Source organism: Longimicrobium sp., from assembly GCF_048594345.1.
Lineage (GTDB): Bacteria > Gemmatimonadota > Gemmatimonadetes > Longimicrobiales > Longimicrobiaceae > Longimicrobium.
Genome location: NZ_JBMDXM010000105.1, coordinates 1 through 43,432 on the forward strand (window position 1 = coordinate 1; position 43,432 = coordinate 43,432).

The following is a 43,432-nucleotide window of genomic DNA, read 5'->3' on the forward strand; positions in this document are numbered from 1 at the left end:
GGTCGCCGCCTTCCCCGCGACCGGCAGGGTGCCGCGCCCGCCGGTGGCGAGGCGAAGGGCGGGTGAGGGTGTGAGGGTGTGAGGGTGAACGGGTGAACGGGTGAACGGGTGAACGGGTGAACGGGTGAACGGGTGAACGGGAAATCTGTGGCACGGCGTCCCGGCGGGCTCGCACCTCAATTCCTTTGCGGACGCGCCACCTCCGTCACATCTTTTGATCGGTCCGCACGAGATCGCCTCCACCCCCGAACATCCGTTGATCCTCCGAACCGAGCGCCTGATCCTCCGCGAGTTCACCGCCGACGACTGGCAGGCCACCTTCGCGTACGAAAACGATCCCCGCTACCTGCGGTTCTACGAACGCGACGAGGTGACGGAGCGCCAGTGCCAGGCGCTCATCTACCAGTTCATCCTGTGGCAGGGCGAGCAGCCGCGCGAAAAAGCCCAGCTCGCCATCACCCTTGCGGATACGGGGGAGCTGGTGGGCAACGTGGGCGTGCGGCGCGAATCGGCAAACGAGCCGGTGGCCGACATGGGCTTTGAGCTGTCGCCGGACTACTGGGGACGCGGCTACGCCACGGAGGCGGCGCGGGCGATGGTGGACTGGGGTTTCGGCGAGTGGTGGCTGGACCGCATCCACGCGCACTGCGTCAGCGAGAACACGGCCTCCGCGCGGGTGCTGCAGCGCGTGGGGATGCGCCTGGAGGTGCGCCTGCGCGATCACCAGTTCTTCCGGGGCCGCTTCTGGGACCTGTCTCTGTACGGGCTTCTCCGCTCCGAGTGGGAGGCGGCCCGCACCCTTTCCGGATGATCCGATGAGCGAATCTGCCTACGCCCGTTCCACCAGGTTTTACGACCTGATCTACGTGGGCAAGCCGTACGAGCAAGAAGCGGAGTTCCTCCATGACCGCATCCAGGCGCACCTGCGCTCCGACGGAAACGCGCTGCTGGACGTGGGATGCGGCACGGGCAGCCACCTGGCCCACCTGCGCCGCCACTACCGCTGCGACGGGGTGGACGTCGACGCCGGCTTTCTCGCCATCGCTCGGGAGCGGTATCCGGACAGCGCGTTCCACCAGCACGACATGGCGGACTTTGACCTGGACCGCCGCTACGACGCGCTCGTCTGCCTGTTCAGCGCCATCGGCTACGTAAAGACGAACGAGCGGCTGCGGCAGACGATGCGCACCTTCGCGCGGCACCTGCTCCCCGGCGGCGTGGCGGTGGTGGAGCCATGGCTTACGCCGGACACGTTCATCCCCGGCCACGTGCGCACCGACACGCCCGAATCACCGCGGTTGAAGGTCGCGCGGATGGTGCACAGCGGCATGCGCGGCGACCTGTCCGTGCTCACCTTCTCGTACCTGATCGGCAGCGCGGAGGGCATCGAGCACTTCGAGGAGCACCACGAGCTGGGCCTGTTCACGACCGAGCAGATGCTGGATGCCATCCACGGCGCCGGCCTGGAGGTGGTGGAGCACGATCCACGGGGGCTCACCGGCCGTGGTTTGTACTTCGCCCGCCAGCCGGGTTAGCGGATTCAGCACATCCGTGTGGGCCGTCTCCCATCCTCACGCAACATCACCCAGCAAAAATAACGGGAAAACGCACGGCCCCGCCCATCCAGTGGAGCATGCCGCGTCTGTTTCCATCCCTCAGCGGCGCCTGCCCTTCTTACGACAACGCGAGGAACCATGTTCGGCCTTGAGATCCTGGACGTAGTGATCGGGCTGATGTTCGTGTACCTGCTGCTGTCCCTGCTTGCCACGGCGTTGAACGAATATGTCTCGGCCGTCCTGAATCTGCGCGGCAGGGAGCTGGCGCGGGGACTCGGCCGGCTGCTGGATGATCTGGATGAGAAGGGTGCGGTGCAGAACGCGCTGGACGGCGTGGGAAAGAAGCTGACTACGAGCAGTGCGCTGCTGACGGAGCAGCTGTACAACCATCGCCTTATCCGCCCGTACGCCACACGGCGTGGACGTTTCGGTCGATTTCTCCTGAAGATTCGCGGCCTGGATGAGAAGCCGCGCCTTCCATCGTACATGCCCGCCCGCACATTCGCGCTCGCCCTGCTGGACATCCTGGGCGTGGATGACAAGGGTCCCAAGCTGGAGAAACTGTTCACCCCTCCAGAGGGAAAGACCCTCGCCGAGGTAGCTGCCGAGGCGGAGAAGAATGCGCTGGACGCCGAAGCCACAGCCGCGAAGGCGAATACCAGGGAAGCCCTGCAGGCCGCCGCCGATGCCAGGCTCACCGCCACCAGGGCCAGGCTGACGCAGGTGCTCGCGGTCCTGCAGCAGCAGTCGTCGCGGGATCTCACCGAACATCTCGGCACGCTGGGCGCGCTGCCGCAGGCCGACAAGCTGGCCAGCGCACTGCAGGTGCAGGTCGCCGGCCTTCTGGCCGATTCACAGACGCAGCTCCAGAAGCTTCACGACGGTGTAGAGATCTGGTTCAACAACTCCATGGACCGCGTGTCGGGCGCGTACAAACGCACCATTCAGGGATGGCTCTTCGCGATCGGGCTGCTGATCGCGTCGTGCTCCAACGCCGACACCATCGACATGTGGCGCCGCCTTGCCACGAACGACACGATCCGCGACGGGATGGCCGCGCGCGCCATCGCCTCCGTCGGCGTGCTCGACTCGGTGTCACGTCCTCCCGTTCAAAGCGGCACGGCCACCACTGGTTCCGCCCCGGGCGCCTCCGGCACTGCTCAGAACTCACCGGCCACGGGTGTTGCCGGCACGCCGCGAGACTCCGTCGCCACGACCGGCGCTCAGACCACAATCGACACGGTTCCGCGCACCAGCGGCGGTGCGGGCAGCGCTGCGCCCGGCGCGGAGAAGGGCGGCGACGCCAATCAGGGCAATGCTTCCGCCAGGACGGATTCCACCAAGACGGATTCCACGAAACCGCGCACTCCTCTGGACAGCGCGCAGTTCAATTACAGGCTGGCACGGGCGCGGCTCGACAGCCTGGAGCTAAAGCTGGGCTGGACGACGGACGACGCGGTACGTGCCCGGTTGATACGCGCCGATTCGACGTCTACCGGCCGGTACGAGCGGAATGCTGCCGGGATCGTGCGGCGTCCTCTCACCTGGATTGAAACGAAGCTGGCGCCAGACAAGCACCACGCGGACCTGTTCCCGTTCGATACCGGTCCGAGTTGGTCCAAGCTGCTGGGCCTGCTGCTCACGGCAATCGCGATCTCACTGGGCGCGCCGTTCTGGTTCGACATGCTGAACAAGGTGATCAGTATCCGCGGAGCCGGCCGCTCGCCGGAGGAGAAGGCCAAGTCTCCACAGGCGCCCGCCAAGCGGGCCGGTGAAGAGCGGCCCAAGTAAGGGCGACGTCCATCCCAAACACAAGAACGGCTGCGCACCTCGCGCAGCCGTTCTCGTTTCGGTCCAGATCTACGTCGCCAGGCCTACAGCACCCGGTCGTACACGCGGTAGCGCTTGTACTTGTCGGCACCCAGCTTTTCCAGGGCGGTGCACATCTCGTGGTTGTCTTCCAGGATCCACGAGCCCTCGGCGCCCGTGTAGCCCTTGCCCACGCCAATCTGCAGCAGCCGCGTGTACATCGCCGCGCCAAGGCCCAGGTGCTGATAGCCGGGCTTCAGGCCCAGGGTAAGCAGGCGCGCCGTGCGGATCTTGCGCTTCTGCCACAGGAACTTGAAGACGCCGAAGGGAAAGAGCTTGCCGTCGGGCAGGTGCTTGAAGGCGCGGTTCAGGTCCGGAAGCGCCAGCAAAAAGCCGATCGGCTCGCCATCCGCCTTTTCGGCCAGCAGCACCAGGTCGGGGTCCACCACCGGCTTCATCTCGCTGGCCATGTGGTTGAACTCCGCCTCCGTCATGGGTACAAAGCCCCAGTTCTGGCTCCAGGCGGCGTTGTACACCTCCTGCACCCTGGCCACCTCGGACTTCAGCTCCTTCATCCGCACGGAGCGGATGGTGACGCCGGCCCGCTGCGACAGTCGCTCCATGGCGTTCCGCAGCCGCTCGGGGATGTCGGGCCCGATCCAGTACGCCACCAGGTCCTTGGTCTTTTCCATCCCCGCCGCGTCCATCAGCCCGCCGTAGTACCGCGGGTTGTGCGACATCATCACCGCCGGCGGCGTGTCGAACCCGTCGATCAGCACCCCGGGCGAGCTGAACTCGTCGTTGGTGGAAAAGTTCATGGGCCCGCGCATCAGGTCGCGGCCGCGCGCGCGCAGCCACTCCGCCGCCGCGTCCAGCAGCGCCGCGGCCACCCCGGCGTCGTCGATGCACTCGAAGAAGCCGAAGAAGCCGGTGCGGTCGTCGTGGAACTGGTTGTACTGGTGGTTTACGCAGGCGGCGACGCGGCCGATCACCTCGTCCCCGCGCTCTGCAAGGAAGTAGGCGACGTCCGCGTGCTGGTGAAACGGGTGCTTCTTTCGATCCAGCACCGGCTCCAGCGCCATCCGCAGCGGTGGCACCCAGTGGGGGTCGCCCGCGTTGATCTTCCACGACAGGTCGATGAAGGGCTTCATCGAAGCGCCGTGCGGGATCTCGCGGATGCGCACGTCCCGCGCGGCGGAGGGTGCCGCGGGCGCCGCGCTGCTCACGCGGCCGCCCCCACGATCCCCAGCTGCCGGCCCACGCGCTGGAAGGCGTCCAGCACCCGGTCCAGCTGCTCGCGCGTGTGCGTGGCCATCACCGAGGTGCGCAGCCGGCACGCGTTCTCCGGGACGGCCGGCGGCAGCACGGGATTGGTGAAGATCCCGGCATCGAACAGCGCGCGCCAGAAGATGAAGGTCTTTTCCATGTCGCCCGACGACACGGGGATGATGGGCGTCTCCGAGCCCACCGTGTCGAAGCCCAGCGAGTTCAGGCCGCCGCGCAGGTAGTCGGCGTTCTCCCACAGGCGCTGGCGGCGCTCGGGCTCCTGCTCCATCACGTCCAGGCAGGCCAGCACGGTGGCCACGGCCGAGCCGGGCATGGAGGCGCTGAAGATGAGCGGCCGCGAGTGGTGCTTAAGGTAGTGGATCACGTCCTCCGGCCCCGCCACGGCCCCGCCGATGGAGGCGAACGACTTGGAGAAGGTGATCATCGTCAGGTCCACGCGGTCCTGCAGGCCGTAGTGCTCGGCCGTGCCGCCGCCGTTGGGGCCCAACACACCCACGGAGTGCGCGTCGTCCACCAGCAGGCGGGCGCCGTACTCGTCCTTGATGTCGACCAGCGTGGGCAGGTCGACGATGTTGCCTTCCATGCTGAACACGCCGTCGGTGGCGATCAGCACGCCGTTGGCGTCACGGTTGCGCTCCAGCAGCCGGCGCAGCGCGCCCATGTCGGCGTGGGCGTAGCGCGCCAGCTCGCCGGCGGCCAGCTGCGCACCGTCCAGCAGGCAGGCGTGGTTCAGCCGGTCCTGCACGACGACGGCCCCGCGCGTGACCAGCCCGCCAATGATCCCCAGGTTGGTCTGGTACCCGGTGCTGAACACCAGCGCCGCCTCGGCGCCCATCAGGCTCGCCAGGCGCCGCTCCAGCTGCTCGTGCAGGTCGAGGGTGCCGTTCAGAAAGCGGCTGCCGGTGTTGCCGGTGCCGTAGCGGAACAGCGCGTCGCGGGCCTTCTCCAGCACGTAGGGGTGATGGGTAAGGCCCAGGTAGTTGTTGCTGCCCACCATGATCTTGGTCTCGCCGCGGATCACCACCTCGGTGTCGTGGCTGGCCTCGATGGGCTGAAAGTACGGATACAGGCCGCGGTCCATCATCTCGCGCGCCGCCGTGAACCGGCGGCACTTGTCGAACAGGTCCACGGTCTTCCGCACGGTTTCCTCGATCGTCGCCATCAAACCCATCCGTGTTCCTGGTACCAGCGGGCGGTGCGGGCTATGCCCTCCGCCAGCGGGGTGGCCGTGCCCGGCGGCAGCAGCGCGTCCAAACCTCGCAGGTCGCACAACCACGCGGGGGCCAGCATTTCTTCGGCCTTTTCGCGGTTGAACACGCCCAGTCCACCGAACCATCCGGCCACCGTTCCCGCCCCGCGCACCAGCGCCGGCGGCAGCGGCACGCGTACGGGCCGTGTCCCCAGCGCCGCGGCGATGTTGCCGACCACGCTCTGCCAGGGGTGCTCCACCGGCTCCGCGACGGCGTAGGTGCCCGGGGGCGCGTCGGCGGCACGCTGCACGGCGGCGGCAAGGTCCTCCACGTACACCATGTGCGTGCGCAGGCCGGGCCCCGCGGGCGCGGGGGCAAGGCGGCGCTTCACCAGGCGAAAGTAGGGGAGAAGGGCGGTGTCGCCGGGTCCGTACACCGGCGGCGCGCGCAGGATGACGGCCTGTACGCCGTCCCGTTCGGCCTCGCGCACCGCGGCCTCGCCCAGCAGCTTGGTGCGCCCGTACGCGGTAAGCGGCTCGGGGGTTTCGTCCGTGCCGCGCGGGCGGCCGTGGCGCGCGGGGCCGCAGGCGGCGTACGAGCTAAGGTACACCAGCCGCCGGGGCCGCGCGGAGGCGGAAAGTACCCCGCGCACGACGTTGCGGGTTCCCTGCGCGTTGGCCCGCACGAACGGCGCTTCGCCCCGCGCGATGGTGAGCGCGGCCAGGTGGAACACGGTGTCGGCGCCGCTGGCGCCTTCGCGGATGGCGTCGACCGCGTCCAGGTCGCCCACGATCCGCTCGGCACCCACCTCGTCAAGCAGGCGGGTGTCGCTGGTGGCCCGGACCAGGGCGCGCACCTTCCACCCCGCCGCGGCCAGCCGCCGGACCAGGTGCCCGCCGACAAAGCCGGTGGCCCCGGTGATCAGTGCGATTCGGCTCATGGACTGTGCAGCAAGATGCACGGCTGTGGACGAAAACGCAACGATCCGCGGCCCGTTTCCGGCGCCCCGGCAATGAAAAGGAGGATCCGGCGAGGCCGCCTGATCCTCCGTGCGCTCGTGTCCGGCTCCGGCGCCCGTCTCCGGGACTGCCCGGCTGGCCGCAAACCTAGCCCTGATGCGGGGTTGTGTCAACCCGAACACCGCTTGTGGGTCGGACGTTTGTTAGGATTTCCGGAGAGGACCGGCACCCGCGTGGGAGTGCTGAAGCCGCCGCAACAACGGCGGAAAGCCCCACAAACTGCGTGGGGCTTCTACGGATCGAAGGACACTGACGTCGCCTCGCGCGGACCCCTCCCTGGCTCACGCCTGCTCCGTTTGGGGGCGCTGGATCGAAGGTCAGCTTCGGTCGACGGCGCGGATGGCGGGGTACCCGTCGCTCGTCGTGAGGTGGTACGAGCGCTGCCCGGCCAGTGCGGTGCGGGCAGACCAGAACGGAAGGCGGTGCGTGTAGAGGTATTGCCCGCTCCGTGCGTCGTACACGTCCTCGATGCGTCCCGCGGCTTTCGATTCGCCACCAAAGGGCACGATCAGCCGATCTGAGACCACGAACGCACCACGCGCGCCTGACTGCTTTTTCGACAGCTGCTGCATCGGCCGGCCGTGCACTTCCGTCCACTCCGGGACCGGCAGCTCCATCGCTTCCACATACGCGTGTGCCGGTCCGAACCGGTCCGCTTCCAGCCGCGCGAACCCGCGCCCCAAGGCAAGGGCCAGCATGCAGCCCTTGCCATCCGGAAGTGCGGCGACATCCGACTGTACGGCCAGAGCCTCCGCGTCGTGGAGGTCGGCCCAGGGCAGGCGGAAGCGCTGGAGGACGGCACCGCTACGGGCGAGCCGCACGACGGGAAACCCCGCAGTGGTCAGGATCGTGACCACGATGGTCGAGTCGGCCAGCGGACAAAGCGAAACCGGATAGCCGATCCCGCGCAACGGCACGCTGCCGCGGAATTCGCCCTTCCGGTCGAGGACCGCAAGCCGGTCGTTGGTGGGATCGGCAACGATGATCTCGTCCAGCGGCGACAGCGCTAAAGCAGACGGTGCGCGGAATTCACGAGGCCCGCTTCCCGTACGGCCAGCCGTCCACACGGTGGAGCCGTCGACGGCGGATAACGCGACTACGCGGCTTCCAGCGGCGTCGAGCGCGTACACATTCCTCGCGTCTGCAATCAGGGAAACCGGCGCCAGGAGCGTAGTGTCGGACTCGGTCCCCCCTCGCGTCCAGGCGGTCCGCGCCTGCACGTCGCGAAAGCTCCGGCCCATGGGTGAACCGTCGGCCCGGTCACCACCGCCACAACCCGTGCAGGCGAGCAGCATGGTCACGGCGCACGAGCTGAGAACGGACTTCGTCATGAGCGGGGAAGTTGCGGGGTAGGCTCGGCCGCAGGCGAGGGCGCCGCGTGTTCGGGAAGCTCTCGAGCGAGCCCCTAATATTACGTCCCCTAGCGAGCTTATCCTAGCGTATCGATCATCCGTCCGCAGCACGCTGCCTGGGTCCCGATGCCGCGGCTACAATCCGCGCAGGCGGATTTCGTGATTTTCCAGCCGCGGTTTCAAACGCCGAGACGGAGCCGGCCACTCACACCCGGTTCGCCTTCAGCTCGTCCAGCGGATAATGGGTGCCGCGCCACTCGATGCCGCGGTTCACCAGTGCGTATATGGTGGCGTTCCAGACGACGAAGATGAACATCGCGCTGGCGACGGGCCACAGCACCGCATGCCACACCGGCGAGCCCTGCGCGGCGGCGGAACCGGCGTACATCAGCAGCAGGATGCCGATGGCCGCGGCGTACAGAATCCGCGTCGGTCCATCCGTCACCCACACGGCGATGAACGGCCAGATGAAGAACAGCAGGTGCGCAAGGGTGGCGAAGATCACCATCGACATCCGGTAATCCACCCCCGCAAAGCCGTTCTTGCGCAGCCCGCGCACCGCCTCGCGCACGCTGTGGTACCACTCCACGGAGATCTGCCCGGCGCCGGCCGCCATCTCCTGCACGCCGCCGTTCTTCTTGATCAGCTTGCCCAGCTTCAGGTCGTCGTCGGGGCGCATGGCGATGGCCTGGTGCGTCCCGACGCGGCGGTAGGTGTCGGCGCGCACCAAGTTGAACGCGCCGATGCCGATGTGCGCCCTGCTGCGCGGGTTGCGCGCCTTCCACGGCCGGGTAAAGAACGCGAACATGATGGTAAAGACGATCCCGAACGCCTTGAGCAGCGCGCCCGGCATGATCACCATCGGCGCCACGGTCAGGTGGTCCAGCCCCTCGCGCTGCAGGTAGCCGGCGGCGCGGAGCACCGTATCCGGCTTCATCACCACGTCGGCGTCGGTGAACAGCAGCAGCTCGCCGCGCGCGGCCGCCGCGCCCAGCCAGAGGGCGTGGTTTTTTCCCAGCCATCCCGCCGGCAGCTCGGTGACGTGAACCACGTGCAGGCGGGGATTCTCGGCGGCGATGCGGTCCAGAATGGCGCCCGTGGAATCATCCGAGCGGTCGTCGACGGCAACCACCTCGATGCGCTCCCCCTGCTGATGCAGGACGGAGCGCAGCGCGGGCTGGATCCCCCGCTCCTCGTTGCGCGCGGCGATCACGATGGAGACGGACGGCAGGGTCGCGGCGTCCGCGGGCGCCAGCAGGTGCAGCTGCTTGAGGCTGCGGCCGCCGCGCGCCAGCTCCACAAAGGCGACGGCAAAGCCCGCCACCGCGGCGGCGGCCAGCCAGAACAGGATGGATTCGATCATCGGATGGGGCTTCATGCGTCCCGAGCACTCCGGTAGGCGGAGCGGCGGCCGGGGAGTGTATCGCACGCCGGGTGCCCCGGCCACCGTGGCAGGCGCGCACCACATCGGGGCAGATGTGCCCCGCTCCCACCCGCAAACCCGGCGCGTCCGGAACACGAAAACGGAGCTTCCTAGCTCCTGAAACATCGTCGTAAACGCATGTAGATCGAACAGTTACAGGCACCCCCACGAACCACCCCCGGACGCCGGCAAACAGGTGGGACGGGCGGGGAACGATCCGTGCAAACAGGCACCCCCCGGTCCACCTGCTCCACCGTGTCCCCCCATCTGAGCAACGTCCCATGGAACGCGCATCCGGTACGGTCAAGTGGTTCTCGCAGGAGAAGGGTTTCGGCTTCGTCACCCGGGATGACGGTACCGACATCTTCGTGCACCACAGCGGCATCTCGGGCCGCGGCTTCAAGACCCTGGAACAGGGCGAGGCCGTGGAGTTCGAGGTCATCGAAGAGCCCAAGGGGCTCAAGGCCGCCAACCTGGTGCGCCTGAACGCGCCCGAGGGCGGCGACCAGCCGGCGGACGTTGGCCAGGGCGGCGGCTACGGTGGGGGCGGGTACGGCGGCGCTGATCGCGGCGGCTACGGCGGCGGCAGCCAGGGTGGATACGGCGGTGGGGGTGGCGGTGGATACAACCGCGGCGGTGGCGGCGGCGGGCGGGGCAACAGCGGCGGCCGTGACAGCGGCTGGGGCGGCGGCAACGGGGGCGGCGGCCGCGGTGGCCGGCGCGACTACGGCGCTGGCGACGACTGGTAGCAGGCACCTGCATGGACGGCTGGGACCGGACGCCCCGCCGCTCGCGATGACGAGCGGCGGGGTTCCGTGCATCCTGAAGGGGAAGAACGGCGAAGGGTGCAGAGGAACGGGGAACAGCCAGAGGAACAGGGGAATCCAGTCTTCCTCCGTTCCTCTGGCTTTTCCCCGTTCCTCTGTACCCTTCCTCCGTTGCCGGATCAGGCCGCCGCGCGCTCGGCCGGTCGTGCGCCGTTGACCAGCGGAATCACCTCTTCGGCAAAGCGCTCCATCTCCTCCAGCTGCGGAGAGAACTGAAGCAGCAGCAGGTCCAGCCCCGCGCGCTCGAACTCCAGGATGCGCTCCGCCACCTGCTCCGGCGTGCCCACCAGGCCGCTCTTGAGGCCGCGGTTGCTCACGGAGTAGTCCTCCAGGCTTACCCGCTGCTCCAGCTGCGTGTTGCCGATCCAGTCCTGGTAGTTGGCGTAGCCGCGCGCGCTCTGCTGTACGTCCGTGATCCGCGCCACCTCGGCCCGCGCCTGCACCTCCGTCCCCCGCACCACCGCGTACCCCGCCGCGCCAAACCGCATGGGCCCCAGCCCCAGCCGCTCCCGCCGCTCGCGCATGTCGGCCACCTTGGCGCCGATCGTCTCCGGCGGGTCGCCGTGGGTAAGCCACGCGTCGCACTTCTGCGCGATCAGCGCCTTGGCCGCGGGGCTCTCGCCGCCGGCGTAAAGGGTGGGGCGCGGGCGGCGGGCCGGCTTGGGCTCCAGGATGGCGTCATCCGCCGTGTAGTACGTGCCGCTGTAGGAAAAGCGCGGCTGCGTCCACATCCCGTCCACCACGTCCAGCCACTCGCTGGTGCGGGCGTAGCGGTCGTCGTGCTGATCGAACTGCACGCCGTACTGCTTCGCCTCCGTCGCCCACCAGCTCGACACCACGTTCAGCGACAGGCGGCCGCCGCTGATGCGGTCGATGTTGGCGGCCTGTTTGGCCAGCAGCGTGGGCGAGTGAAAAGTGGGGCGCACGGCGGTCATGATCTCCAGCCGCTCCGTGACCGCCGCCAGTGCCGCGGTGGTGCTCCACGCGTCCAGCGACGGCGCTTCCATCCCCTTGATGTCGTTCAGGTTCAGCTCCGCCACCAGCGTGAGGTCAAAGCCGATCTGCTCGCTGCGCTGGGCCAGCTTCTTCGCATACGACCAGGTGGCCTCCATCCCCTCGTCGTCCACGTTGCGCAGCCAGCCGCCAAAGACGGGGAGCCAGTATCCAAAGCGCATCAGGCCGCCTCCCTTTCCGCGCCGGCGGCCACCGCGGCGGCCGCCTCGCGCTCCAGCCAGTCCGCCAGCAGCGCGAACGGATCGAAGCCCACCACGTTGGGCGCGTCCGCCACGAAGTTGCTGAGCGCGTTGACGTCGTAGTAGTACAGCTGTCCGTCGCGGCTGTCGATCATGTACTCGATGCCGCCCACCTCGATTCCCGCCGCCGCCATGATGCGCTCCACCGCCTCGATCACCGGGCGCGGCGGCTCGTAGCCCTCCACGCGCAGCCCGCGTTTGGGGGCGTCGACCGCGCAGATCTGCGCGTCCAGCTCGGCGCCGTCCACGCGCTGGCACACGTCCGCGGGGCACAGGTCAAAGCTGGTTCCCGGCGTGTAGATGCGGATGCCGTAGATGTACTTGCCGCCGACGACCTCCACGCGGACGATGCGGCTTTCCTCCTGGGGAATGAACTCCTGCACCAGCGCGGTGCTGTCGATCCCCAGGTCCAGGTCCGTCTCCGCCGCCTGCCGGAGCGCCTCGGGCGTATCGAACTTGCGCACCCCCGCGCCGCTGCCGCCGATGTTGGGCTTGACCGCGATTGGCCAGCGCAGCCCCTGGGCCGCGGCCGGCGCCTGCTCCGGGCGGTGGATGACGCGGGCCCGGGGGTACGGCAGCCCCAGCGACTCGATGAGCGACAGCTGCGCCGCCTTGCTGATCTCGTTGCCGAACGCCTCCGTCCCGTTCACCACGCGAATGCCGCGGCGCTCCAGGTGAGCCAGAAACGCCTGCGTGTAGAAGATGGCGTTGCCGCGGCCGCGCAGGTACGCGCTGGGGCTCATGCGGTTGAACACCAGCGAGTACGCCGGCTGCTCCGCGGGGTCGAACACGTGCTCGTCGGCGTGCAGCTTTACGTACGGCGTGCCGCGGCGGTCCAGCTCCGCGAAGAGCGGCTTGAACCACTCCGGGTGCTCGTAGAAGATGCCGATGGGCCGGTTGGCCGGTACTGTGGACATGGGACGCGTTCTCCGTGCGCCGGGTAAACAAAAAAAGCCGCGACTCCGTTCCGGGGAGTCGCGGCTGCGGTCTCTGCGTCGGGTAGCCGGGATCAATCCCGGCCGGTCAGGTCAGCTTTCAACCCGTGCCCGTACGCCAATGCCGTCGCCTGCCCTCCCCATGGTGCGGGAGCGCATCCAACAACAATGGCACATGCGCGCGGCGCGGTCGATTAGCATAGCACTAAGATATTCACCTGCGCACCGCAGCGCAACCCAAGCGGCAGGAAAGGCACGCCCACCATGCCCGTGGCGACGGAAAAAGGGAACGGATTGAACACCGCGCAATATCCCTATACCATTTGGGTTCGGACAGACCTGGGGACGACGAAACAGTCTCTTGACATTGCCATGCCTCCTAGGTCATAATGACTTTCGAGGCATGGGCACAGGACGGAGGGTGCTGGAATGGAGGTGCCCAAGCGTGAACGCCTCGATGAATTTTTTCGAAGACTGCTCGCGTCTCCGGGTGCGGGCTCGGCCGACGAAGCCCTGACGCAGCTGGCCCAGATCCTGGATGCGGTCGAGGACGAGATGAGCGGAGTTCCCAACAGCCCTGAGAACTGGCAAAGCGACCAGAGGATCTATCCACCCCAACGTGACGCCGCTCGTGCGGTACCCGGGCATCCCCAGATGACGCGATTCCGAAGTCGCCGGCATAATACATACGTCGGAGAGAATGGATCGATCGAGATCGTTGCGCTGAGCGACCGGATCGAGGTTCGAAAGCCGGGGCTGGATGGGCACGGCGTATGGGAGCTCGACTGAAATCCCGGAGTGGAAAAATGGAAGACAGGATGAACGAGCTCGAGCATCTCACAGAGCGCCTGGCGGCGCGGTTTCCCACCGCATGTTTGACCATCGACCGGCCGGATGCGGCGTCAGGAGGATGGTTTCTCGACGCTACGTTGCAAGGCCATCTCGTCGTCGTGGAATGGAGGACGGACCGCGGATTCGGCGTCTCTACTCCGTCGGAAGACGACTACGGCGCAAAACCGGACGAGGTCTATCGAACCGTCGACGCGGCATATAGTCGCGTCGTGGAGCTTCTGCTCAGCCAGACGCCCACCAAACCACCGGTGCGGGCCACGCTCCCGGAGCTTCGCGGAGCGCGGAAGCTGTCCCAGGCGGAGCTCGCCAACCGGCTGTCGATCAACCAGGGTGCGTGCTCGCGGATGGAGCGGCGAAGCGACATGCTGATCGGCACCCTTCGCAACGTGGTCGCGGCCATGGGCGGCGAGCTTTACCTTGTGGCTCGATTTCCCGACGAAACGGTCTACATCGACCTTGAGTCCGTCGATACGCGCAACGGAAGCAAGCCCGTGGACACCGCGGCCGCATAGGCCGAACGCCTCCCGGGCACATTGCACCACAACGCAAGCGGGCGCCCGGCGACGAAGCGCCCGTTTGTGTTCCGCGGCCGCACGGCACCGGCGACGAACGACATGGAGACGCACGCATGGAAGCGATCAACCTGGCCCAGAAGCTTTCGCTGTTCAGCGACCACTGGCACCCGCGCATCGTGGGCGAGCTGAACGGGCAGCACGTAAAGCTGGCCAAGCTGCAGGGCGAGTTCGTCTGGCACGACCACGCGGACGAGGACGAGCTGTTCCTGGTGCTCAAGGGGCGCCTGCGGATGGAGTTCCGCGACCGCACGGTCGAGTTGGGCGAGGGGGAGGTGCTGATCGTGCCGCGCGGCGTGGAGCACCGGCCCATCGCGGACGACGAGGTGCACGTGCTGCTGTTCGAGCCCGCGTCCACCAAGCACACGGGCGACGTGGAGCACGCGCTCACGAAGCACGACCTGCAGCGCATCTGATGCGCGTCCGCATCATGCGGTGGCGGCTGCTGATCCTGCTCCTGGCGTGCGTGGCCGCGGCGGCGCCGGGGCGGGCGGCGGGGCAGGATCCCGATTCCGCGCGCGCCGTGCTGGGACGCCCCGGCCTGTGCCCCGGCGCGCACGTGCAGATCTCCACCACCTTCGGCGAGCGGTTCCGTGGCGTGTGCGTGCTGCAGGATGCGCGGCTGCTGGTGGTGCGGGGGGACTCGGCGCAGCCGGTGCTGTACACGGCCGTGGACAGCATCTGGATGCGCGCGCCGGCGACGCGCAGCGGCACCATCACCGGCGCGTGGGTGGGCGCGGGCGTGGGCGGTGCGCTGGGCGCGCTGTACATCGCCGTGTTCTGCGACTATGCGTGCGGGGACGACGTGAGGGCGCACACCCTTGGCGGCGCGGTAGGCGGGGGTCTGGCCGGCGCGCTGGTCGGCCGGCTGATCGGAGGCGAGGTGCGCGTATGGAGACGGCTGTATCCCCGCTGATGCCGTCGCACCCTCCATCCGCGGGAGGCGGTGAATGAGCCAGGGGCCGGAGCAGGTGCGCGCCTTTTACGACGCCGTGGCGCCGGAGTACGCCGAGCAGTTCGCGGGCGAGCTGGCGGACAAGCCGCTGGACCGCGCGCTGCTGGAGCGTTTCGCCGCGGAGGTGCGCGGTGCCGGGCCGGTGTACGACCTGGGCTGCGGATCGGGCGGGCAGACGACGGCGTTTCTGCACGCGCTGGGCGTGGACGTGCGCGGGATGGACCTGTCGCCGCGGTGCGTGGCGGAGGCACGGCGGCGGCATCCGGAGATCGCCTTTGAGACCGGCGACATGCTGGCGCTCCCGCTGGTGAACGGGAGCGCGGCGGGGATCGTGGCCTTCTACGCCATCGTGCACTTCTCGCCGCAGCAGCTCCGTACGGCGCTTGGGGAGATGCACCGGGTGTCGCGGCCCGGCGCGCCGCTGCTGATGGCGTTCCACGTGGGCGATGACGTGGTGCACGTGGACGAGATGTTCGGCCACCGCGCATCCGTGGACTTTCGCTTCCACCGGGTGGAGGACGTAGAGGCCGCGCTGCACGGCGCCGGATTTGAGCAGGTGGAGCCGATCGTCCGCGATCCGTATCCCTTCGTGGAGCATCCCACCCGCCGCGCCTACGTTTTCGCGCGGCGCCCCGCGAACCCGGCGTAACTCCGCGCGAATCCCCGGTGGAAGCGGCCCGGCTTGCCATCAGGTGCCGGCGGTGAAACATTTGATGTTTCCCCTTCGAATCATCCATCCATGAAAACACGCCTCCTCGTCGTGGCCGCCATGCTGGCCGGCGCCGGCGATCTGCACGCCCAGGGTGCGGCGGCGGATACGATCCCCGCATGTGCGGAGGGCGGCATCTCGCGGCTGGCGGTCACCGTGCCGCCGGGCCAGACGCGCGAAGAGATGGTGCAGGCGCTCAACGCCAGCGGCGCGCTGCCGGCCGGGACGCAGGTCCGCATCCTGGAGAGCGACCAGAAGCCGGAGATCCTGAACCGCGAGCGCTTCCGCGAGCTGGTGGAGATGTACATCCACCGCTTTCTGCGCGCGGGGATGCAGGTGGACGGCGAGGCCACCACGCTGGTGCGCATCGACGCGAACGGGCGGGTGGTGAACGTGGATGCAGCCTCCGGAAATCGGGACGTGGACGCGGAGCTTCAGCGCCTGTGGCGCCAGGCGCGCTTCGCGCCGGTGCTGGTGGGCTCGTGCCGCGCGCCCGCGTACCTGCACCTGACCTTGCGCTTTGCCTCGGACTTTGACGACGCGTGGCGCGAGACGCAGGTCCGGGTAACGCCGTGATCCGCGCGCGCCTGCTGGCCGTGGTGGCGGCCGCCGCGCTGGTCTTTGCGGCGCCGGCGGCGGCGCAGCAGATGGACTCGGCGCGGGCGGAGCAGTGGCTGGGCGCGCTGTGCCCGGGCGAGCGCGAGGTGCTTGTCGCCACGGCCTCCGGCCAGCGGGTGCGGGGCCTCTGCGGACCCATCGAGAGCACGCAGCTGCGCATTGGACGCGGAACGCGGGAGCAGGTGGTGCCGTTTGCCGCGGTGGACAGCGTCTGGGTGCGGCAGCGCGACTCCGGCCCCGGCGCAACGACAGGCGCGCTGATCGGCGCGCTCGGTCTGGGGGGCGCGGGGCTGCTGCTGGGACAGGGGCTGTGCGAGGGAGCCGGCGACGAGTGCGTGGATGGATCCCTGCTTCTGGGCGTGACGGGCACCGCGGTGGGAGGCACCGTGGGCGCGCTGCTGGGCGCCGTGGGAGGCCACGCTACGCGGACGTGGCGGCGAATCTATCCCTGGTAATTGAAAGCGGGCTCCGCTGATGGCAGCGGAGCCCATTCCTACAGCCGTTGATTCTTGAGACGCGGTTCTTCCCCTGTACTTCCGCGCCCGGTCATCCTGAGGGAGCGCCGCGCGAAACCGTACCCTGCACCGCCCTTTGCGCGCGACCGAAGGACCTTCTTTCCGCCACCGTAGGGCATGCGCTTGAGCGAAGATCCGGCCTCTCAGCCCTGCCGGCAAGGTCCTTCGGTCGGCGCCAACCTGCGTCGTAGGAACAGGATGCAGCGTGGCGCCTCCCCTCAGGATGACTGAAAACAGGCGCTGGCGTTGTAGCGGGCATCCGTTGATCGAAGCGCTCAGAGGCGCCGGCCTCCGCGGCGGCGGTGGAGGGCGTGCAGCAGCACCAGCAGGATCAGCGCGCCGATGAACGCCGTGAAGATGGTGCCCGCCAGGCCGCTGAACGGGGTGGTCACCCCCAGCTGGCGAAAGAGCCATCCGCCCACAAAGGCGCCCACGATCCCCACCACGATGTCGCCGATCAGCCCCACCCCGCCCACGATCAGCCCCGCCAGCACGCCCGCCACCAGGCCCACGATGATCCACGTCAGAATGTCCATCGTCCGTCCTCCCTCCGTGTGAGTGTCCGCCCCAATCTGTGCCTTGCCCATCGACGCGCCACGGCTCCGCCTCGTCACGGAAAGCCGGCGACGGGAATCTTCCGCCTGCCCTTCGCTGTAACAGGAGCGGCGAGTTGCCCCATCCCACCAGATCGGCCGTGGGAGCGCGGACAGGCACGGATTGCGGTACATGCAAGAACCTTGTCACACCCGGGGCGAAGGCCGGGGTCGTGTTACAGGCATCGACGAGATGGGAGGATGCGATGGACTGGAAGCCGTACGATCCCGCCTGGCTCGCGGAGTGGGCCCGCGCGAACGTGCCGGAGGAGCCGTGGCTGGCGGATGCGCTCGCGCGCTGCACCCGGGCGATGGAGGGCGGGCGGGCGTACGTGTACTTCGTGGACCCGGCGAATGCCAACCAGCCCGGCGCCGAGTGGCAGATCGAGCGGTCGCTGACGCTGCACCATCCGAAGGAGGGCACCCTGGTGCTCGACGTGCTCGCCGGTCGGCGCGTGGGCGGAATCGAGTTCCTGTCGCGGCTCTGATCCCCGGGGCGATCGGCGCGCCTGCCCCCGTCCGGATCTTGCGTGGGTCGCTTCGCGATCGAGGACCCGCCGTTACGGAAACCGTTCCGGATCTCGCGATGAAGCTCATCCAGCGCCTCTTGCCCGTCCTGCTGGTGGCCGCCGCCGCCGGATGCACGCGATGGGCGCCCCCGCGCGCGATGCCGGCACCGGAGGAGGCAACGGTCACGTACGCCTCCGCCCGCGTAACTCCCCGAACCACGGGGAGGATGATGGTGATGCACAGGGTGCGGGTCACGCCGGACAGCGTGATCGGCCGGGGAGAAGGGGCGCCGGACCCGTCGGGCCTGCTGCGCGCGAACGGCCAGCGCGTGGCGCTGCACCGAAGCGAGGTGCTGCTCTTTGAGCCCGGCGAGCCCGATTTCTGGGCTACGGTGGGGGGAGCCGTGTTGACCGGGCTCGTGGCGTTGGGTCTGTACACGCTCCACGCCGTCAGCCAGAGCGGCTGAACCCCCTTCCCCACGATGATCGAAGCCCCGCCCAGCGAGCACGCGCGCGCCGGACGGGGCTTCTGGCATCTTTCGGCTACCGCTGTGTCAGCCGCCGACGGCCGACCGGGCGGCGCGGCTCCAGCGGAACAGAGCGGCCAGCGCATCGTGCAGCTCGTCCAGCTCCTGGGCACTTACCTGGCACTCCGCCGCATAGCGAAAGACGATTTGCGGCGTCACGGCCGCCAGCGGAACGTCGCCCGCGGCGCCGTGCAGCCACCCGGACAATCCATCCAGCGCATCCTCTTCCTGCCGCCGCGCCCAGGGCGCCGGCCGGTCCGCGCGGTGCAGATATGCCGCCACCGCATCGTCAAACATCGTCATCGCCTTTTGCCTCCGCTGCGTTCCATGTCATGCGTGTCGACAGGGAAAGCTGAACGCCACCGTGTACGGCGTGGCCCCGGGTTGGTCGAAGATTTGTAACAGGTCAGCGGGAAACGTGTTTCGGTGAGAGGGGAGGCGCCGCGACGGTGACCCTCCCCCGCCCTCTTCGCTCCGTTCCTGGCGAAGAGAGGAGGATCCGATCGCTCCGGAAGGTGCCGTGGCACCCCCCCGGGCTTCCGCCCCTGCTCCTTCCGTGGCGGCTCGCGTCCATCATCAAACCCTTGACGACGGCGCCAGCGCGGTGTATCCTCGCTGCAGGAAATTTAAGCTACTCTAAAAATCGACTTTGCAGAGATGTACAAATCTCGTGGACGAGGGATGGCACGGAGGGTGGGGCGGCTGCTGGGTGCGCTGGCGTGCGCCGTGGCGGCCGGCTCCTGCGCGCCGCCGGATCCGCCGCAGGAAGAGGGGCGGGTGAACGTCGTCGCCACCATCGGGATGATCCGGGACGTGGTGGAGAACGTGGGTGGCCAGCACGTGCGCGTGGTGGGGCTGATGGGGCCCGGCGTGGACCCGCACCTGTACAAGGCCAGCGAAGGCGACGTGCGCCGCCTGTTCCGCGCCGACGTCATCTTTTACGGCGGCCTGCACCTGGAGGCCCGCATGGGCGAGGTGCTGGAGGAGATGGGCGGCCGCACCGCCGTGGCGGCGGTCACCACCGGCATCCCGGTCGACCAGCTTCTTTCCCCGCCGGAGTTCGAGGGCGCGCACGATCCGCACGTGTGGTTTGACGTGCGCCTCTGGGCGTACACGGTAGACGTGGTCGCGCAGACTCTGGCCAAGCGGGACCCGGCCCACGCCAGCGACTACTTTGCCAACGCGCAGCGCTACCAGGCGCAGCTGCGGGAGCTGGACCAGTACGTCCGCGCGCAGGCCGCGCTGGTGCCCCAGGAAAAGCGCGTGCTGATCACCGCGCACGACGCCTTCAACTACTTCGGGCGGGCGTACGGATTTCAGGTGCGCGGGCTGCAGGGGATCAGCACCGCGGCCGAGGCGGGAACGGCCGACGTGCAGGAGCTGGCGGAGTTCATCGCCACACGCCGCATCCCCGCCGTCTTTGTGGAATCGTCCATCCCGCGCCGCACCATCGAAGCGGTGCAGGAGGCGGTGCGTGCCCGCGGCTTCGACGTGCAGATTGGCGGGTCGCTGTACTCCGACGCCATGGGCAACCCCGGGACGCCCGCGGGCACGTACCAGGGAATGGTACGCCACAACATCGACACCATCGTGCGCGCGCTGCTGCGCGAGCCGTGATCCAGGCGAGAGAAAGCATGATGCACGAGGCGACACCGGCCATCGAGGTGAACGACCTTACGGTGGCCTATCGTGAAAAACCGGTGCTGTGGGACGTGGACCTGCAGGTGCCCGGGGGGGTGCTGATGGCCATCGTGGGCCCCAACGGCGCGGGCAAGTCCACGCTCATCAAAGCCGTCCTGGGCCTGGTGCGCACGGCGGCGGGGCAGGTGCTGGTGCATGGGCGGCCGTACGCGGAGCAGCGCAAGCTGGTGGCGTACGTGCCCCAGCGAGGCAGCGTGGACTGGGACTTTCCCACCAGCGTGCTGGACGTGGTGATGATGGGGTGCTACGGCTCGCTGGGGTGGCTGCGGCGGCCGGGAAAGAAGCAGCGCGAGGCGGCCATGGCGGCGCTGGCGCAGGTGGCCATGCAGGATTTTGCCGAGCGGCAGATCTCGCAGCTCAGCGGCGGCCAGCAGCAGCGCGTGTTCCTGGCCCGCGCCCTGGTGCAGAACGCCGGGCTGTACCTGATGGACGAGCCGTTCCAGGGCGTCGACGCCAAGACGGAGCGCGCCATCGTCACCGTGCTGCAGCAGCTGCGCGAGGCGGGCAAGACCGTCGTCGTCGTCCATCACGACCTGGAGACGGTGCCGGAGTACTTTGACCAGGTGCTGCTGCTGAACGTGCGCCGCATTGCCTGCGGCCCGGTGGACGAGGTGTTCACCGAAGAGAACCTGCGCCTCACCTATGGCGGCCGGGTTCCCTTTCTTCAGCGGCGCAACGGCCACGCGGAGGCGATGGACGACTCGCCCAGCCTTCAGGCGGCGGCGGACTGAGGCGCGGACTGAGGCAGGGCAGTGCTTCGGCGGGCGGGCGCGTCGGGCGGTTGAAACCGCGGCTGGAACGTCACGAAGTCTGCCTGCGCGGACTGTGCGCCGCCACCTGCCTGGCGCGATCGAACCTCCCCTCTCCCGCGCAGTTTGCGGAGAGGGGCCGGGGGTGAGGGGTCCGCGCGCAGCCCGACGCTGTAAGACCCTGCGCTCGATGCAGATCCGGAAACGCACTTTCGCATTTTCGCACTTTCGCACTTTCGCACTTTCGCACTTTCGTACTTTCGTACTTTCGTACTTTCGTACTTTCGTACTTTCGCACTCCGTCCATGCAGCTTCCCGACCTCTTCGGCGACTACACGCTGCGCACCGTGGCGCTGGGCGCGGCCGCGCTGGGCGCCACCAGCGGCTCGCTGGGCTCGTACGCCGTGCTGCGCAAGCAGAGCCTGCTGGGCGACGCCATCAGCCACGCCGCGCTCCCCGGCATCGCCCTCGCCTTTCTGCTCACCGGCAGCAAGGCGCCGCTCGTCCTGGTGCTGGGCGCGGCGGCCGCGGGGTGGCTGGGGACGCTGCTGGTCATGCGCATCGTCAACGCCACGCGGGTCAAGGAAGACAGCGCGCTGGGCATCGTCCTCTCCGTCTTCTTTGGTTTCGGACTCGTCCTGCTGACGTACATCCAGAAGCAGCCGGACGCCAGCCAGGCCGGCCTGGACCGCTTTCTCTTTGGCCAGGCGGCCACGCTGCTGCACCGCGACGTCATCATGATCTCCGTGCTGGGCGGCATCGCCGTGACCGTGGCGGCGCTGTTCTGGAAGGAGTTCAAGCTGCTTTCGTTCGATCCTGACTTCGCGGCCAGCATGGGCTTTTCCGTGCGCTGGCTGGACGTGCTGCTGACCTCCGTGCTCGTCCTTTCCATCGTCATCGGCCTGCAGACCGTGGGCGTGGTGCTGATGAGCGCCATGGTGGTCGCCCCCGCCGCCGCCGCGCGCCAGTGGACGGACCGCATGGGCACGATGGTGATCGTGGCCGGCGGCGTGGGCGCGCTGGCGGGCGTCAGCGGCGCCGTCATCAGCTCGCTGGGCGAGCACGTGCCGACGGGGCCCACCATCGTCCTTTGCCTGACGGTGATCGTCCTGGTTTCCCTGGCGTTCGCGCCCAACCGGGGCCTCGTCTGGGAGTGGGTGCGGCAGGCGCGCAACCGGCGGCAGCTGCACGTGACGGCGGTGCTGCGCGACCTGAACGCGCTGTCGGTGCAGCACGGCGGGCACGACCACGTGCACACCAGCGCCGTGCTCGAGGCCATGCACCCCGGCGCGCGGCATGAGCTGCAGGCGCTGGCGGAGCGGGGCTGGGCGCGCAGGACGGGCGCGGACGGCTGGTCCATCACCGCTGAGGGCAAGAACGAGATGGACCGCCGCGGCGGCAACGGCGAGGAGGAGAGCTGATGGGTCCCGAACAGGAGATCCAGTGGATCGCGGCCGTCACCGCCGCGGCGTGTGCGCTCCCCGGCGTGTTCCTGGTGCTGCGCCGCATGTCGCTGATGAGCGACGCCATCAGCCACGCCATCCTGCTGGGCATCGTCCTCGCCTTTTTCGTCACCGAGAACATCGCCTCGCCGCTCCTGGTGCTGGCGGCGGCGCTCACCGGCGTGCTGACGGTGTCGCTGGTCGAGGTGCTCAACCGCACGCGGCTGGTCAAGGAAGACGCGGCCATCGGCCTGGTGTTTCCCGCGCTCTTCAGCCTGGGCGTGATCCTGATCTCGCGCTACGCGGGGAACGTGCACCTGGACGTGGACGCCGTGCTGCTGGGCGAGCTGGCGTTTGCGCCCTTCAACCGGCTGGTGATCGGCGGCACGGACCTGGGGCCGCGCACGCTCTGGCTGATGGGGATCGTGCTGCTGCTGAACGCCAGCTTCATCCTGGCGTTCTACAAGGAGTTGAAGCTGACGACGTTCGACGCGGCGCTGGCCGGCGCGCTGGGTTTTGCGCCCGGGCTGATCCACTACCTGTTCATGACGCTCGTAAGCGTGACGGCGGTGGGTGCGTTCGATGCCGTCGGCTCCGTGCTGGTGGTCGCGCTGATGATCGCGCCGCCCGCCTCGGCCTACCTGCTGACGGACCGGCTGCCGCGGATGATCGGCATCAGCATGCTTCTGGGCGTGGTGAGCGCGCTGGCGGGGTACTGGATGAGCTACCTGCTGGACGTGTCCATCGCGGGGTCCATGGCCACGATGACGGGCGTCGTCTTTCTGCTGGTCTTTTTCTTCGCGCCGGAGCGGGGGCTGCTGGCCATCGCGCGGCGGCGGGCGCGGCAGCGGTGGGCGTTCGCGCAGACCATGCTGGCCATCCACCTGCTGAACCACGAGCAGTCGCCCGACGCCGACGTGGAAAGCCGCGAGGCGCACCTGCACGAGCACCTGCGCTGGCAGCCGGACTTCGCCCGCCGCGTCGTCCGCGGCGCCGAGCGCACGGGCCTGCTTACCCGCGCGGACGATCAGCTGGCGCTGACGGAGCGTGGGCGGACGGCTGCGCGCGAGGCGGTGGGGATGGTTGGGTGAAGGGGTGAACGGGTGAAGGGGTGAACGGGTGAACGGGAAAAGGCTCCGGATGTGGCATCCGGAGCCTTTCGCAATCGCCTTCCGTACCCTGGCTCCCGCTCAGGAACCTGTTGCCCGCTTCTTCTCCAGCGTCCGGATCAGCCAGTACTCGCGCGAGGAAGCGTCGGCGGGCGGATTGGGCACCTCGCGCCAGCCCACCAGCAGCATGTACGCGTAGCCGGGCTCGTAGGTAAAACCCTGAATCTGGTCGTAGAAGTTGAGCCACTCGCCCTCCCGGCTTTCCCGCACCAGCATGCACTGCCGTTCGTACATCCCATGGCAGGTACGTGTATACGGCGCCACATACAGCGTCTGCTGGTCCGGTCCCTCTACAATGTCCACCGGCGCCTGCAGGGGGTTGCACGCGGCGAACAGGAGTGCGGCGATCGGCAGATGGATACGGAGCAGGCGCATGGATCGGCTTGGCAGCGGTGACGTAAAGGCGATGGGACGATGCATCAAACGATTCAGTCCCGCCGCCCGTGACGGTGACCGTGCCGGAAGGATAGCGTCCCTTCCTCGCGCAGAGTAGCGGTGTGCGGATGAACAGGGCCGGGCGGCGGCGTGTCGATTTCGCCGCCGCTTGTTCGTCGTGTGGGTAGAGCGCAGGTTGACGCGGTCGCGGAACGGCCGGGAGCCGACGCTGAACCTACCCATCCCAAGGAGATACCACGATGCGAGTGATGGTGCTGATCAAGGCCGACCCGAATTCCGAGGCAGGCGTGCTTCCGGAAGAGCAGCTGCTGGCCGACATGGGCAAGTACAACCAGGAGCTGGTGAACGCGGGGCTGATGCTTGCCGGCGAGGGGCTGCATCCCAGCTCGCGGGGCAAGCGGGTGCGCATGTCGGGCGACCAGCGCACGGTGATCGACGGGCCCTTCGCCGAGACAAAGGAACTGATCGCCGGCTTCTGGCTCTGGCAGGTGCGGTCGATGGAGGAGGCGTTGGAGTGGGTAAAGCGCATGCCCAACCCCATGCCCGGCACCGAGCCCGAGGTGGAGATCCGTCCCGTGTTCGAGACGGAAGACTTTGCCGCCAGCGACCCTACCGGCGAGCACCGCGCCGCCGAAGAGCGCCTGCGCGCCCGGATCGCCGGAGGCTGACAGCCGGGTTGGAGGCGCTTCGCAGTCCATCAAACTGCGTCCGCCGGGGTGCCCCTCCCCCGGCCCCTCCCCGTTCGTTCCTCACGGAGAGGGGAGAATTCGATCCCGCTCCGGCCTGCTTCGAAGCGCACCGCACTCGCGGCACACCCCACCTCTCCCCCGAAGTTGGGGGAGGGGTCGACGGCCGTTGCGAGGAACGAGCAAAAGGTACGTCGGGGGAGAGGGTCCGTCGGAGCGGGGGGTGCTTCGAAGACCATCGGACCAGCCCTGGCGCAGGTCTTTCGCGGAGCCCGCCAGAGCACGCCACACCCCGCCTTCCGGTGCCAATCTTGCGGCGATCTTCCCTCCGCGCGGACACCCATCGCCCGCGCATCCCGCCGTCGCTTTCCATCATCCGATCGCATACACGCACGCGCGGAACGTCATGAGCACGTCCGACAACGACGACATCCAGCCCGCTCCCAATACCGAAATGCCGCCTGATTCATCCGCCGACTCGCCGTCCGCATCCAGCAACGACGCCGTGCCGTCGCCGCACGCGGGGATGGGCGCGGTGCTGCACGCGCAGGGGACCACGTTCCGCGGGTGGGCGCCCAACGCGGCGGCGGTGTCGGTCAAGGGAAGCTTCAACGGCGAGTCGGCGGACGCCAACCCGCTGGCCCGCGACGGCGACGGCGGCTACTGGTCCGCCGACGTGCCGGGGGTAAAGGCGGGGGATACGTACACGTTCGTCATCCGCACCGCGGACGGCCGAACGCTGGAGCGGCGCGATCCGTACGCGCGCGATCTGACGCATTCGGTGGGCGTGTGCGTGGTCACCGACCCCGCGTTCGACTGGGGCGACGACGACGGCTACCGCTCGCCGGAGTGGGACGACCTGGTGATCTACGAGGTGCACGTGGGCACCTTTACCGACGAGGTGGAGGGCGCGGAGCCCGGCAACATCGCGGGGGTGATCCGGAAGCTCGACTACGTGAAGGACCTGGGCTTCAACTGCATCGAGCTGATGCCCATGGGCGAGTTCGCCATGAGCCACTCGCTGGGCTACAACCCCGCCCACATCTTTGCCGTGGAAGAGGCGTACGGCGGTCCGCACGGCCTCAAGACGCTGGTCAAGGAGGCGCACGCGCGCGGCATCGCCGTAATCCTGGACGTGGTCTACAACCATTTTGGGCCCAGCGACCTGGACCTGTGGCAGTTCGATGGCTGGTCGGAGAACGACAAGGGTGGCATCTACTTCTACCAGGATTGGCGTTCGTCCACGCCGTGGGGCGACACGCGCCCGGACTACCGCCGCGGCGAGGTGCGGCAGTTCATCCGCGACAACGCGCTGTTCTGGCTGGAGGAATTCTGCTTTGACGGGTTGCGCTGGGACGCCACGGGGCAGATCCGCAACGCAAAGGGCGGCAACCACCCCGGCGACGACCTGCCGGACGGCTGGGAGCTCATGCGCTGGGTGAGCCGCGAGGTGGACGCCCGCCAGCCGTGGAAGCTGCTGATCGCCGAGGACCTGCAGACCAACGCCGCCGTCACGCGTCCCGTGGACGACGGCGGCGCCGGCTTCGACAGCCAGTGGGACGCGCAGTTCGTACACCCCATCCGCGAAGCCATCATCCCCGGCGACGACGGCGCGCGGCACATGCACGCCGTGGCGCACGCCATCGGGTTCGCGTACGACGGCGACCCCAACAAGCGCGTGATCTACACCGAGTCACACGACGAGGTGATGAACGGCCGCGCCCGCGTGCCCCACGACGTGAACCCGCAGAACGCCGCGTCGTGGGAATCGCAGAAGCGCTCCACGCTGGGCGGCGCGCTGGTGTTCACCGCGCCGGGGATCCCCATGATCTTCCAGGGCCAGGAGTTCCTGGAAGACGGCTGGTTCGTGGATACGGATCCGCTGGACTGGAGCAAGCTGGAGCGCTTCCCCGGCATCCACCGGATGTACCGCGACCTGGTGCACCTGCGCCGGAACCTCTGCGGCACCACGCGGGGGCTGCGCGGCCGCAACGTGCAGGTGCACCACGTGAACGATGCCGGCAAGGTAGTCGCGTTCCACCGCTGGTGGGCAGGCGGCCCCGGTGACGACGTGATCGTGGTGGCCAACTTTGCCAACCGCGCGTACGACGAATACCGCGTGGGCGTGCCGCGCGACGGCGAGTGGAAGGTTCGCTTCAACGGCGACTGGAACGGCTACTCGCCGGACTTCGGCAGCCATCCCTCGTGGCACGCGGAGGCGGAAGACATCCCATGGGACGGCATGCCCTTCAGCATCGGCATCGGCCTGGGCCCGTATACCGCCATCATCTTCTCGCAGAACTGAAACGATGGGCTCACGCAGAGTTACCAGAGTGAGCAGAGTTGTATCCTGGTGTCTCCCCGGACCGAGCATGAGGAAACGGCACGAGAAAACTCTGGTAACTCTGGTGACTCTGCGTGAGGCCCCTCTGTTTTCTGTTGATGTTCATTCTCAGGCGGCACTCGCCTTGCGCCCCGCTCCAGTTCCAGAAGCATTGAAACCGCGATGAGGAGGATGCGGTGGCATGCCCCACGTTCACGCTCACGGGGGTGACGGCGGAGGTATGGGAGTGCGTGCGGCGGCGGGCATCGAGCGTGGGGCTTTCCGTGCCGCCCGGCGAGCGCGGCTCCGTGCACCACAAGATCGCCGACGCGGACTACGTCTGGGATGCCAACACCGCCACGCTGTCCATCACCTTCACCCGCAGCCCGGCGTGGATCGGCTGCGGCGCCATGGCGTCGCGGGTGCGCAAGGCGGCCGCGGGGTGCGGCGCCGGCTGAGCACGCGCGGGGTCCGCGACTTGCGACTGTGGGCGGCCCAGGAAAGCCCTGGGAGGTGCCCCGGGCGCGCGGTGACGACGCGAGGGAGAGATGACGATGGCACGCTACGAGCGCGACTTCATGGGCCGGGTGCGGGGGATGTTCCAGCGCATCGCGGGTGACGACGATCGTCCGCGCGGCCGCCGGCCCATGGACGCGTCCGGCCCCGGCGCCGAGGGCTACTTTCTGTCTCCCGAGATGGCGTACGACGCGGAGTACGCCCTGCGGCAGCGGGAGCGCGCTGGCTACGACCGCGGCTACGGCATGGCGCAGTTCGGCCGAGCGGGGAGCGGGCGCGGCTACGGCGGCGACTTTCAAACCGGGCGGGGCGGATACGACCGCGACCAGTTCTTCGTCAACCGGCGCCCGGGCACCAGCGGCTACCGCACCGGCGGCTACGAGCGCGACCTGGGGATGCGCGCCGGTACCGGCTACGCCGCCGGCCAGCGCCCCCGCGGCTACGGCGGCGAGTACAACGGGTTCTCCATGGACTACGACCGCGGCTTTCGCCAGCGCGCCAGCCGCTACGACGGCGGATACGGCCGCTGATCCAACTGGCTCCGAATGGCGAACGGGCGCTCCACACGGGGCGCCCGTTGGGTGTTCCGGGGTGCCGCGTGACGGCTGGACGGCTGGGGCGTCTGATGACAGATTACCCTCGGCAGGTCACCCTCCCCTCCAGCCACACCCCGGCCATGTTCCGCATCACCCGCGGGCATCACGTGCAGCACGTCCACTTCCCCCTCCCCATCATCCGCGACCTCGACGCCCTCGACGAGGAACCCCCGCGCAAAGATGCTCCCGATGCCGCGCCGTCCGCCGCGATCCAGGACGAGGCGGTAAAGGCGGACGCAACCGCCGACGCGACGCGGTAGCACGATCGTATCCACGGGACGATGACGACGAGGCACCCCGCGAAATCCGCAGGATGCCTCGTTTTTCTGCCCGTGAAAGCGGATCGCGTGATGCCGTGCCGCGACACCGCGATTCTTGCGATCACTTATCCTGGACCTGGACCTGAGGACGCGCCGGGGCACATCACGATGCCTCCACGCGCACGGGCCTGTGAACAACTGTGTAGCCGCCAATCCGCGAAGGCGGATTTCGTGTAGTTGTTGCAGCGAATTTATTCGCCCTTGCCTGCCCAGCGGCAGGTGATCCGCCGGATTCACCATCGGCCGCATTCGCTGCTGCACGGATCATGTCACGGCAGCCGCGCCTCGCCCGTGCGCGGATCAAAGACGGCGCCGGAGGGCAGCAGGTGCATCCGCACCCCCGACGTGCCCAGCACCGGCGCGGCGGTGGAGGTAATGCGGGCCCGGCGCGCGTCGTAGATGAACACCGCGCTGCTCCCGCGCACCGTCCAGTGCCCGTCCGGCCCCACCTCGATCGCCGTCGACTCGTCGATCCCCACGCCGATCAGCGCCGGCCGCTCCAGCACCACCGCCAGCAGCCGGTTGTGCCGCTCGCGCCGGATGAAGTGCTGGTCGATGAGGGTTCCCGGCAGAAAACCGAGCCCCGGCGCCACCTGGATCGTCCGCCGTGCCACCTCGGGAAAGTCGTCGCCGTAGTAGCCGGCCGTGTCCTCGCCCGCGCGGAACTGGTTGCCGGTAAGCATGGAATCCGGCATTACCGCCGCGCCCGCACTGGTGCCGCCCACCACAGCGCCCTCCCGCCAGCGCGCGCGGATGGCGTCCAGCACTGGCGAGCCACGCAGCACCGGCGTAACGCGCGACTGGTCGCCGCCGGTGAACCAGATCCCCGTCGCGCCGTCCAGCAGCCGCGCCGCGGAGTCCGTCATCGCCTGCTCGCGCGTCAGGTGCAGCACAAAGGCGTCCGCGCCCAGCCCGCGCAACTCCTCCGCCTGTTCCGTCCCCGACGCCTCCGGTTCGGCGCTCGCCATCGGCAGCACCGCGATGCGCGCCTTTCCCTCCCCGCCCGCCAGCTCCACGAACCGCGCCACCAGTTCCGGCGGCTGCCCTCCCCCGCCCACGATGAGCAGGTGACCGCGCACGCCCTCGACACCTGGCGCCCCCGCCGGCCCGGCCGACGGCGCGCACGCCGCGAGCACCATCAGGATCGCGATCCCCGTCCTCGTCCGGAGCTGCCGCATCACGTTCAGGTTTACCATTTATGGCTCGTGGTCCAGTTGGGAGCGTGTTCGACTGCTACGCGAACCTACGAGGAAAGCCGGTGATTGTGCCACCACGGCTACGGGAAAAGAACGGCGCACAATCACCAGCCGCCACCGCCTGTACGTGTTTTCCGAATTGCTGTTCCGGCCATTGCGCGATTCGGAATCCCTGCTCATCGTTGTGTCGTTCACTTCGTCTACCTTAACCTCTGCTCGGGTATGCTGGGGGAACGAAACTACGTCGGGTTGACCGAACTTCAGGTCGGGCGGTGCTTGGCGGTGTGGGAGGAACTATGCGGCGACGACGAGCGAGATCTGGATGTTTCCGAAGCCGCGTATCACGGTTCCCGAACGCGCTATGACGCGGACCGTGGCTCCGTTATCTTGGGAGCGGATGCGTATGCGGGCGTGGGTGCGAGCGCAAACGCCCGCATGTCGATGCAGGCGTGTCTTGCACACGAGCTGGCGCACATGCTGAGGGCGGAGCTCGGATTCAATCGGCCATTCACCCCCCCGGACGTTCACCTCGACGAAGCCGAAACGAGCATCCATGCCTCGTTCCTGGACGGCGTACCGCTGCGGGATCGCGAGGATCTGGTCGAGGACGCCCGGGATCGCCTCTTCGACTGGCTGGCGTTTCCCAAGGAGGAATCCCATGCGAATTGAAGTCACGGGCCGGATCTTCACTGGACGGTGCCAGATCCAGACGGAATGGTGTCACGCACGTGCGTGCGGCACGCTCAGTGCCGTGCTCGCCAGTGACGGCAAGGAAATCCATGTGTGCGGGGCCTGCCGTTCACGCATGGCGGCGACTGGAGCGTGGACGATCCCGGGGTCGCGGCGGCAGCCTCGGCCCATTCGCCGAGTGCACGACGAAGGCGAGACATACACACCAGGGCCGGATGCGCTCATCGTCGAAGCCAGGCCCGTCGTGAACAGGGGCCGCTGCGAGTTGCAGACCGAGCAGTGCGAGGCGAGAGAGTACGGGGTGATCACCGCCGCCAGAATGCCTGACTGCCGTACCGTCTGGCTCTGCGGCGCGTGTCTGGAGTCGATGGCGGTCAGCGGTGCGTGGGATCTCGGCCGGCGGGGAGGCGCGGCCGTGGCCGAGATCAAGAGGCTGGCCCAGTTCGAGACGGTGGCGCCCACGGCGTAGCCACCGGGAGATACGAAGCGCCCCCGCGGAACGGATCCGCGGGGGCGCTTCGTCATCCACAGCCAAGGGTCAGCGGCCGGCGCTGTTCAGAAAGTCCAGCACCAGGCCAGTCATCACCCGCATGCCGATGGGGATGGCGTTGTCGTCGGCCATGAAGGTGGGCGTGTGGTGGTCGCCGGAGGTGGTGCCGGGCGCCACCGTCCCCAGCCGGTAGAAAAAGCCGGGCACCGTGTTGGCGAAGAACCCGAAGTCCTCGGCACCCGTCGTGGGCGGCACGTCCACCACGTTCTGGGCGCCCATGATGCGCTCCATGGTGGGCCGCAGCCGCGCCGAAAGCTCGCGGTTGTTCACCGTGACCGGCGTCTGCCGCTCGTACTGCATCTCGTAGCTGCCGCCGCCCGCGCGGGTCACGCCCTCCAGGATCTCGCGCATGCGGCGCTCGACCACTTCCTGCACCTCGGGATCAAAGGTGCGCACCGTGCCGTGCAGCTCCACCTGCTCGGGGATGATGTTGTTGCGCTCGCCGCCGCGGATGAGGCCCACCGTGACCACGCTGGGCTCAAAGGGCGACAGGTTGCGCGAACGGATGGTCTGCAGCGAGAGCACCGCCTGCGCCGCCATCACCACGGGGTCGATGGACAGGTGCGGCGCCGCGCCGTGCGACTGCCGCCCCTTGATGCGGATGATGAAGCGGTCCGCCGCCGCCATCGCCGGCCCCGGCGTGTAGCCCACCTTGCCCGTGGGCATGTGCGCAAACGTGTGCAGGCCCAGGATGGCCTCCGGACGCATCTCGGTGAACACGCCCTCGTCCAGCATCAGCTTCGCGCCCCCCTGCTCTCCCGGAGGCGAGCCCTCTTCGGCGGGCTGAAAGATGAACATCACCGTGCCCGGGATCTCCTGCCGCATCCCCGCCAGCACGGAAGCGACGCCCATCTGCACCGCCGTGTGCACGTCGTGGCCGCAGGCGTGGCTGACGCCCACCTGGTTGCCCAGGTACTCGCTGCGTACCGTGCTCTTCCACGGCAGCGAGTTGTCTTCCGTCACCGGCAGCGCGTCCATGTCGGCGCGGACCGCCACCACGGGGCCCGGCCGCCCGCCTCGCAGGATGCCGATGACTCCCGTGTGCGCCACGCCGGTTCGCACCTCGATGCCCAGCGAGCGCAGGTGCGCGGCCACCATGCCGGCCGTGCGCGTTTCGCGGTTGGAAAGCTCCGGGTGCTGGTGCAGGTCGTGGCGAATCTCGGTGATGCGCGGCGCCAGGCGCTCCACGGCGGCGGCCACGCGCGGGTCCGCGGCCTGCGCGGCCAGGGGCAGCGACGCCAGCGTAAACGCGCCCAGCAGGGGCAGCGTGCGGGTGAGCTTCATGGGACCTCGGGATGGATGGAAGTGTGCCGGCCCGGCCGCTCCATTCTTCTTCCCCGTCCCCCCGGAAGTCAATCCCCACCCGCAAACAGGCCGGGGAGGCGGACGCGTGTCCCCCTCCCCGGCCTGTCCCGCGATCTATGTGTGCAAGGCGGATGTGCTCCGCTCCTCCTGGTCCTTCTTCTACGGGCGCCCGGCCTCCGGGTTTCGATGCACTTCCCAATGCCTGCTCCCCAGAGCCCCAGCCGGCCGCCCCCTGTCCCCCGGTCACCCGTGCCCTACCGCACCCGCTCCAGCCGGATGTCCCCGCTCACCGTGTTGACGTTCAGCTCCGGCCCGCCGCGGCCGATGGTGCCGCTGGCCGCGCTGCCGATCTCGATGTGGAAGCCGTCGTCGTCATCCTCGTCCTCGCCGCGCATGCGCAGGTCGAAGTCGGACTCGATCTCGCCGGACAGGGTCTGCGCACTCACCTCGGCGCCCACGTTGCCGGCCAGGCGCAGGATCACGTTGCCGCTCACGCTGGCGAAGTCCATGTCCTCGCCGTCCGTCTCGCCGAACGTGGCCGTCACGTCGCCGCTTACGGTGGCCGCGCGGGCGGTGCCGGTGGTAGACACCGTCACGTCGCCGCTCACCGTCGCCACGTCCACGGCGCTGCGCAGGCCGGTGGCGTTCACGTCGCCCGCCACCGTGCGCGAGGCGAACTTCACCCCGGCGGGCACGCGGACGGTAAAGTCGATGCGCGCGTCCTCCGCGTCGATCTCGCCACCCTGACCGTTGTTGTTGTCGCAGGCGTCCGTGCGCCGGCGGCCACCGTTGCCGCTGCCTCCGCGGCCGCTGGCGGGATAGATGGCGCAGATGACCACGCCGTCCGCGCCCTCGACCACCTCGATGCGCACGCGGTCCGCCTCGTCGCCGCTGCGCCGGCCGACCACCTCTACCTGGTCGCCGGACGCGACCTCGGCGCGAACGTCGCCCACGATCCCGCGGATCTCGATCTGCTGTCCGCGCGCCAGGCGCCCGGCCCAGCGAAAATCCTCCTGCGACGCGGCGCGGGCCGCCGGCTGCTGCTGCGCCAGCCGCGCCGGCACCGTTTGCGCCGCGGCGGCCGCAAGCACCGGCGCTGCCTCGCTGCGTCCGTCCCGGGCAAACACCAGCGTCCCCACCACGGCCGCCGAGGCCGCCACAACCGCTGCGTACCGCATCGTCTGTCTCCTGTTCATGTGCGGATGGAAGTACGGGTGCGGCGGCCGCGCATCGACGGACACACCGGCCGCGGCCGCATCCGAACGCATTGGATGCGGCGAGGTGCTGGATGGTTTACAGGGGGGTGACGCGGATCTGCGGGCGGCGGAAGGTCAGCCCCCGGTTCTTCCCGTCCGACGCGCGTTGCCGGGGAAGCGTCGAGGGGGCGGGAGGCTTGGAGAAACCCTTTGCTTATGCGTGAGCGACACTCATATTACACCGTGCGCGTCCGCTGCTCCCACGGGCGGACGCAGTGGTTCCCCTCCCCGCGGTCCTCCAGCAGGAGCAGGTCAATGCCCGCCGTACTCGGTATCGTCGCCATCGTTCTCGGGCTCGCCTGCATCATGGCCGACGAGCACATCAGCCGCAAAGTGTGGCGCGCCGCCGAAGATCCGCAGGCGGGCTCCACCAGCGTCCGCGCCATGGGGCTCATCCTTTTCGTGGCCGGCGGGCTGGCGTTCCTGGCCTGGAACCCCTGACGCCCCGCCGCGGGCGTCACTCCCCGTACGCCCGCGCGTAGCGGTACCCCGTCCGGCTGAAGCCCATCGACTCGTAGAAGCGGTGGGCTTCCTCGCGGCGCACGTTGGTGTTCAGCATCAGCACGTACGCGCCGCGCTCCCGCGCCCACTCGTCCGCGAACTCCACCAGCCGCGCCCCCACTCCCCGGCGCCGCACCGCCGCGTCCACGACCAGCGTGAGGATCCGCGCGTACGGCCGCTCGTGCTCGTACGTCCATCCCCGCATCATCCCCAGGAACCCGGCCACCTCGCCGTCCACCTCGGCCACGTACGCGGCGTAGTCTTCATCCTCCGCCACGCGGGCAAGCCGGCTGCGCACCTGCCCGGGCGTGGCGGGATAGCCCAGCTCGCCCATCAGACGGGCCACGGCGGGTAGGTCGGCGTCCGTCACGGGACGCACGCGGGCGGCGGATGGGGGAGGTCTCATACGCGGGGATGAAGCGGGAGGGGTACGATGCTTGCCGCTGTATCCGCGCTCCCGGCAACGACTTCAGCCATCTGGAGGAGGATCATGAGCGGCAAGAAGATGGAAGGGAACGAGGAGCAGAAGCAGCAGGCTGCCCGCGACGCGCGCGAAGAGCGCAAGAGCGCAAGCGAGGTCGGCGCCAGCACCGGTGCCAGCCAGCAGCGAACCGAGGCCAGCGGCAACATGTCGCACCAGGAGCGGCTGGACCTGAAGCGCGAGGGCAAGCCCGACCAGCTGGAGCAGGAGCAGTCGCAGGAAGCGCGTCCCGGCAGCCGGGATGCGGATACGCTCGACAAGGAGCGCTTCCCGCGCCTTTGACCGGGACGGACGCAGATCGGGCCGGGGGATGATCCCCGGCCCGATCCGCACCCTCGAACAGTGCTAACCTCTTCGATTGAACCCAGAAGCCAGTCATCCTGAGGGAGCGCCACCGAGAACCTGCACTTGCGCAATCATCTGCACGCGACCGAAGGACCTTGCCGGCAGAAGCGTGAGGCTGGCTTCATGCCCCGCACCAAGCTCCACGGTGGCGGAGAGAAGGTCCTTCGGTCGCGCGCAAGCTCTTGTGTACCCGAAGGTTCCGCGTGGCGCTCCCTCACGATGACTGTACGCTTCGTACGAAGAGCTGCGGTTTCTCAACACCCTCTCAGGATGACCGTCTCTAGCAAGATCGCCAGACCCGTCAGGCCTTGCGCGACGGCGTACCCCGCTTCCACGCGGCGTACGCCTGAATGCTGATCGCCAACCACATCGCCATGCCGATGGCGGACAGCGGGATGATGGCCTGCAGCGGCGGAGGCGTGGGCACCCGCGCCACGTCCCAGAACAGGATGGCGTACCACAGCGCCGCCCCCAGCACGCCAAAGCGCAGGCTGGGGACGCGCGCGGCGCGGCCCAGAAAGGGCAGGCCCGCCACAAAGGGGATGGCCGCGAAGATGATCAGCGTCCACCCCCGTCCCACCAGCTCCGGCAGCACCGAGTCGCCCAGAAAGAACAGCACGCCCAGCAGCACCGCCCAGATGAGCCGCTGGTTCTTGGCCGATACGCTCACGACGGCGGCAGCGGCGGGGGGGCGGCGGCGAAGAGCGGCGCAAGCTCCGGCACCTCACCCGCGGGCGTCCAGGCCGCCATCCCCTGCTTCCACACCAGCGTCTCGCGCGTAAGCTGCCCGCCCGACACGTGGCCGCGCAGCGCGTCCATCCCGAACGGCCCCGCCGGCGCGCCGCCCAGCGCCACGTGAAACTGCGCCGCGCCCGGGAGCGGCGGCGGACCGCCCGCGGGAGCGCCGGCCGCCCCGCCCGCGTTCTGTCCAAAGGCGTTCGCCATCTGCTGCGCCATCCCGAAGCCCATCCCCATCCCCATCCCGCTGGCGGCCGCGCCACCCGGATTGTCGGCCGCGGCCTCCATGGCGTTGGCGGCCTGAAACTGCGTGTACGCGTTCAGGTTGCCGATCACGCCCATGCTGGTGCGCTTGTCCAGCGCCTTTTCCACCTCTTCCGGCAGGGAGATGTTCTCCACCAGGAAGGTGGTGACCTCCAGCCCGTACTCACCCACCTCGGGGCCGATGACGGTCTTTACCGCCGCGCCCAGCTCCGAAAAGTTGGCGGCCAGGTCCAGCGCCGGGATCTTGCCCTCACCCAGCGCCTCGGTAAAGCGGCTGACGATGAAGTTGCGGATCTGGTCGCTGATGCCGTCGGTGGTGAACACCCCGTTGGTGCCCACGATCTGCGCGATGAACTTGCCCGGCTCGCCCACCTTGACCGCGTAGGTGCCAAACGCCCGCAGCCGCACCGGCCCGAACTCCGGGTCGCGCAGCATGATGGGGTTCTTGGTGCCCCACTTGAGGTCGGTGAACACCTTGGTGCTCACAAAGTAGACCTCGGCCTTGAACGGCGAGTTGAAGCCGTACTTCCACCCCCGCAGAGTGCTGAGAAGGGGCAGGTTCTCCGTCTTGAGCTCGTACCGCCCGGGGCCAAACACGTCGGCGATCTGCCCCTGGTCCACGAACACGGCGGCCTGGCCGGGGCGCACGATGAGCTGCGCGCCGTTCTTGATCTCGTTGTCGTGCCGCTCGAAGCGGTAGACCATCGTGTCGCCCGTGGCGTCCAGCCACTCGACGATGTCGATGAGCTCGGTCTTGATGAAGTCCCAGAGGGCCATGTCGCTGCTCCGTTGTGGCCAGGCGGGTGGGTAAAGCGGGTAACCTGCAAATTCACGCATGGGCGCCCCCCACGCAACCCGCGGCGCGAGTGTACGTGCATCGATGGCTGCGTGTTTCGGATTCGGTGTGAAGGTGAGACGATCGGAAATGGTTGGATGGCTTGACGTTGGGAATTTCGAGGGCGAGACGGCATCTCCGGAGGTCATCACGCTTCGAACCGGATCGAACTGGCGGCCCGACGGGGTGCCCTCACCCGCTCGCTTAGGCTCGCACCCTCTCCCGCAAGCGGGAGAGGGTATAAACTTCGACCGCGCTCCCACAAATGTCTGTGCGCACCTCCCTGCCCCACGCAGTCTGCGGAGAAGGGCCAGGGTGGGGGGCACCTACCATCCCGCGCGGATTCAATCGAAGAGCCCCGAAGACCGTGCCGTGCATCCCCCCTCCCGCACGGTTTGCGGAAGGGGGTGGCGCGCCGCTCAGGCGCCGCCGGGGACGGGTTCCACGGGGTCCGCCGGGCGCGGATTGCCGCCATCCACCACCCACTTCCACTCCCCGTTGGGCTGGCGGCGCCAGATGCTCAGGTACTTGGAGTAGCCCACCCCATTGCCCCCGCGACTGACCCCCAGGCCCACGGTATAGCCCAGATCGCCGCTCGCGGCCATTCCTCCCGCGACCGGCTCCCACTCCAGTGTAGCGCCGCCGCCGGCGAACACGGCGCCGACGGCCTCCGGCCCGTACGCGCCGCCAAGCAGCGCGCCGTCCGGCGCGACGTAGGCAGCGAACGCAACGCCGGGATTCCGCGCCACCGACAGTGCGGAAAAATCGCGATCCGTCTGCATGATCTGCTCGAGTGCCGCCGCCATGTCGGCACCCGGCTGCGCGACGCCCGTCGCGGGGGGATCGGGAAAGAAGCCGGGCGGGGGCGGGGTTGCAGGCTGCGGACTCGCGTTGAAGTGGAACGCGGCAAGCTTCCACCCCCCGCCATCCTGGATCCAGTAGGCAATGTACCGCGCTGGCACGGCGCCATCGTCGTTCGTACGCGTTCCTCCACCGAACGTGTATCCACTGCCTCCGTCCGCCGACACGTCGACGCGCACCGGCTCCAGCTTCAGCCTCATTCCCCGGAACGGCGGCCGGTCGAGCCACCCCGCCACGACGTCCCGTCCCTGCAGCAACGGCAGGCCGGGAAGCAGCACGTACGCGGAATCAGCCAGGTGCGGTGCCAGGCCGTTCAGCAGCCCGTGCGTTTCCGCCGCGGCGGAGACGGCGTGATCGGCCGCGCGAAGGGATTCGCGGGCCGCGTTCAGGTTTACCTGCGCGGCGGACGCGACGGGCGCGAGCAACGCGGCGCTGGCCATCAGGATCGTAAGCCTGGGGAGCATGATGCACGGAGGAGTGGAGGGGAGAACCGCGCCATGGATGGATGGTCCGATGCCGGCGGGGACCCGGAAGTTGGAGGCGGAACGCCGGAGAGAGGAGCTGTCTGCCGGAACGAGGCTGATCCGATCGATCAGCCCCACTTTTCCAGGAACCGCATCAGGGCGGCTTCCTCGGGATAGTAGCGGCCGGGCTGCTCGTCAGTGCGCGGGGCGTCGCGCATCAGAGGGGCGATGGTCTTGCCCTGGGAGTAGCGCTCCATCACCGACGGATGCACGTACGCGCTGCGGCAGACGGTAGGCGTGTTGCCCAGTTCGCTGGAAACCAGCTTGCACGCCAGAACCAGGTTCTTCTTGGCCTCGCGCTCGCTCTCCGGCGGGCCCAGGTCGGCCAGGATGGTGGCCATCCGGACCGTGCCGCCCCAGGTGCGCATGTCCTTGCTGGTGTACCGCTCGCCGACGATCTGCTTGATGTAGCTGTTCACGTCCGCCGCGGTCACCGGGTGCGCCTTGCCGTCGTCACCCAGATACTGGAACAGGCGCTTGCCGGGAAGCTTAAGGATCTCCTCCAGCACCTCTACCAGCGGCGTATCGGCCACCACGGAACGCTGGTCGATGGACTTTTTGCCCACGTAGCGAAAAACCAGGTTGTTGCCCTGGATCTTCAGGTGCTTCTTCTGCAGCGTGGCGATGCCGAACGTCTTGTTGGTGACCGCGTACTCCTCGCTGCCGATGCGAAAGAAGCCGCGCATGATCAGCCGCACCACCGTGGCCAGCACGCGCTCGCGCCCCACGCCGGTCTGGCTCAGGTGCTGCTCGGTGGCTTCGCGAAGGCGGGGGATGGCGCGGGCGTAGTTCAGCAGCTTGCGGTACTTTCGCCTGGCGCCCCTGGCCACGTGGTCGGGGTGATAGCGGTACTGCTTGCGCCCCGCCGCGTCGAAGCCGTACGCCTGCACCTTGCCCGCCGGGTCGGCGTTGATGTGCACCTCGGTCCACGCGGGCGGAATGGCGAGCTTGCGGATCCGGGCGAGCGCGGCCGGGCTGCGCAGCGGCTTGCCGTCGCCACGCAGGTATTCGAAGCCCGCTTCCGGCGTCCCCACCCGCCGCCACGGCCGCTCCTTCGTCTTCTTCTTCGCCGTTTTCGTAGCCATCACGCGCAGGACGATACAAGGAGCATTCCCAATTTGCGGACGGAGGGCACCCGGGCAGCTTTCCGGCAGCATTCCAGGCACCTGTACGGCCGCACGTGGCGCACGACGGCCCCGGTCAATGGCGGTCGAAACCGCGGCTGGAAAGTCACGAAGTCCGCCTGCGCGGACTCGGCGGCACGGGCGTGTGCGGGTCCCAAGCGGCAGCGCGTCCGCAACCGGGGCATGCGTTGGAGCGCGTGGATCGATCCCGCTTCCATCCACCGAATTGTCATTTCGAAGGAGTGCCGACGTAGCGGGCCACACCTGCGGCTACAGTCCGCGCAGGCGGACTTTGCGATTTTCCAGCGGCGAATTTATTCGCTCCTGGTGCGGACTCGATGGTCCGGGCTGCTCCCGGACCCCACGCAGCCGCGCGTCCACAGCCCGAACCCAACGCACCTGCGCGTCGCAACCCGGATTCCACGCCGCGCTCGAACCTTATCAAACGACAAAGGGGACGATCCGCCGCGGATCATCCCCTGCTGTTCATCAACCGTACTTTCGTACTCCGTACTCTCGTACCTTCGTACCCCGTACCTTCGTACCCCGGCTACGGCTTCTCCCGCTCCCGCGCCTCGGCGGCGGCCTCGAGCGCCGTCGGTACCTGGTAGTACGGCTGGCCCATCTCCACGGCCAGGGCGTGCAGGCTGTCGGCCAGCAGGTTGTAGCGGTTGACGGCCACGTGCTGGCGGTCGTGCAGCGCCTCGAGCCGGCGCAGGATGGCGTTGCGCGAAACCACGTTCAGGTTGTAGCGCTCCAGCTTGGCGCTGTACTCGGCGTACGCCTCAGGGGTCATGGGGCCGCGGCGCGCGTTGCGGTGAAAGCGCTGTACCACGCGCAGCTCGCGCTCCAGCCGTGCATCCTCGGCGGTGATCACCTGGCGCAGGCTGTCGGCCTCCACGCGCGCATCCACCAGCTCCGATCCCGTGGCCACCAGCTGGGTGCGCAGCTCCCTGGCCTGCACCCGCTCGTCGGCGTACGCAACCAGGGCGTACCCCTGCTCCGAGAGCTTTACGCCCACGATCACAAGCACCACAAAGAGCAGAAAGCGTCCGGGAGATCTCATGGTCCTTCTCGCTGCGGGGCCGGGTGGCGGGGGCCGGTGACGGCGGCACTGCGGAGTGTTGCTATACCTTGAAGATGCACAAGGTTCCCTCGTTCCGCAAACCGGGACGCCGGGCACAAACATATGTGCTTGACGGCACTGAACTTGCACCTCTCACGGGCTCCAGAAGGCGGGCAGAAAATCGCCGCCCCACGCGGAAAAACGCAGCAGGAGGAATGCCGCCATGCAGAGCTTCAAGCGCCCCCCGCCCCCGTGGCAGCGCAGCACCCAGGCGCCGCAGCACCCGGTGGGCCCCGCACGGCGGCGCTTTCCGCACGCTGCAGAGGGGGCTGAGCCGCCCGCGCGCTACCAGCGCGCCTTTGATGGCGCGGGGGACCGCCAGATCCACGGCCGCGAAAGCGACCGCCGGGTCGACGCCGGCGTGCAGATGCGCCGCCGCCCGCCCAGCGCCATGGACCGCATGCGCCGCAGCCCCGTGCGCCACGGGGTAATGGGCCTGGCCGTGGTGGGCGCCGCCACGCCGCTGGCCATCGCGCGCAGCAACCAGATGCGCAACGACCCCGCGCACGAGCGCCAGATCTCCATGCTGCCGGAGATCAACCCGCTGGCCGCGGGGCAGATCACCGAGAACGCGGTGGGGCAGGCCTGGCGCGACGCCAACGTGGCGGTTGCCGAGGACAGGTCCTCCGAAAAGGAGGCGGTCATCAAGCGCAACATCGAGCGCTACAAGGAATACACCATTCCGCGCGACTTGGCCGAGAACATCTACGACATCGCGCTGGAAGAGGACATCGACCCCGACATGGCGTTCGGGCTGGTGCGCACCGAGAGTGCGTTCAAGACCAGCGCGACCAGCCACGTGGGCGCGATCGGCCTTACGCAGCTCATGCCGGCCACGGCGCGCTGGCTCAAGCCGGACGTGACGGTGCGCGACCTGCGCGAGCCGGAAACGAACCTGCGCATCGGGTTCAAGTACCTTGCCGAGCTCATCGACAAGTACGATGGCGACAAGGAGCTGGCGCTGCTGGCCTACAACCGCGGGCCGGGCACGGTTGACCGGGTGCTCAAGCGCGGCGGCAACCCCGACAACGGGTACCCCGACATGGTCCTGCGCGACGCCACCCCCGACGCCCACCCGCGCGCGGCGGAGTAAGCGCGGGCTGAGCGCGAAAGCCGGTCCTCCTGGAGATTTCCGGGAGGGCCGGCTTCGTTTTGGGGTGGGATTGATCGATGGGACGCTTCGATTTGAAAGGGGATCGAACTGCGTCCGCCGGGGTGCCCCTCCCCCGGCCCCTCCCCGTTCGTTCCTCACGGAGAGGGGAGAAATTCGATCCCGCTCCAACGGCCGGCCGGGCGCAGTCAACCTCCCCCGGCAGTTTCGGGAGAGGTGGGCAAGTGGTGCTCGCCCGGAGGGGGCGCCAGCCCTCGCGCCACCCCGTCCGAAGCAGCCGAGGCCCTACATCCCGTCCCGCACCAGAAAGATCCACTCCCAGCCACCGTCCGTGGCGCGCCTGAACCCGGCGCGAAGGTCCTGGTAGCCCAGCTGCGAAGCGTACTCCGGCGGCGCGGCCCAGACGGGGGTGCCGGTGACCGTGGCCACGCCGCGGTCCAGGATGAACGGCAGGCGGTCGATGGAGCGGAACCCTTCGCGCTCCCAGGCGGCAAAGGTCTCCAGCAGCCCCATCTCCAGCGGTCCCAGCGTGTGCACGAACTCGCGCGACATCGCGGCGCGCAGCCGGGAGGTGTCCTGCTGGCTGGCGGCGTCGCGCACGGCCAGGACGAACTCCGCCAGGTCCATCTTGCGCACCTGGTCCGGCCGCCGGACGTGGTGCACCACGCTCTCCCGGCCGATCCACCCCTGCGGCGCGCCCGGGCAGTGGACGCAGCGCACCAGCAGGTCTGCCGTATCCGCCCGCAGCACCTCCAGCCGCATGAAGATGAACGGCAGCCGCACGCCGTCCGTCTCGCCGCGCAGCAGGGTGCCGGCGTCGCGGGTCCACACGCTCTGGTTCGCCACGATGGCCGGCGGGGGCGGCGGCGTGGTGTCGATGACGGCCGGCGGCGGCGGCAGTACGATCGGGGCCACGCGCGCGGGCCGGCGCGGGCCACCGCAGGCCGCAAGGAGCGCGAGCAGGATCAGGACGGCTGAGCGTCGCATCGGGCCAGTGTCGGTATGAGGATCGGGCCGGGCCGCGTCAGTCGGTTTCCCGCGGCCGGCATCGCACGTAAATTCCGGCTCGCAGCGCCATGCGCAACCCCGCACCGTACAATCGATGCCGCCTGACCCGTTCGCCGCCCCCCTTGCGCTCGTCTGCTCGGTGCCGCTGGAGTGCGAGCGGCTGCGCGCGGCGCTAAGGGATTCGCGTGAGGTGCGGATCGGACGCAAGCCGGCCTGGACGGGGCGGCTGGACGGCGCGGAGGTCGTCCTGGTCCCCGGCGGGATGGGCAAGACCAACGCCGCGCACGCGCTCACCGCCCTGCTGGAGACGCGGCCGGTGCGCGGCGTGATCGGCTTCGGGATCGGGGGCGCGTATCCGGGCTCCGGCCTCGCCGTCGGTTCGTTGGCCCTGGCCACCGCCGCCATCTACGGCGACGAGGGGGTGCAGGCGCCCGGCGGCTGGATGTCAACGGAAGGGATTGGCATTCCCCTGTGGACGGCGGGCGAGTCGCGCGTGTTCAACCAGTTCGCGTTGAATGCGGCGCGCGTGGAGCGGGCCGCCGCCTCGCTGGAGGATGCGGGATTCGACGTGCGGACGGGACCGTTCGTCACCGTCTCCGCCTGCTCGGGCACGGCGGCGCTGGGCGAGGAGATGGCGGAGCGCGTCCCCGGTGCCCTGTGCGAGGGGATGGAAGGCGCCGCCCTGGCCCACGTCGCCGCGATCTACGAGGTGCCGCTGCTGGAACTGCGCGCCGTCAGCAACCTGGTCGAAGACCGCGACCTGTCCCGCTGGCGCATCCGCGAGGCGGCAGAGGCGGCGCAGGAGGCCGTGCGTGTGCTCGTGGCAGCGTGGGATTGAGGGGGATTGAACGGATTCGTCGCGAGCCGCGGGGTGCCCCTCCCCCGGCCCCTCCCCGCTCGTTCCTCGCGGAGAGGGGAGAACTCATCGCGATTTGCCGAGTGCGGTGTATAGAAAGCCAGTGGAAACGGCACGAGAAAACTCTGATACTTCCAGAACGATCGATCGCGAGCGAATCTGAGGCGTCCCACTCACCCTCAGCCAAGGAGGCTCCGATGATGCTCCACGCGATTGACCTGCACAAGCGGGTACTTCAACTCGCCACCATGCGGGAGGACGG

The 43,432-nt window shown here is 68.8% G+C and carries 48 protein-coding genes; 28 read left to right on the plus strand and 20 right to left on the minus strand.

Going from position 1 to position 43,432, the window contains the following annotated elements; translation table 11 throughout:
• The first annotated feature begins 256 nt into the window (after window positions 1-256).
• The 3 genes from ACOJUJ_RS11395 to ACOJUJ_RS11405 all read left to right on the plus strand — a co-directional run bounded on the left by ACOJUJ_RS11395 (window position 257) and on the right by ACOJUJ_RS11405 (window position 3,347).
• Window positions 257-811, plus strand: a complete 555-nt coding sequence (locus tag ACOJUJ_RS11395) for a GNAT family N-acetyltransferase (protein WP_420126995.1) — start codon at window positions 257-259, stop codon at window positions 809-811.
• Between the two features lie 4 nt (window positions 812-815).
• Window positions 816-1,535 (plus strand): class I SAM-dependent methyltransferase, encoded by a 720-nt coding sequence (locus ACOJUJ_RS11400; RefSeq protein WP_420126996.1) that lies wholly within the window; start codon window positions 816-818, stop codon window positions 1,533-1,535.
• Between the two features lie 159 nt (window positions 1,536-1,694).
• Entirely contained in the window at window positions 1,695-3,347 is a 1,653-nt protein-coding gene (locus tag ACOJUJ_RS11405; RefSeq protein ID WP_420126997.1) for a hypothetical protein, read from the plus strand.
• A gap of 83 nt (window positions 3,348-3,430) precedes the next feature.
• Here ACOJUJ_RS11405 and ACOJUJ_RS11410 read toward each other — a convergent pair whose 3' ends face one another.
• The 5 genes from ACOJUJ_RS11410 to ACOJUJ_RS11430 form a co-directional block, all read right to left on the minus strand.
• The gene (locus ACOJUJ_RS11410; protein ID WP_420126998.1) at window positions 3,431-4,591 is read right to left on the minus strand and encodes a GNAT family N-acetyltransferase; all 1,161 of its coding nucleotides are present in this window, start codon (window positions 4,589-4,591) and stop codon (window positions 3,431-3,433) included.
• Entirely contained in the window at window positions 4,588-5,814 is a 1,227-nt protein-coding gene (locus ACOJUJ_RS11415) for an aminotransferase class I/II-fold pyridoxal phosphate-dependent enzyme (RefSeq protein ID WP_420126999.1), read from the minus strand. Before ACOJUJ_RS11415 ends, ACOJUJ_RS11410 begins: the two co-directional genes overlap by 4 nt.
• Window positions 5,814-6,782, minus strand: a complete 969-nt coding sequence (locus tag ACOJUJ_RS11420) for an NAD-dependent epimerase/dehydratase family protein (RefSeq protein WP_420127000.1) — start codon at window positions 6,780-6,782, stop codon at window positions 5,814-5,816. The genes ACOJUJ_RS11415 and ACOJUJ_RS11420 overlap by 1 nt, the downstream gene beginning before the upstream one ends.
• Window positions 6,783-7,178: 396 nt before the next feature.
• Complete coding sequence (locus tag ACOJUJ_RS11425) at window positions 7,179-8,192, minus strand: PQQ-binding-like beta-propeller repeat protein (protein WP_420127001.1); 1,014 nt, start codon at window positions 8,190-8,192, stop codon at window positions 7,179-7,181.
• Between the two features lie 226 nt (window positions 8,193-8,418).
• Window positions 8,419-9,576 (minus strand): glycosyltransferase, encoded by a 1,158-nt coding sequence (locus ACOJUJ_RS11430; protein WP_420127002.1) that lies wholly within the window; start codon window positions 9,574-9,576, stop codon window positions 8,419-8,421.
• Between the two features lie 341 nt (window positions 9,577-9,917).
• Between ACOJUJ_RS11430 and ACOJUJ_RS11435 the strand changes: the two genes are divergently transcribed.
• Window positions 9,918-10,385, plus strand: a complete 468-nt coding sequence (locus ACOJUJ_RS11435; RefSeq protein ID WP_420127003.1) for a cold-shock protein — start codon at window positions 9,918-9,920, stop codon at window positions 10,383-10,385.
• Window positions 10,386-10,582: 197 nt separating this feature from the next.
• Here the strand turns inward: ACOJUJ_RS11435 and ACOJUJ_RS11440 are convergent, their stop codons facing one another.
• Both ACOJUJ_RS11440 and ACOJUJ_RS11445 read right to left on the minus strand, forming a co-directional pair.
• Window positions 10,583-11,638, minus strand: a complete 1,056-nt coding sequence (locus ACOJUJ_RS11440; RefSeq protein ID WP_420127004.1) for an LLM class flavin-dependent oxidoreductase — start codon at window positions 11,636-11,638, stop codon at window positions 10,583-10,585.
• The gene (locus tag ACOJUJ_RS11445; RefSeq protein WP_420127005.1) at window positions 11,638-12,633 is read right to left on the minus strand and encodes an ATP-grasp domain-containing protein; all 996 of its coding nucleotides are present in this window, start codon (window positions 12,631-12,633) and stop codon (window positions 11,638-11,640) included. Before ACOJUJ_RS11445 ends, ACOJUJ_RS11440 begins: the two co-directional genes overlap by 1 nt.
• Before the next feature lie 447 nt (window positions 12,634-13,080).
• Between ACOJUJ_RS11445 and ACOJUJ_RS11450 the strand changes: the two genes are divergently transcribed.
• The 7 genes from ACOJUJ_RS11450 (at window position 13,081) to ACOJUJ_RS11480 (ending at window position 16,812) form a co-directional block, all read left to right on the plus strand.
• Window positions 13,081-13,440 carry a hypothetical protein gene (locus tag ACOJUJ_RS11450; protein WP_420127006.1) on the plus strand — a complete coding sequence of 120 codons (360 nt, stop codon included), beginning with the start codon at window positions 13,081-13,083 and terminating at the stop codon, window positions 13,438-13,440.
• Between the two features lie 29 nt (window positions 13,441-13,469).
• Window positions 13,470-14,015, plus strand: coding sequence for an XRE family transcriptional regulator (locus ACOJUJ_RS11455; protein WP_420127007.1), 546 nt, complete (start codon window positions 13,470-13,472; stop codon window positions 14,013-14,015).
• 116 nt (window positions 14,016-14,131) lie between these two features.
• Window positions 14,132-14,491 carry a cupin domain-containing protein gene (locus tag ACOJUJ_RS11460; protein ID WP_420127008.1) on the plus strand — a complete coding sequence of 120 codons (360 nt, stop codon included), beginning with the start codon at window positions 14,132-14,134 and terminating at the stop codon, window positions 14,489-14,491.
• Window positions 14,491-14,991 carry a hypothetical protein gene (locus tag ACOJUJ_RS11465; protein ID WP_420127009.1) on the plus strand — a complete coding sequence of 167 codons (501 nt, stop codon included), beginning with the start codon at window positions 14,491-14,493 and terminating at the stop codon, window positions 14,989-14,991. The genes ACOJUJ_RS11460 and ACOJUJ_RS11465 overlap by 1 nt, the downstream gene beginning before the upstream one ends.
• A 34-nt stretch (window positions 14,992-15,025) precedes the next feature.
• Window positions 15,026-15,679: a class I SAM-dependent methyltransferase gene (locus tag ACOJUJ_RS11470; protein ID WP_420127010.1), complete on the plus strand. Its 654-nt coding sequence runs from the start codon at window positions 15,026-15,028 to the stop codon at window positions 15,677-15,679.
• 90 nt (window positions 15,680-15,769) lie between these two features.
• On the plus strand, window positions 15,770-16,315 hold the full coding sequence (locus tag ACOJUJ_RS11475; RefSeq protein ID WP_420127011.1) for an energy transducer TonB family protein: 546 nt from the start codon (window positions 15,770-15,772) through the stop codon (window positions 16,313-16,315).
• Window positions 16,312-16,812 carry a hypothetical protein gene (locus ACOJUJ_RS11480; protein WP_420127012.1) on the plus strand — a complete coding sequence of 167 codons (501 nt, stop codon included), beginning with the start codon at window positions 16,312-16,314 and terminating at the stop codon, window positions 16,810-16,812. Before ACOJUJ_RS11475 ends, ACOJUJ_RS11480 begins: the two co-directional genes overlap by 4 nt.
• Before the next feature lie 335 nt (window positions 16,813-17,147).
• On the opposite strand, the gene ACOJUJ_RS11485 is transcribed toward ACOJUJ_RS11480, so the two are convergent.
• Complete coding sequence (locus ACOJUJ_RS11485) at window positions 17,148-17,408, minus strand: GlsB/YeaQ/YmgE family stress response membrane protein (protein ID WP_420127013.1); 261 nt, start codon at window positions 17,406-17,408, stop codon at window positions 17,148-17,150.
• A 263-nt stretch (window positions 17,409-17,671) separates the two neighbouring features.
• On the opposite strand from ACOJUJ_RS11485, the gene ACOJUJ_RS11490 reads away from it, so the two are divergent.
• Window positions 17,672-17,953: a hypothetical protein gene (locus ACOJUJ_RS11490; RefSeq protein WP_420127014.1), complete on the plus strand. Its 282-nt coding sequence runs from the start codon at window positions 17,672-17,674 to the stop codon at window positions 17,951-17,953.
• A 98-nt stretch (window positions 17,954-18,051) separates the two neighbouring features.
• Window positions 18,052-18,441, plus strand: coding sequence for a hypothetical protein (locus ACOJUJ_RS11495; protein WP_420127015.1), 390 nt, complete (start codon window positions 18,052-18,054; stop codon window positions 18,439-18,441).
• An 87-nt stretch (window positions 18,442-18,528) separates the two neighbouring features.
• Here ACOJUJ_RS11495 and ACOJUJ_RS11500 read toward each other — a convergent pair whose 3' ends face one another.
• Window positions 18,529-18,804, minus strand: coding sequence for a hypothetical protein (locus tag ACOJUJ_RS11500; protein ID WP_420127016.1), 276 nt, complete (start codon window positions 18,802-18,804; stop codon window positions 18,529-18,531).
• A gap of 378 nt (window positions 18,805-19,182) precedes the next feature.
• On the opposite strand from ACOJUJ_RS11500, the gene ACOJUJ_RS11505 reads away from it, so the two are divergent.
• From ACOJUJ_RS11505 to ACOJUJ_RS11520, 4 genes are all read left to right on the plus strand, one after another.
• On the plus strand, window positions 19,183-20,118 hold the full coding sequence (locus ACOJUJ_RS11505; protein ID WP_420127017.1) for a metal ABC transporter solute-binding protein, Zn/Mn family: 936 nt from the start codon (window positions 19,183-19,185) through the stop codon (window positions 20,116-20,118).
• Between the two features lie 20 nt (window positions 20,119-20,138).
• Complete coding sequence (locus ACOJUJ_RS11510) at window positions 20,139-20,933, plus strand: metal ABC transporter ATP-binding protein (protein WP_420127018.1); 795 nt, start codon at window positions 20,139-20,141, stop codon at window positions 20,931-20,933.
• A gap of 323 nt (window positions 20,934-21,256) precedes the next feature.
• Window positions 21,257-22,372 (plus strand): metal ABC transporter permease, encoded by a 1,116-nt coding sequence (locus ACOJUJ_RS11515; protein ID WP_420127019.1) that lies wholly within the window; start codon window positions 21,257-21,259, stop codon window positions 22,370-22,372.
• Complete coding sequence (locus ACOJUJ_RS11520) at window positions 22,372-23,484, plus strand: metal ABC transporter permease (RefSeq protein WP_420127020.1); 1,113 nt, start codon at window positions 22,372-22,374, stop codon at window positions 23,482-23,484. The genes ACOJUJ_RS11515 and ACOJUJ_RS11520 overlap by 1 nt, the downstream gene beginning before the upstream one ends.
• 99 nt (window positions 23,485-23,583) lie before the next feature.
• Here the strand turns inward: ACOJUJ_RS11520 and ACOJUJ_RS11525 are convergent, their stop codons facing one another.
• Window positions 23,584-23,937 carry a DUF4377 domain-containing protein gene (locus tag ACOJUJ_RS11525; RefSeq protein WP_420127021.1) on the minus strand — a complete coding sequence of 118 codons (354 nt, stop codon included), beginning with the start codon at window positions 23,935-23,937 and terminating at the stop codon, window positions 23,584-23,586.
• A 260-nt stretch (window positions 23,938-24,197) separates the two neighbouring features.
• Between ACOJUJ_RS11525 and ACOJUJ_RS11530 the strand changes: the two genes are divergently transcribed.
• The 5 genes from ACOJUJ_RS11530 to ACOJUJ_RS11550 all read left to right on the plus strand — a co-directional run bounded on the left by ACOJUJ_RS11530 (window position 24,198) and on the right by ACOJUJ_RS11550 (window position 28,339).
• Window positions 24,198-24,626, plus strand: a complete 429-nt coding sequence (locus ACOJUJ_RS11530; RefSeq protein WP_420127022.1) for a YciI family protein — start codon at window positions 24,198-24,200, stop codon at window positions 24,624-24,626.
• Window positions 24,627-25,050: 424 nt separating this feature from the next.
• Window positions 25,051-26,949, plus strand: coding sequence for an alpha-amylase family glycosyl hydrolase (locus ACOJUJ_RS11535; RefSeq protein ID WP_420127023.1), 1,899 nt, complete (start codon window positions 25,051-25,053; stop codon window positions 26,947-26,949).
• Window positions 26,950-27,164: 215 nt separating this feature from the next.
• Window positions 27,165-27,425, plus strand: a complete 261-nt coding sequence (locus tag ACOJUJ_RS11540) for a hypothetical protein (RefSeq protein WP_420127024.1) — start codon at window positions 27,165-27,167, stop codon at window positions 27,423-27,425.
• Between the two features lie 96 nt (window positions 27,426-27,521).
• Complete coding sequence (locus tag ACOJUJ_RS11545; RefSeq protein WP_420127025.1) at window positions 27,522-28,013, plus strand: hypothetical protein; 492 nt, start codon at window positions 27,522-27,524, stop codon at window positions 28,011-28,013.
• Between the two features lie 95 nt (window positions 28,014-28,108).
• Window positions 28,109-28,339: a hypothetical protein gene (locus ACOJUJ_RS11550; RefSeq protein ID WP_420127026.1), complete on the plus strand. Its 231-nt coding sequence runs from the start codon at window positions 28,109-28,111 to the stop codon at window positions 28,337-28,339.
• Between the two features lie 329 nt (window positions 28,340-28,668).
• Here ACOJUJ_RS11550 and ACOJUJ_RS11555 read toward each other — a convergent pair whose 3' ends face one another.
• Window positions 28,669-29,595 carry a cyanophycinase gene (locus tag ACOJUJ_RS11555; protein ID WP_420127027.1) on the minus strand — a complete coding sequence of 309 codons (927 nt, stop codon included), beginning with the start codon at window positions 29,593-29,595 and terminating at the stop codon, window positions 28,669-28,671.
• A 249-nt stretch (window positions 29,596-29,844) separates the two neighbouring features.
• Here ACOJUJ_RS11555 and ACOJUJ_RS11560 point away from each other — a divergent pair, with 249 nt between their 5' ends.
• Complete coding sequence (locus tag ACOJUJ_RS11560) at window positions 29,845-30,264, plus strand: hypothetical protein (protein ID WP_420127028.1); 420 nt, start codon at window positions 29,845-29,847, stop codon at window positions 30,262-30,264.
• Complete coding sequence (locus ACOJUJ_RS11565) at window positions 30,254-30,754, plus strand: hypothetical protein (protein ID WP_420127029.1); 501 nt, start codon at window positions 30,254-30,256, stop codon at window positions 30,752-30,754. The genes ACOJUJ_RS11560 and ACOJUJ_RS11565 overlap by 11 nt, the downstream gene beginning before the upstream one ends.
• Window positions 30,755-30,823: 69 nt before the next feature.
• Here the strand turns inward: ACOJUJ_RS11565 and ACOJUJ_RS11570 are convergent, their stop codons facing one another.
• Both ACOJUJ_RS11570 and ACOJUJ_RS11575 read right to left on the minus strand, forming a co-directional pair.
• Window positions 30,824-32,119 (minus strand): M20 metallopeptidase family protein, encoded by a 1,296-nt coding sequence (locus ACOJUJ_RS11570; RefSeq protein ID WP_420127030.1) that lies wholly within the window; start codon window positions 32,117-32,119, stop codon window positions 30,824-30,826.
• A 275-nt stretch (window positions 32,120-32,394) separates the two neighbouring features.
• Window positions 32,395-33,318: a DUF4097 family beta strand repeat-containing protein gene (locus tag ACOJUJ_RS11575; RefSeq protein ID WP_420127031.1), complete on the minus strand. Its 924-nt coding sequence runs from the start codon at window positions 33,316-33,318 to the stop codon at window positions 32,395-32,397.
• A 333-nt stretch (window positions 33,319-33,651) separates the two neighbouring features.
• On the opposite strand from ACOJUJ_RS11575, the gene ACOJUJ_RS11580 reads away from it, so the two are divergent.
• Entirely contained in the window at window positions 33,652-33,837 is a 186-nt protein-coding gene (locus ACOJUJ_RS11580; RefSeq protein WP_420127032.1) for a hypothetical protein, read from the plus strand.
• A gap of 16 nt (window positions 33,838-33,853) precedes the next feature.
• On the opposite strand, the gene ACOJUJ_RS11585 is transcribed toward ACOJUJ_RS11580, so the two are convergent.
• On the minus strand, window positions 33,854-34,267 hold the full coding sequence (locus tag ACOJUJ_RS11585; RefSeq protein ID WP_420127033.1) for a GNAT family N-acetyltransferase: 414 nt from the start codon (window positions 34,265-34,267) through the stop codon (window positions 33,854-33,856).
• A gap of 120 nt (window positions 34,268-34,387) precedes the next feature.
• Between ACOJUJ_RS11585 and ACOJUJ_RS11590 the strand changes: the two genes are divergently transcribed.
• Window positions 34,388-34,660 carry a hypothetical protein gene (locus ACOJUJ_RS11590; RefSeq protein WP_420127034.1) on the plus strand — a complete coding sequence of 91 codons (273 nt, stop codon included), beginning with the start codon at window positions 34,388-34,390 and terminating at the stop codon, window positions 34,658-34,660.
• 364 nt (window positions 34,661-35,024) lie between these two features.
• Here the strand turns inward: ACOJUJ_RS11590 and ACOJUJ_RS11595 are convergent, their stop codons facing one another.
• The 5 genes from ACOJUJ_RS11595 to ACOJUJ_RS11615 all read right to left on the minus strand — a co-directional run bounded on the left by ACOJUJ_RS11595 (window position 35,025) and on the right by ACOJUJ_RS11615 (window position 40,135).
• Window positions 35,025-35,393 (minus strand): hypothetical protein, encoded by a 369-nt coding sequence (locus ACOJUJ_RS11595; RefSeq protein WP_420127035.1) that lies wholly within the window; start codon window positions 35,391-35,393, stop codon window positions 35,025-35,027.
• Entirely contained in the window at window positions 35,390-36,502 is a 1,113-nt protein-coding gene (locus tag ACOJUJ_RS11600; RefSeq protein ID WP_420127036.1) for an SPFH domain-containing protein, read from the minus strand. The genes ACOJUJ_RS11595 and ACOJUJ_RS11600 overlap by 4 nt, the downstream gene beginning before the upstream one ends.
• A gap of 477 nt (window positions 36,503-36,979) precedes the next feature.
• On the minus strand, window positions 36,980-37,885 hold the full coding sequence (locus ACOJUJ_RS11605; RefSeq protein ID WP_420127037.1) for a YybH family protein: 906 nt from the start codon (window positions 37,883-37,885) through the stop codon (window positions 36,980-36,982).
• Window positions 37,886-38,013: 128 nt separating this feature from the next.
• A complete protein-coding gene (locus ACOJUJ_RS11610) occupies window positions 38,014-39,030 on the minus strand; it encodes a DNA topoisomerase IB (RefSeq protein ID WP_420127038.1) in 1,017 nt (338 codons plus the stop codon).
• 589 nt (window positions 39,031-39,619) lie between these two features.
• Entirely contained in the window at window positions 39,620-40,135 is a 516-nt protein-coding gene (locus ACOJUJ_RS11615) for a hypothetical protein (RefSeq protein WP_420127039.1), read from the minus strand.
• Between the two features lie 223 nt (window positions 40,136-40,358).
• Here ACOJUJ_RS11615 and ACOJUJ_RS11620 point away from each other — a divergent pair, with 223 nt between their 5' ends.
• Entirely contained in the window at window positions 40,359-41,288 is a 930-nt protein-coding gene (locus ACOJUJ_RS11620; protein WP_420127040.1) for a lytic transglycosylase domain-containing protein, read from the plus strand.
• Between the two features lie 303 nt (window positions 41,289-41,591).
• Here the strand turns inward: ACOJUJ_RS11620 and ACOJUJ_RS11625 are convergent, their stop codons facing one another.
• Window positions 41,592-42,293, minus strand: coding sequence for a hypothetical protein (locus tag ACOJUJ_RS11625; RefSeq protein ID WP_420127041.1), 702 nt, complete (start codon window positions 42,291-42,293; stop codon window positions 41,592-41,594).
• Between the two features lie 115 nt (window positions 42,294-42,408).
• Here ACOJUJ_RS11625 and mqnB point away from each other — a divergent pair, with 115 nt between their 5' ends.
• Window positions 42,409-43,152 carry a futalosine hydrolase gene (mqnB, locus tag ACOJUJ_RS11630; protein WP_420127042.1) on the plus strand — a complete coding sequence of 248 codons (744 nt, stop codon included), beginning with the start codon at window positions 42,409-42,411 and terminating at the stop codon, window positions 43,150-43,152.
• Window positions 43,153-43,432 lie beyond the last annotated feature (280 nt).

Bases quoted from the DNA above. Each gene is read 5' to 3' on its own strand.
- ACOJUJ_RS11570 (WP_420127030.1), bottom strand. From the start codon at position 32,119: ATGAAGCTCACCCGCACGCTGCCCCTGCTGGGCGCGTTTACGCTGGCG.
- ACOJUJ_RS11555 (WP_420127027.1), bottom strand. From the start codon at position 29,595: ATGGTAAACCTGAACGTGATGCGGCAGCTCCGGACGAGGACGGGGATC.
- ACOJUJ_RS11600 (WP_420127036.1), bottom strand. From the start codon at position 36,502: ATGGCCCTCTGGGACTTCATCAAGACCGAGCTCATCGACATCGTCGAG.
- ACOJUJ_RS11515 (WP_420127019.1), top strand. From the start codon at position 21,257: ATGCAGCTTCCCGACCTCTTCGGCGACTACACGCTGCGCACCGTGGCG.
- ACOJUJ_RS11470 (WP_420127010.1), top strand. From the start codon at position 15,026: ATGAGCCAGGGGCCGGAGCAGGTGCGCGCCTTTTACGACGCCGTGGCG.
- ACOJUJ_RS11625 (WP_420127041.1), bottom strand. From the start codon at position 42,293: ATGCGACGCTCAGCCGTCCTGATCCTGCTCGCGCTCCTTGCGGCCTGC.
- ACOJUJ_RS11400 (WP_420126996.1), top strand. From the start codon at position 816: ATGAGCGAATCTGCCTACGCCCGTTCCACCAGGTTTTACGACCTGATC.
- ACOJUJ_RS11620 (WP_420127040.1), top strand. From the start codon at position 40,359: ATGCAGAGCTTCAAGCGCCCCCCGCCCCCGTGGCAGCGCAGCACCCAG.
- ACOJUJ_RS11450 (WP_420127006.1), top strand. From the start codon at position 13,081: ATGGAGGTGCCCAAGCGTGAACGCCTCGATGAATTTTTTCGAAGACTG.
- ACOJUJ_RS11605 (WP_420127037.1), bottom strand. From the start codon at position 37,885: ATGCTCCCCAGGCTTACGATCCTGATGGCCAGCGCCGCGTTGCTCGCG.
- ACOJUJ_RS11425 (WP_420127001.1), bottom strand. From the start codon at position 8,192: ATGACGAAGTCCGTTCTCAGCTCGTGCGCCGTGACCATGCTGCTCGCC.
- ACOJUJ_RS11420 (WP_420127000.1), bottom strand. From the start codon at position 6,782: ATGAGCCGAATCGCACTGATCACCGGGGCCACCGGCTTTGTCGGCGGG.
- ACOJUJ_RS11550 (WP_420127026.1), top strand. From the start codon at position 28,109: ATGACAGATTACCCTCGGCAGGTCACCCTCCCCTCCAGCCACACCCCG.
- ACOJUJ_RS11430 (WP_420127002.1), bottom strand. From the start codon at position 9,576: ATGATCGAATCCATCCTGTTCTGGCTGGCCGCCGCCGCGGTGGCGGGC.
- ACOJUJ_RS11575 (WP_420127031.1), bottom strand. From the start codon at position 33,318: ATGCGGTACGCAGCGGTTGTGGCGGCCTCGGCGGCCGTGGTGGGGACG.
- ACOJUJ_RS11405 (WP_420126997.1), top strand. From the start codon at position 1,695: ATGTTCGGCCTTGAGATCCTGGACGTAGTGATCGGGCTGATGTTCGTG.
- ACOJUJ_RS11530 (WP_420127022.1), top strand. From the start codon at position 24,198: ATGCGAGTGATGGTGCTGATCAAGGCCGACCCGAATTCCGAGGCAGGC.
- ACOJUJ_RS11615 (WP_420127039.1), bottom strand. From the start codon at position 40,135: ATGAGATCTCCCGGACGCTTTCTGCTCTTTGTGGTGCTTGTGATCGTG.
- mqnB (WP_420127042.1), top strand. From the start codon at position 42,409: ATGCCGCCTGACCCGTTCGCCGCCCCCCTTGCGCTCGTCTGCTCGGTG.
- ACOJUJ_RS11610 (WP_420127038.1), bottom strand. From the start codon at position 39,030: ATGGCTACGAAAACGGCGAAGAAGAAGACGAAGGAGCGGCCGTGGCGG.
- ACOJUJ_RS11505 (WP_420127017.1), top strand. From the start codon at position 19,183: ATGGCACGGAGGGTGGGGCGGCTGCTGGGTGCGCTGGCGTGCGCCGTG.
- ACOJUJ_RS11520 (WP_420127020.1), top strand. From the start codon at position 22,372: ATGGGTCCCGAACAGGAGATCCAGTGGATCGCGGCCGTCACCGCCGCG.
- ACOJUJ_RS11485 (WP_420127013.1), bottom strand. From the start codon at position 17,408: ATGGACATTCTGACGTGGATCATCGTGGGCCTGGTGGCGGGCGTGCTG.
- ACOJUJ_RS11525 (WP_420127021.1), bottom strand. From the start codon at position 23,937: ATGCGCCTGCTCCGTATCCATCTGCCGATCGCCGCACTCCTGTTCGCC.
- ACOJUJ_RS11460 (WP_420127008.1), top strand. From the start codon at position 14,132: ATGGAAGCGATCAACCTGGCCCAGAAGCTTTCGCTGTTCAGCGACCAC.
- ACOJUJ_RS11490 (WP_420127014.1), top strand. From the start codon at position 17,672: ATGGACTGGAAGCCGTACGATCCCGCCTGGCTCGCGGAGTGGGCCCGC.
- ACOJUJ_RS11590 (WP_420127034.1), top strand. From the start codon at position 34,388: ATGAGCGGCAAGAAGATGGAAGGGAACGAGGAGCAGAAGCAGCAGGCT.
- ACOJUJ_RS11475 (WP_420127011.1), top strand. From the start codon at position 15,770: ATGAAAACACGCCTCCTCGTCGTGGCCGCCATGCTGGCCGGCGCCGGC.
- ACOJUJ_RS11495 (WP_420127015.1), top strand. From the start codon at position 18,052: ATGAAGCTCATCCAGCGCCTCTTGCCCGTCCTGCTGGTGGCCGCCGCC.
- ACOJUJ_RS11510 (WP_420127018.1), top strand. From the start codon at position 20,139: ATGCACGAGGCGACACCGGCCATCGAGGTGAACGACCTTACGGTGGCC.
- ACOJUJ_RS11535 (WP_420127023.1), top strand. From the start codon at position 25,051: ATGAGCACGTCCGACAACGACGACATCCAGCCCGCTCCCAATACCGAA.
- ACOJUJ_RS11545 (WP_420127025.1), top strand. From the start codon at position 27,522: ATGGCACGCTACGAGCGCGACTTCATGGGCCGGGTGCGGGGGATGTTC.
- ACOJUJ_RS11565 (WP_420127029.1), top strand. From the start codon at position 30,254: ATGCGAATTGAAGTCACGGGCCGGATCTTCACTGGACGGTGCCAGATC.
- ACOJUJ_RS11415 (WP_420126999.1), bottom strand. From the start codon at position 5,814: ATGGCGACGATCGAGGAAACCGTGCGGAAGACCGTGGACCTGTTCGAC.
- ACOJUJ_RS11445 (WP_420127005.1), bottom strand. From the start codon at position 12,633: ATGTCCACAGTACCGGCCAACCGGCCCATCGGCATCTTCTACGAGCAC.
- ACOJUJ_RS11500 (WP_420127016.1), bottom strand. From the start codon at position 18,804: ATGACGATGTTTGACGATGCGGTGGCGGCATATCTGCACCGCGCGGAC.
- ACOJUJ_RS11580 (WP_420127032.1), top strand. From the start codon at position 33,652: ATGCCCGCCGTACTCGGTATCGTCGCCATCGTTCTCGGGCTCGCCTGC.
- ACOJUJ_RS11440 (WP_420127004.1), bottom strand. From the start codon at position 11,638: ATGCGCTTTGGATACTGGCTCCCCGTCTTTGGCGGCTGGCTGCGCAAC.
- ACOJUJ_RS11455 (WP_420127007.1), top strand. From the start codon at position 13,470: ATGAACGAGCTCGAGCATCTCACAGAGCGCCTGGCGGCGCGGTTTCCC.
- ACOJUJ_RS11435 (WP_420127003.1), top strand. From the start codon at position 9,918: ATGGAACGCGCATCCGGTACGGTCAAGTGGTTCTCGCAGGAGAAGGGT.
- ACOJUJ_RS11465 (WP_420127009.1), top strand. From the start codon at position 14,491: ATGCGCGTCCGCATCATGCGGTGGCGGCTGCTGATCCTGCTCCTGGCG.